51 protein-coding genes, 1 tRNA gene, 1 pseudogene and 2 riboswitches (1 of these 55 running past the window's edge) are annotated in these 56,360 nt (G+C 67.4%); of the genes and pseudogenes, 30 read left to right on the top strand and 23 right to left on the bottom strand.

Features of this window, described 5'->3' with window-relative positions:
* Positions 1–816, top strand: the 3' portion of a protein-coding gene (locus NJD74_RS12685; RefSeq protein WP_319624296.1) for an LLM class oxidoreductase. It extends 234 nt beyond the left edge of the window; 816 of the gene's 1,050 nt are visible here — the last part of the coding sequence; its start codon lies off the left edge, out of view; its stop codon occupies positions 814–816.
* Positions 817–857: 41 nt separating this feature from the next.
* Here the strand turns inward: NJD74_RS12685 and NJD74_RS12680 are convergent, their stop codons facing one another.
* Positions 858–1,142, bottom strand: coding sequence for a hypothetical protein (locus tag NJD74_RS12680; RefSeq protein ID WP_319624295.1), 285 nt, complete (start codon positions 1,140–1,142; stop codon positions 858–860).
* A 130-nt stretch (positions 1,143–1,272) separates the two neighbouring features.
* Here NJD74_RS12680 and NJD74_RS12675 point away from each other — a divergent pair, with 130 nt between their 5' ends.
* The 6 genes from NJD74_RS12675 to NJD74_RS12650 all read left to right on the top strand — a co-directional run bounded on the left by NJD74_RS12675 (position 1,273) and on the right by NJD74_RS12650 (position 5,141).
* Entirely contained in the window at positions 1,273–1,767 is a 495-nt protein-coding gene (locus tag NJD74_RS12675; RefSeq protein ID WP_070472158.1) for a MarR family transcriptional regulator, read from the top strand.
* The gene (locus NJD74_RS12670) at positions 1,764–2,504 is read left to right on the top strand and encodes a DNA alkylation repair protein (protein ID WP_319624294.1); all 741 of its coding nucleotides are present in this window, start codon (positions 1,764–1,766) and stop codon (positions 2,502–2,504) included. The genes NJD74_RS12675 and NJD74_RS12670 overlap by 4 nt, the downstream gene beginning before the upstream one ends.
* Before the next feature lie 14 nt (positions 2,505–2,518).
* A complete protein-coding gene (locus NJD74_RS12665; RefSeq protein WP_319624293.1) occupies positions 2,519–2,866 on the top strand; it encodes a DUF6616 family protein in 348 nt (115 codons plus the stop codon).
* Positions 2,867–3,138: 272 nt separating this feature from the next.
* Positions 3,139–4,212, top strand: coding sequence for a 3-deoxy-7-phosphoheptulonate synthase AroG (gene aroG, locus NJD74_RS12660; RefSeq protein WP_070472152.1), 1,074 nt, complete (start codon positions 3,139–3,141; stop codon positions 4,210–4,212).
* Between the two features lie 179 nt (positions 4,213–4,391).
* A complete protein-coding gene (locus NJD74_RS12655; protein ID WP_070426052.1) occupies positions 4,392–4,661 on the top strand; it encodes a DUF1778 domain-containing protein in 270 nt (89 codons plus the stop codon).
* Positions 4,662–4,664: 3 nt separating this feature from the next.
* Entirely contained in the window at positions 4,665–5,141 is a 477-nt protein-coding gene (locus tag NJD74_RS12650) for a GNAT family N-acetyltransferase (protein WP_070472148.1), read from the top strand.
* Positions 5,142–5,156: 15 nt separating this feature from the next.
* On the opposite strand, the gene NJD74_RS12645 is transcribed toward NJD74_RS12650, so the two are convergent.
* The 4 genes from NJD74_RS12645 to NJD74_RS12630 form a co-directional block, all read right to left on the bottom strand.
* Positions 5,157–8,222, bottom strand: coding sequence for an efflux RND transporter permease subunit (locus NJD74_RS12645; protein WP_319624292.1), 3,066 nt, complete (start codon positions 8,220–8,222; stop codon positions 5,157–5,159).
* On the bottom strand, positions 8,219–11,326 hold the full coding sequence (locus tag NJD74_RS12640) for an MdtB/MuxB family multidrug efflux RND transporter permease subunit (RefSeq protein WP_319624291.1): 3,108 nt from the start codon (positions 11,324–11,326) through the stop codon (positions 8,219–8,221). Before NJD74_RS12640 ends, NJD74_RS12645 begins: the two co-directional genes overlap by 4 nt.
* Positions 11,323–12,489 (bottom strand): MdtA/MuxA family multidrug efflux RND transporter periplasmic adaptor subunit, encoded by a 1,167-nt coding sequence (locus NJD74_RS12635; RefSeq protein ID WP_319624290.1) that lies wholly within the window; start codon positions 12,487–12,489, stop codon positions 11,323–11,325. Before NJD74_RS12635 ends, NJD74_RS12640 begins: the two co-directional genes overlap by 4 nt.
* 203 nt (positions 12,490–12,692) lie before the next feature.
* Positions 12,693–13,310: a trimeric intracellular cation channel family protein gene (locus NJD74_RS12630; protein ID WP_019183564.1), complete on the bottom strand. Its 618-nt coding sequence runs from the start codon at positions 13,308–13,310 to the stop codon at positions 12,693–12,695.
* A gap of 94 nt (positions 13,311–13,404) precedes the next feature.
* Positions 13,405–13,496: riboswitch (glycine riboswitch) on the bottom strand.
* Between the two features lie 20 nt (positions 13,497–13,516).
* Positions 13,517–13,599, bottom strand: a riboswitch (glycine riboswitch).
* 44 nt (positions 13,600–13,643) lie between these two features.
* Here NJD74_RS12630 and NJD74_RS12625 point away from each other — a divergent pair.
* A complete protein-coding gene (locus NJD74_RS12625) occupies positions 13,644–13,913 on the top strand; it encodes a GIY-YIG nuclease family protein (protein ID WP_102788588.1) in 270 nt (89 codons plus the stop codon).
* An 86-nt stretch (positions 13,914–13,999) separates the two neighbouring features.
* On the top strand, positions 14,000–14,344 hold the full coding sequence (locus NJD74_RS12620) for a ribonuclease E inhibitor RraB (RefSeq protein WP_070472132.1): 345 nt from the start codon (positions 14,000–14,002) through the stop codon (positions 14,342–14,344).
* Here NJD74_RS12620 and NJD74_RS12615 read toward each other — a convergent pair whose 3' ends face one another.
* Positions 14,345–15,637: an NAD(P)/FAD-dependent oxidoreductase gene (locus tag NJD74_RS12615; protein WP_102788586.1), complete on the bottom strand. Its 1,293-nt coding sequence runs from the start codon at positions 15,635–15,637 to the stop codon at positions 14,345–14,347.
* 162 nt (positions 15,638–15,799) lie between these two features.
* Here NJD74_RS12615 and NJD74_RS12610 point away from each other — a divergent pair, with 162 nt between their 5' ends.
* Both NJD74_RS12610 and NJD74_RS12605 read left to right on the top strand, forming a co-directional pair.
* Positions 15,800–16,561 carry an NYN domain-containing protein gene (locus NJD74_RS12610; RefSeq protein ID WP_102788585.1) on the top strand — a complete coding sequence of 254 codons (762 nt, stop codon included), beginning with the start codon at positions 15,800–15,802 and terminating at the stop codon, positions 16,559–16,561.
* 74 nt (positions 16,562–16,635) lie between these two features.
* On the top strand, positions 16,636–17,256 hold the full coding sequence (locus tag NJD74_RS12605; RefSeq protein ID WP_070472123.1) for a glutathione S-transferase: 621 nt from the start codon (positions 16,636–16,638) through the stop codon (positions 17,254–17,256).
* 61 nt (positions 17,257–17,317) lie between these two features.
* Here the strand turns inward: NJD74_RS12605 and NJD74_RS12600 are convergent, their stop codons facing one another.
* Positions 17,318–19,498, bottom strand: coding sequence for a primosomal protein N' (locus NJD74_RS12600; RefSeq protein ID WP_319624289.1), 2,181 nt, complete (start codon positions 19,496–19,498; stop codon positions 17,318–17,320).
* Between the two features lie 437 nt (positions 19,499–19,935).
* Here NJD74_RS12600 and NJD74_RS12595 point away from each other — a divergent pair, with 437 nt between their 5' ends.
* From NJD74_RS12595 to sppA, 4 genes are all read left to right on the top strand, one after another.
* Positions 19,936–20,940 carry a hypothetical protein gene (locus NJD74_RS12595; protein WP_102788584.1) on the top strand — a complete coding sequence of 335 codons (1,005 nt, stop codon included), beginning with the start codon at positions 19,936–19,938 and terminating at the stop codon, positions 20,938–20,940.
* Positions 20,933–21,496, top strand: coding sequence for a DUF3106 domain-containing protein (locus NJD74_RS12590; protein ID WP_070472118.1), 564 nt, complete (start codon positions 20,933–20,935; stop codon positions 21,494–21,496). The genes NJD74_RS12595 and NJD74_RS12590 overlap by 8 nt, the downstream gene beginning before the upstream one ends.
* 119 nt (positions 21,497–21,615) lie before the next feature.
* Positions 21,616–22,980 (top strand): MATE family efflux transporter, encoded by a 1,365-nt coding sequence (locus tag NJD74_RS12585; RefSeq protein ID WP_019183573.1) that lies wholly within the window; start codon positions 21,616–21,618, stop codon positions 22,978–22,980.
* A gap of 75 nt (positions 22,981–23,055) precedes the next feature.
* Positions 23,056–24,963, top strand: coding sequence for a signal peptide peptidase SppA (gene sppA / locus NJD74_RS12580; protein WP_070426044.1), 1,908 nt, complete (start codon positions 23,056–23,058; stop codon positions 24,961–24,963).
* A gap of 73 nt (positions 24,964–25,036) precedes the next feature.
* Here the strand turns inward: sppA and NJD74_RS12575 are convergent, their stop codons facing one another.
* Positions 25,037–25,273 (bottom strand): hypothetical protein, encoded by a 237-nt coding sequence (locus NJD74_RS12575; RefSeq protein WP_019183575.1) that lies wholly within the window; start codon positions 25,271–25,273, stop codon positions 25,037–25,039.
* Between the two features lie 154 nt (positions 25,274–25,427).
* Between NJD74_RS12575 and NJD74_RS12570 the strand changes: the two genes are divergently transcribed.
* A complete protein-coding gene (locus NJD74_RS12570; protein WP_319624288.1) occupies positions 25,428–26,204 on the top strand; it encodes an SDR family oxidoreductase in 777 nt (258 codons plus the stop codon).
* A 112-nt stretch (positions 26,205–26,316) separates the two neighbouring features.
* Here NJD74_RS12570 and NJD74_RS12565 read toward each other — a convergent pair whose 3' ends face one another.
* The 9 genes from NJD74_RS12565 to NJD74_RS12525 all read right to left on the bottom strand — a co-directional run bounded on the left by NJD74_RS12565 (position 26,317) and on the right by NJD74_RS12525 (position 35,798).
* Positions 26,317–26,970, bottom strand: coding sequence for a DUF4124 domain-containing protein (locus NJD74_RS12565; RefSeq protein WP_070472113.1), 654 nt, complete (start codon positions 26,968–26,970; stop codon positions 26,317–26,319).
* A gap of 25 nt (positions 26,971–26,995) precedes the next feature.
* Positions 26,996–27,799: a DUF4124 domain-containing protein gene (locus NJD74_RS12560; RefSeq protein WP_319624287.1), complete on the bottom strand. Its 804-nt coding sequence runs from the start codon at positions 27,797–27,799 to the stop codon at positions 26,996–26,998.
* Between the two features lie 43 nt (positions 27,800–27,842).
* Entirely contained in the window at positions 27,843–28,403 is a 561-nt protein-coding gene (locus NJD74_RS12555) for a Sua5/YciO/YrdC/YwlC family protein (protein WP_019183579.1), read from the bottom strand.
* 102 nt (positions 28,404–28,505) lie between these two features.
* Entirely contained in the window at positions 28,506–31,004 is a 2,499-nt protein-coding gene (locus NJD74_RS12550; protein ID WP_046272835.1) for a DNA topoisomerase I, read from the bottom strand.
* A gap of 194 nt (positions 31,005–31,198) precedes the next feature.
* Entirely contained in the window at positions 31,199–32,107 is a 909-nt protein-coding gene (locus NJD74_RS12545; protein WP_319624286.1) for an RDD family protein, read from the bottom strand.
* 45 nt (positions 32,108–32,152) lie between these two features.
* The gene (locus NJD74_RS12540) at positions 32,153–32,899 is read right to left on the bottom strand and encodes a pilin (protein WP_102788578.1); all 747 of its coding nucleotides are present in this window, start codon (positions 32,897–32,899) and stop codon (positions 32,153–32,155) included.
* 38 nt (positions 32,900–32,937) lie between these two features.
* Positions 32,938–33,411, bottom strand: a complete 474-nt coding sequence (locus NJD74_RS12535; protein WP_019183583.1) for a DUF494 family protein — start codon at positions 33,409–33,411, stop codon at positions 32,938–32,940.
* A gap of 42 nt (positions 33,412–33,453) precedes the next feature.
* Complete coding sequence (dprA, locus tag NJD74_RS12530) at positions 33,454–34,593, bottom strand: DNA-processing protein DprA (RefSeq protein ID WP_319624285.1); 1,140 nt, start codon at positions 34,591–34,593, stop codon at positions 33,454–33,456.
* A gap of 74 nt (positions 34,594–34,667) precedes the next feature.
* Positions 34,668–35,798, bottom strand: coding sequence for a LysM peptidoglycan-binding domain-containing protein (locus NJD74_RS12525; RefSeq protein WP_019183585.1), 1,131 nt, complete (start codon positions 35,796–35,798; stop codon positions 34,668–34,670).
* 126 nt (positions 35,799–35,924) lie between these two features.
* Here NJD74_RS12525 and def point away from each other — a divergent pair, with 126 nt between their 5' ends.
* The 5 genes from def to NJD74_RS12500 all read left to right on the top strand — a co-directional run bounded on the left by def (position 35,925) and on the right by NJD74_RS12500 (position 41,972).
* Positions 35,925–36,437, top strand: coding sequence for a peptide deformylase (def, locus tag NJD74_RS12520; protein WP_019183586.1), 513 nt, complete (start codon positions 35,925–35,927; stop codon positions 36,435–36,437).
* A 99-nt stretch (positions 36,438–36,536) separates the two neighbouring features.
* Positions 36,537–37,460 (top strand): methionyl-tRNA formyltransferase, encoded by a 924-nt coding sequence (gene fmt, locus NJD74_RS12515; protein ID WP_319624284.1) that lies wholly within the window; start codon positions 36,537–36,539, stop codon positions 37,458–37,460.
* Position 37,461: 1 nt separating this feature from the next.
* A complete protein-coding gene (rsmB, locus tag NJD74_RS12510; RefSeq protein ID WP_319624283.1) occupies positions 37,462–38,805 on the top strand; it encodes a 16S rRNA (cytosine(967)-C(5))-methyltransferase RsmB in 1,344 nt (447 codons plus the stop codon).
* A 26-nt stretch (positions 38,806–38,831) separates the two neighbouring features.
* Positions 38,832–40,553 (top strand): glycosyltransferase family 39 protein, encoded by a 1,722-nt coding sequence (locus NJD74_RS12505; RefSeq protein ID WP_319624282.1) that lies wholly within the window; start codon positions 38,832–38,834, stop codon positions 40,551–40,553.
* A 111-nt stretch (positions 40,554–40,664) separates the two neighbouring features.
* Complete coding sequence (locus tag NJD74_RS12500) at positions 40,665–41,972, top strand: O-antigen ligase (protein WP_284128731.1); 1,308 nt, start codon at positions 40,665–40,667, stop codon at positions 41,970–41,972.
* Here the strand turns inward: NJD74_RS12500 and NJD74_RS12495 are convergent.
* Positions 41,957–42,775: a glycosyltransferase family 2 protein gene (locus NJD74_RS12495; protein WP_319624281.1), complete on the bottom strand. Its 819-nt coding sequence runs from the start codon at positions 42,773–42,775 to the stop codon at positions 41,957–41,959. The two genes, NJD74_RS12500 and NJD74_RS12495, sit on opposite strands and share 16 nt — an antisense overlap.
* Here NJD74_RS12495 and NJD74_RS12490 point away from each other — a divergent pair.
* Positions 42,774–43,832 (top strand): CDP-glycerol glycerophosphotransferase family protein, encoded by a 1,059-nt coding sequence (locus NJD74_RS12490; RefSeq protein ID WP_070472083.1) that lies wholly within the window; start codon positions 42,774–42,776, stop codon positions 43,830–43,832. The two genes, NJD74_RS12495 and NJD74_RS12490, sit on opposite strands and share 2 nt — an antisense overlap.
* 120 nt (positions 43,833–43,952) lie before the next feature.
* Here NJD74_RS12490 and NJD74_RS12485 read toward each other — a convergent pair whose 3' ends face one another.
* From NJD74_RS12485 to NJD74_RS12470, 4 genes are all read right to left on the bottom strand, one after another.
* Entirely contained in the window at positions 43,953–45,470 is a 1,518-nt protein-coding gene (locus tag NJD74_RS12485; RefSeq protein WP_070472080.1) for a PH domain-containing protein, read from the bottom strand.
* On the bottom strand, positions 45,467–45,991 hold the full coding sequence (locus NJD74_RS12480; RefSeq protein WP_019183594.1) for a PH domain-containing protein: 525 nt from the start codon (positions 45,989–45,991) through the stop codon (positions 45,467–45,469). The genes NJD74_RS12485 and NJD74_RS12480 overlap by 4 nt, the downstream gene beginning before the upstream one ends.
* Positions 45,992–46,076: 85 nt before the next feature.
* Positions 46,077–47,210: a GTP cyclohydrolase II RibA gene (gene ribA, locus NJD74_RS12475; RefSeq protein ID WP_070472075.1), complete on the bottom strand. Its 1,134-nt coding sequence runs from the start codon at positions 47,208–47,210 to the stop codon at positions 46,077–46,079.
* Positions 47,211–47,278: 68 nt separating this feature from the next.
* Positions 47,279–48,196 (bottom strand): lauroyl acyltransferase, encoded by a 918-nt coding sequence (locus NJD74_RS12470; protein WP_102788572.1) that lies wholly within the window; start codon positions 48,194–48,196, stop codon positions 47,279–47,281.
* Positions 48,197–48,281: 85 nt separating this feature from the next.
* Here NJD74_RS12470 and dtd point away from each other — a divergent pair, with 85 nt between their 5' ends.
* From dtd to NJD74_RS12430, 8 genes are all read left to right on the top strand, one after another.
* Positions 48,282–48,722, top strand: coding sequence for a D-aminoacyl-tRNA deacylase (gene dtd, locus NJD74_RS12465; protein ID WP_070426029.1), 441 nt, complete (start codon positions 48,282–48,284; stop codon positions 48,720–48,722).
* 90 nt (positions 48,723–48,812) lie between these two features.
* Complete coding sequence (gene rpoD, locus NJD74_RS12460; protein ID WP_019183598.1) at positions 48,813–50,660, top strand: RNA polymerase sigma factor RpoD; 1,848 nt, start codon at positions 48,813–48,815, stop codon at positions 50,658–50,660.
* A gap of 312 nt (positions 50,661–50,972) precedes the next feature.
* The gene (gene yjjJ / locus NJD74_RS12455; protein WP_319624280.1) at positions 50,973–52,373 is read left to right on the top strand and encodes a type II toxin-antitoxin system HipA family toxin YjjJ; all 1,401 of its coding nucleotides are present in this window, start codon (positions 50,973–50,975) and stop codon (positions 52,371–52,373) included.
* A gap of 56 nt (positions 52,374–52,429) precedes the next feature.
* Positions 52,430–52,505, top strand: a tRNA-Ile gene (locus NJD74_RS12450).
* 176 nt (positions 52,506–52,681) lie between these two features.
* Positions 52,682–53,896, top strand: a complete 1,215-nt coding sequence (locus NJD74_RS12445) for an integrase arm-type DNA-binding domain-containing protein (RefSeq protein WP_319624279.1) — start codon at positions 52,682–52,684, stop codon at positions 53,894–53,896.
* A 119-nt stretch (positions 53,897–54,015) separates the two neighbouring features.
* Positions 54,016–54,261: a hypothetical protein gene (locus NJD74_RS12440; RefSeq protein ID WP_319624278.1), complete on the top strand. Its 246-nt coding sequence runs from the start codon at positions 54,016–54,018 to the stop codon at positions 54,259–54,261.
* A complete protein-coding gene (locus NJD74_RS12435; protein WP_319624277.1) occupies positions 54,248–54,505 on the top strand; it encodes a hypothetical protein in 258 nt (85 codons plus the stop codon). Before NJD74_RS12440 ends, NJD74_RS12435 begins: the two co-directional genes overlap by 14 nt.
* An 800-nt stretch (positions 54,506–55,305) precedes the next feature.
* Positions 55,306–56,223 (top strand): DUF6387 family protein, encoded by a 918-nt coding sequence (locus NJD74_RS12430; protein ID WP_319624276.1) that lies wholly within the window; start codon positions 55,306–55,308, stop codon positions 56,221–56,223.
* Between the two features lie 15 nt (positions 56,224–56,238).
* Here NJD74_RS12430 and NJD74_RS12425 read toward each other — a convergent pair.
* Positions 56,239–56,360 (bottom strand): annotated as a pseudogene (locus NJD74_RS12425) (IS3 family transposase); the annotation flags it as partial.

Below are 56,360 nucleotides of genomic sequence, written 5' to 3'. Positions count from 1 at the left end.
CCGCTGTTCGATCCTCTGTTCGGCGATGCCGGGCAGGTGTTCGATCCGTTTACCTATCTGGCCTTCCTGGCGGCACGCACGAAGCGGCTGGCGCTGGCCACGGGCAGTGCGATCTTCTCGCTGCGCCACCCGATCGATCTGGCCAAGTCGGCCACCACCATCGACCAGCTGTCCGGTGGGCGCCTGGTGCTGGGCATCGCCTCCGGCGATCGTCCGGTCGAGTTCCCCGCGTACGGTCTGGAGCATGCCGACCGCGGCCACCGCTTCGCCGATTCGGTGCTGTACGTCAGGCAGCTGATGCAGCACGGTCCCTTGCATATCGACTCGCCACTGGGCGCGCTGCAGGGCGTAGAGCTGTTGCCCAAGCCGGTGGCCGGGGCGATTCCCCTGCTGGTGACCGGCACCTCGCGCCAGACACTGGACTGGGTCGGGCAGCATGCCGATGGTTGGCTGACCTATCCCGAGGCAACCCATCACGCGGGCGGACCGCGGCGCCTGGCCGACAAGATCCAGGCATGGCGCCGTCTCATCCCCGACGGTGGCTTCCGCCCGCATGTCACCAACGAATGGCTGGATCTGGTCGAGGACCCGAACCATCCCCGCACGCCGCTCAATGGCGGCTACACGCTGAGAACCGGCCGCAACGGATTGATCGATCTGCTGGGCGAGTGGCAGCGTGCCGGCGTGAACCATGCTGCGCTGGGCATCCAGTTCTCGCAGCGCCCGGCGGCCGAGGTGCTGCAGGAACTGGCCGAGTACGTACTGCCGTTGTTTCCTTCGCATGACCGGGCGCTGCCGGCCGGCACGCGCTGGTAGGCATGCCCTCCGCTCCGCCATGCGGGGCGGCGCGGCATGTGTCAGGCCGCAGAACGCACCGCGCGCCGACGCTCGCGCCAAGCGAGGCCGAGATGCGCAAGCAGGAAGGACAGTGCGCCGCCCACCAACATTCCCTGCGCGTACGCCATGGGCAGCCATATCGCTGCCGCCGCGCCGAGCGCCATGCCGACCAGGCTGACGGCGGCGGCAACGCGTTGCCGCGCCAGGTGCTGCGCCTGCGCGCGCTGACGTTGCTGGACGGCCTCGCGCTTGTCGTCCGGCCGCAGGATGGCCTGGGCGATCGCGTCAGCTTGGGAAGGGGTCATCTACGCATCCTTGTGGTTGATCCTGGCCCGGATCTTCGCCTGTCACCGGGGCGAGGTAAAGCGCGGCGGGGTGTCAGACAAGTCGCAGGAGCGGTATAATTAGCCGCCGTACTATTCCGGATCCGCCTGCATGCTGGAAATCAAACACCAGGCTTTCCTGACCGAACTGGCGCGTCGTGGCCAGCCGGATACGGGGGAATTGGCGCTGTGTTTCCAGGTGCTGTCGCTGGCCAGTGCGATCGACCAGGACTGCGCGAGTCGTCTGGCACCGCTGGGCCTGAGCGAAGGGCGTTTCGTGCTCCTGTTCCTGCTGCGCGGTGCGGATACGGCCTTGTCGCCCCACCAATTGGCCGAGCGCGCCGGCGTCACCCGTGCCACCGTTACCGGCCTGCTGGATGGCCTGGAGCGCGAACACCTGGTGAGCCGCCACAGTGATCCGGATGACAAACGCCGCATCCATGTACGGCTGACCCCGGCGGGTCAGGCACTCGCTGCGCAACTGTTCGACCAGCAGACCGACTGGATCGCCTCGCTGTTCGCCGACATCAGCCCCAGGGAACGGCGCACGCTTAGCACGCTGTTGCAACGCGTGTGGTCGCGCACTGACGCAGGACGTGCCGCATGAAACCGCCCGTCACCCGCGAGCGACGCGGACAGCTGGATCGCGGTGAAGCCGAAGCCACGCATCTGACCGAAGTGCTGGCCGTCGATTTCGCCAAGCTGATGGCCAATGTCGCCCCTGATTTGCCCGCGTCGGCGATCACCCCGATGCGCAACGCTGCCAAGCGCGGCATCACCCTGCGCATGCAGGGCGCCGCCACGCTGCTGCGCGTGCACGGACACGGCGATCACGCGCGGTGGTCGCGCCATGCCAGTGACACGGTACGTGGCTGGGCCTGCTATCTGATTGGTAGCGACCCGGGGTTGTCACTGGAGCACAAGCTGGATGCGCTGCGCGCACTGGCCGACGATGCGCACTTCGGCGTCCGCGAGTGGGCATGGCTGGCCGTGCGTCCGCATGTTGTCGCCGAACCCCTGCGTGTACTCGCGCACCTGCACGGCTGGACCACCGACGTCTCACCCAACGTGCGTCGCTTCGCCTGCGAAGCGCTGCGCCCGCGGGGCGTGTGGGCTGCGCACATCACCTTGTTCAAGCAGGAGCCGCAACACGCGCTGCCGCTGCTGCAGGCGCTGTGCTGCGATGCCTCGCGCTATGTGCAGGATTCAGTCGGCAACTGGCTGAACGATGCGGGCAAAAGCCAGCCTGACTGGGTCCGCGCGCTGTGCAGCGAATGGCAGCAGCACCACGCCGATGATCCGGCCAACACCTATATCCGCAAGCGCGCACTGCGCTCGCTCTGACCTCAAGGAATGCCATGTCGCACATGTTGATCGAGCTCTACACCGCCACCCCCGCCTGGACCGCGCTGGACCCGGTGTCGCGCGGGGCGTTCTTCGCCCGCATCGGCGCCGGCATGCAGCACGTGGATCCGGCCCGCATCACGCCGGTGGCGATGGGCCGCATCGAACAGGACGTTCCGCACACCACGGCCGAGCAGTTCTATGCGGTGTGGCAGTGCGCCGAACGGCTCGATGCCGATGACTTGCTGGCCGCGATCGGCGCTACCGGGTGGCACGAGTACTTCACCACGACGCACGCGGTGGGGGCAGCAGGCACGCTGCAGCAGCACCTGGCCGAGCTGGCGGCGTTGCCGCGGGGGTGAGCGCACCGCTCGCGGGGAGGGGCCTGAACCGATGCCGCAGTTGCGAATGAAACAGTTGGCACCTCCAAACCCCTGTGTTATCAATACTCCCCAATGAACGCACGCCCCGCCAATTCCTACTTTTGGTATTACTTTCCGAAGCCACCGGCGGAGGAAGGCATGCGCTCACCCTGAAGAAACCTTCAGACGCATTCCCGAAAGCCGCCAGCGCACCTGGCGGCTTTTTTGTTGCCGCCGCGCTGGGGACCCCCACTTCCAAGGAGTTTTCCCCCATGCCCCCGCACACCGATGACCTGCGCATCCGCAAGATCGAACCGTTGACCCCGCCGGCCCAGCTGCTGGCCATGCTGCCCTGCGACGATGAAGCCTCCGATACGGTCAGCGCCTCGCGCACGGCCCTGCACGAGATCCTGCACGGCCGCGATGACCGCCTGGCGGTAGTGATCGGCCCGTGCTCGATCCATGACCCGGTGGCCGCCATCGAATACGCTCAGCGCCTCAAGCCGCTGCGCGATGCCTACGCCGACGAGCTGGAAATCGTCATGCGCGTGTACTTCGAGAAGCCCCGCACCACGGTGGGCTGGAAGGGCCTGATCAACGATCCGGACCTGGACGGCAGCTTCAACATCAACAAGGGCCTGCGCGTGGCGCGCGGTCTGCTGCGCGACATCAACAAGCTCGGCCTGCCGGCCGGCGTTGAATTCCTCGACGTGATCTCGCCGCAGTACATCGCCGACCTGGTCGCCTGGGGCGCGATCGGCGCGCGGACCACCGAAAGCCAGGTGCATCGCGAACTGGCATCGGGATTGTCGTGCCCGGTCGGGTTCAAGAACGGCACCGACGGCAACATCAAGATCGCTGCCGATGCGATTGGTGCGGCCTCCAACCCGCATCACTTCCTGTCGGTGACCAAGGAAGGCGGCACCGCCATCGTGGCCACCGCCGGCAACCCGGACTGTCACGTGATCCTGCGCGGCGGCAAGACGCCGAACTACGATGCCGACCACGTGGAAGCGACCAGCCAGACGCTGGCCAAGTCGCACCTGGCCGCACGCATCATGATCGATGCCAGCCACGCCAACAGCAGCAAGAATCCGGAGAACCAGCCCAAGGTCATCGCCGACATCAACGCGCAGCTGGCCAATGGCGAAGAGCGCATCGTCGGCGTCATGGTGGAGAGTCATCTGGTGGCCGGCCGGCAGGACCTGGTGGACGGCCAGCCGCTGACCTACGGCCAGAGCATCACCGATGGCTGCATCGGCTGGGACAGCTCGCTGGCGGTGCTGGAGAGCCTTGCCGAGGCAGTGCGGGCACGGCGGGCGGCGCGGATCAGCGAGGCGGCGTAACGGGTGGGGGCGCCCCCATTCGCGGGGCGCTCAGGCCTACGGTTTTCCGGGGAAACTCCCGATTTTCCATGGAGAGCCAACGGATTACCCTTGCCTTACGATCTGAGAAGAGGGGGGAGCCGTTGAGCGATCATCCAGTTGTGTGTACATTGTATGCACAGACCTCCGGAGCGCCTCCCGTGGCCCTCGCCAGCAAAGTCATCAACTTCCGGGCGCCCGCCGACAAGCAGGCGCTGATCGACCGCGCCGTTGAGGTTACCGGGGTGAGCCGAACCGAGTTCATTCTGGATGCTGCCTGTGAGAAGGCGCGGGAGGTACTCGCGGACCAGACACAGTTCTCCCTGGATCCTCAGCAGCTGCGACGCTTTAATGCGTTGCTGGATGCACCGCTGGAAAACAACGCGGCCATCAGGAAACTGTTGAGCACGCCTGCACCCTGGGAGCGCTGAGCGTTGCGGTTGTCTGTGCCGCATGCGCTGGCTCAAGCGCATCGGTTGGAGCAGTTTCGATGCAGCGCGGCGGAGCTGACCTCGTGGTTGATGGAGCGTGCCCACCAGAACCAGGCATCGGGGGCATCGCGGTGTTTTGTTGTATGTGATGCGCAACACAATGTGGTGGGCTATTACGCGCTCGCTGCCGGCGGCGTTTCGCACCAGCTGGTTCCCGGTCGCCTTCGCCGGAACATGCCGCACCCCATTCCGGTCATCGTGCTGTGCAGGTTGGCCGTCCATGCCGACTGGGTCGGCCAGGGTGTCGGCGCGGGACTGCTGAAAGACGCTGTGCAACGCACGATGCAGGTCTGCGGGCACATCGGCGCGCGCGCCTTGTTGTGTCATGCGTTCGACGACACTGCCAAAGCGTTCTATCTCAAGCATGGCTTCATCGCGTCGCCGATGGATGGCAGGACGATGATGTTGCCTGTTGCATAGCGCGCCCGTTGATGATCACGCGGCGCGCCGCAGCTTCGCCAACGCCAGATAGATCGCCGGCGTGGTGTACAGGGTCAGCCACTGGCTGACCAGCAGGCCACCGACAATGGCAATGCCCAACGGCTGGCGCATCTCCCAGCCTTCGCCGGTGGCCAGCATCAGCGGCAACGTGCCCAGCAACGCGGCCACGCTGGTCATCAGGATCGGGCGGAACCGCAGTCGTGCCGCCTCGCAGATCGCCTCGTAGGACGACAGGCCGCGCTCGCGTTCGGCCGACAGCGCGAAGTCGATGATCAGGATGGTGTTCTTCATCACCACGCCCACCAGCAGGAACAGGCCGAGCAGCGAGATCAGGTTCAGCTCGTTGCCGAAGGCCATCAGCGCCAGCAACGCGCCTACGCCGGCCGAGGGCAGGGTGGAGAGGATCGCCAGCGGCTGCACGAAACTTTCGTACAGCACGCCCAGCACCAGATACACCGCCAGCATCGCGCCGAGGATCAGCCACAGCTGGCGCTCGCGCAGTTTCTCGAAGCCACCGGCCTCGCCGCTGAGCCGCGCCTGCACATGGGTGGGCAGCATGATCCTGGCCATGGCCTGGTCCACCGCTTTCACCGCCTGGTCCAGAGTGACGCCGGGCGCCAGCGCGAACTCGATCCAGACCGAGGCGAACTGCTGGCTGTGATAGATCCGGTCCGGCGCCATGCCGTACTTCCACCGCGCGATGGACGACAACGGCAGGCGCTGGCCGTCCTTGCCGATCACATGGATCTGCTCCAGCGTGGAAGGATCCTGGTTGTAGCGCGGGTCCAGCTCCATCACCACGCGGTACTGGTTGAGCGTGTCGTACAGCGTGGCAACCTGGCGTTGGCTGAAGGCATTGTTGAGCACGGAAGCGATCATGCGCATGTCCACGCCCAGGCGGGCGGCGGCATCGCGGTCGATGTCGAGCACCACCTGCCGCATGCCTTCATCGCCCTTGGATTCCACGTCGACCAGCTCGGGCAGGGCGCGCAGCGCATCGGCCACCCTGGGCGTCCACTGCCGCAGCGGTTCCAGCTCGCCGGAGAGCAGCTGGAACTCGTACTGGCCGCTGTCGCCGCTGCCTTCCAGCTTGATGTCCTGGTCCACCCACAGGAACATGCCGCCGCCCGGAATCTTCGGCATGTTGGCGCGCAGGCGGTCGATCACCTGCTGGCTGGAGACCTTGCGCTCGGCCAGCGGCTTCATCTTGATCATGATGAAGGCGTTGTTGACCCCGCTGCGGCCGCCGATGTACCCGATGATGTCGCTGATCGCCGGGTCGGCCAGCAGCAGCTTGCGGTAGGCCTCGATCTTGGGCTGCATCACCTGGAACGAGAGGCCGTCGTCGCCGCGCGCGAAGCCACGTAGCTGCGCGGTGTCCTGCTTGGGCACGATGCCCTTGGGCACCTGTTGGAACAGCCACACGTTCAGTGCGATCACACCGGCGAACAGCAGCAGCGGCAGCGCGAGCCAGCGCAGCATTGTCTGCAGGCTGCCCACATAGGCGCCGCGCAGACGCTCGAACAGCGCGGTGCCGGCGCGCTGCAGGCCATTGCCGGGGCCGGGCCGTGCCTGCCCGAGCAGGCGCGCGCACAGCATCGGGGTCAGGCTCAGCGAAACCAGCAGCGAGACACCCATCGCCGCCACCAGGGTCAGCGAGAACTCGCGGAACAGCTTCTCGACGAAGTCATCCAGGAACAGGATCGAGATGAACACCACGGCCAGCGCGATGTTCATCGACAGCAGCGTGGCACCGACTTCCCCCGCGCCCCGCAGCGCGGCGGTCATCGGTGAGGCGCCTTCTTCGCGATGGCGGGCGATGTTCTCCAGCACCACGATGGCATCGTCCACCACCAGCACCGCGGCCACGATCAGCGCCATCAGCGAGAGCGTGTTGAGCGAGAACCCGAGCAGGGCGATGATCGCCAGCGCGCCCAGCAGCGAGACCGGGATGGCAACGGTCGGCACCAGCGCCGCGCGCCAGTGGCCGAGGAAGGCCAGCACCACCAGCACCACCAGGGCGATCGCCAGCAGCAACGTCAGCTCGGCCTCGCGCAGGGTGGCGCGGATCACCGGCGAACGGTCCATCACCACCTGCATGTCGATGTTGGCCGGCAGCAGCGCCTGCAGCGTGTCCATCTGTGCCTGGATGGCGTCGACGGTCTCGATGATGTTGGCATCCGGCTGGCGGCTGACGATCAGCAGCACCGCCGGGCGCTCGTTGTGGAAGCCGCTGGCGTAGCGGTCTTCAACCCCTTCGCTGATCCCGGCCACGTCCTCCAGGTACACCGGGCGGCCATCGCGCATCGCCACGATCAGGCGGCGGTACTCGGCGGCGGTGCGCAGCTGCAGCGTCGCTTCCAGCTGCCACTGCTGGGCCTGGCTGGCGACGGTGCCCAGTGGCTTGAGTGCGTTGGCATTGCGGATCGCCGCGGCGATGTCGTCCAGCGCGATGCGGTGATGGTTGAGTGCATTGGGATCCAGCGAGACGCGCACCGCGGGCAGTGAGCTGCCGCCCACCTGCACCTCGCCGACGCCGGGAATCTGCGCCAGCTTCTGTGCGATCACGGTGGAGGCCACGTCGTAGATCTGGCCCGGCGCGAGGCTGTCCGAGCTCAGCGCCAGCGCCATGATCGGCGCCTGCGAGGGATTCACCTTGCGGTACTGGGGCATGCCCGGCATGCCGCTGGGCAGCTGCGCGCGCGCGGCATTGATCGCCGCCTGCACGTCGCGCGCGGCATCGTCCACGTTGCGGCCGAGCGCGAACTTGAGCTCGACCTGGGTCGAGCCCTGGGTGCTGGCCGAGTCGATCCCGGTCAATCCCGGGATGGTGCCCAGGGCACGCTCCAGCGGCGTGGCGACGTTGGCCGCCATCGATTCCGGACTCGCGCCCGGCAGGCTGGCACTGACGTTGATGGCCGGGTAGTCGACCTGCGGCAACGGCGCGACCGGCAGCAGGCGCAGCCCGAGCAGGCCGGCCAGCACCACCGCGACCGCGAGCAGCACGGTGGCGACGGGATGCCGGACGAACCAGCCGATCGCCCGCGACAGCGGACTCACGCCAGCGCCTCGTCAGCCCCGTCGGTCACCGGCGCCGGGCGCTGGCGGAAGCGGTCGAAGAACAGGTAGATCACCGGCGTGGTGAACAGGGTCAGCACCTGGCTGACGATCAGCCCACCGACCATCACCAGGCCCAGCGGCTGGCGCAGCTCCGCGCCCGAGCCACTGGCGAACATCAGCGGGATCGCGCCGAACAGCGCGGCCAGCGTGGTCATCAGGATCGGCCGGAAGCGCAGCAGCGCGGCCTGGTGGATCGCCTGGCGCGGCGCCATGCCGTGCTCGCGCTCGGCCTCCAGCGCGAAGTCGATCATCATGATCGCGTTCTTCTTGACCAGCCCGATCAGCAGCACGATGCCGATCACCGCGATCAGGTCCAGGCTGCGCCCGCTGACCAGCAACGCCAGCAACGCACCCACCGTGGCCGAGGGCAGGGTGGAGAGGATGGTGATCGGATGGATGAAGCTCTCATAGAGCACGCCCAGCACCAGGTACATCACCACCACCGCGGCCAGCACCAGCCACAAGGTGCTCGACAGCGACGCGCGGAACGCATCGGCCGCGCCCTGCAGGCGCAGTTCGACGCTGGCCGGCAGCCCGATCGCGGCGCGTGCACCTTCGATCGCCTCCACCGCTTCGCCCAGCGATGCCTCCGGGGTGAGGTTGAAGGAGAACGTCACCGCCGGGAACTGGCCGACATGGTTGATCAGCAGCTGCGCGGGGCGCTGTTCGATCCGTGCGATGCCGCCCAGCGGCACCTGCCGTCCGTCCGGACCGGTGACGTGCAGGCGTGCGATCGCATCCGGGCCGAAGGCCACGTCCGGGCGCGCTTCCAGCACCACGCGGTACTGGTTGGCCTGGGTGAAGATGGTCGAGATCTGGCGCTGCCCGAACGCGTCGTACAGCGCATCGGCGATGGTCTCCACGCTGATCCCCAGGCGCGCGGCGGCGACCCGGTCGATCACCACGTGTGCCTGCAGCCCTTGGTTCTGCAGATCGCTGGCGACGTCGGCCAGTGCCGGTGCCTGCTGCAGATGCTCGAGCAGGCGCGGCGTCCACGTCTCCAGCTGCGCGATATCCGGGCTGGTCAGGGTGAACTGGTACTGGGTCCGGCTGATCCGGTCTTCGATGCCCAGCTCCTGCACCGGCTGCAGGTACAGCCTGATGCCCGGGACATGCGCCACGCGCTGCTGCAGCCGCGCGATGATCGCCTGCGCATCGGCAGCGCGCTGTGCGTGCGGTTTCAATTCGATCAGCAGGCGCCCGCTGTTGAGCGTGGCGTTGTTGCCGTCCACGCCGATGAACGAGGACAGGCTGGCCACGTCCTCATCCTCCAGCAACGCCGCCGACAACGCCTGCTGGCGCTGCGCCATCGCCTGGAAGGAGATCGACTGTGGCGCCTCGCTGATGCCCTGGATCAGCCCGGCATCCTGCACCGGGAAGAAGCCTTTGGGCACCCACACGTACAGCAGTGCCGTCAGTACGAGGGTGGCGACGGTGGCGGCCAGCATCAGCGGCTGGCGCTGCAGCACCCAGTGCAGCTGGCGATCGTAGACCGCCACGACGCGATCGAACGGGTCACCCTGCTGCGCCGATTCCTGCCCATCCGCATCGCGGCGGGTGGCATGACCGGCCTTGAGCAGGCGCGCGCACATCATCGGCGTCAGCGTCAGCGAGACCAGCAGCGAGATGCCGATCGCCACCGCGAGCGTGATCGCAAACTCGTGGAACAGCTTGCCGACCACATCGGCCATGAACAGCAGCGGGATCAACACCGCGATCAACGACAGCGTCAGCGAGATCAGGGTGAAGCCGATCTGCCTGGCGCCCTTCAGTGCTGCCTGCATCGGCGTGGCACCGCGCTCCAGGTGGCGGGCGATGTTCTCCAGCATGACAATCGCATCGTCCACCACGAAGCCGGTGGCGATGGTCAGCGCCATCAGGGTGAGATTGTTGAGCGAGAAGCCGGCCAGCAGCATCACCCCGAAGGTGCCCACCAGCGACAGCGGGACCGCGATGCTGGGAATGATCGTGGCCGGGATGTTGCGCAGGAACACGAAGGTGACCATCACCACCAGCGCGATCGCGATGAGCAGCTCGTGCTGCACGCCGCGGATGGACGCGCGGATCGATTCGGTGCGATCGCTCAGGATGGTCACATCCACCCCGGCCGGCAGCGAGGCCTGCAGCTGCGGCAGCAGCGCACGCACCTGGTCGACCACGGCGATCACGTTCGCGCCGGCCTGACGCTGGATGTTGATCAGCACCGCCGGGGTGGTGCCCGACCACGCGGCCAGCTGGCGGTTCTCGGCGCCATCCTCGATGGTGGCCACGTCGCCCAGGCGCAGCGGTGCGCCGTCCTTCCAGGCCAGGATCAGGGCGCGATACTCGGCCACCGAGCGCATCTGATCGTTGGCATCGAGCATGATCGCGCGGGTCGGCCCGTCGAAGCTGCCCTTGGGCATGTTGACGTTGGCCGTGCCGATCGCGGTGCGGATGCTGGCCATGCTCAGGCCGTTGGCGGCCAGCGCCGAAGGATTGACCTGGATGCGCACCGCCGGGCGCTGCCCACCGGCCAGGCTGACCAGGCCGACGCCGGGCAGCTGCGAGAGGCGCTGGGCCATGCGCGTATCGACCAGATCGTGCACCTGCGGCAGCGACAGCCCCTGCGAGGTCACCGCCAGGGTCAGGATCGGGGTATCGGCCGGGTTGACCTTGCGGTACACCGGCGGCACCGGCAGGTCATCGGGCAGGAAGCTGTCGGCGGCGTTGATCGCGGCCTGCACTTCCTGCTCGGCCACGCCGAGCGCGACCTCCAGCGAGAACTGCAGCGTGATGACCGAAGCGCCGCCCGAACTGGTCGAGGACATCTGCTTCAGGCCGGGGATCTGCCCCAGCTGCCGTTCCAGCGGTGCAGTGACCGCGCTGGTGGTGACATCCGGGCTGGCACCGGGATACAGCGTGGTGATCTGGATGATCGGGTAATCGACCTGCGGCAGTGCCGCGACCGGCAGCAGGCGGTAGGCCATCACGCCGGACAGCAGCAGCGCCACCATCAGCAGCGTGGTCGCGACCGGGCGCTCGATGAAGGGGCGCGAGAGGTTCATGCGCCGGTCCGCGGCGGGTCCTGCTCCACCACCTCGACCTTGGCGCCTTCGCGCAGGCCGTCGATGCCTTCCACCACCACGCGCTCGCCCGCCTTGAGGCCTTCGCGCACCGAGACGCGTTCGCCATCGGCCGGGCCGAGCACCACGGTGCGCAGCGACGAGGTGTCATCGGCCGCGATCACGTAGACGTAGCTGCCCTTGCTGCCGAACTGCACGGCGGCATTGGGAATCACCACCGCATCACTGCTGCTGACCTGCAGGCGCACGTTGACGAACTGGTTGGGGAACAACGATTCATCCGCGTTGGCGAACTGCGCGCGCAGTTTGAGCGTGCCGGTGGCGGTATCGATGCGATTGTCCAGGCTGGAGAGCACGCCGTCGCCCAGCGCGGTGCGCTCCTCGCGGTCCCAGGCTTCCACGGTGAGCTGTGGATTGGCACGGGCGGCGGCGACCACCGCCGGCAGGTCCGGCTCGGGCACGGTGAACAGCACGCTGATCGGCGTGGTCTGGGTGATCGTGGCCAGCGGTTCGGTATCGCCACTGCGCACCAGGTTGCCGACATCCACATTGCGCAGGCCCATGCGTCCGGCCACCGGCGCGGTAATGCGGGTGTACTGCAGCTGCAGGCGTGCTTCATCCACCGCCGCCTGGTCGGTCTGGCGACGGCCCTGCAGCTGGCGCACCTTGCTCTGCTGATCACTGAGGTCCTGCGCGGAGACGAAGTGCTTGCTCTGCAGTTCGGCGAAGCGCTTGAGTTGGCTTTCGGCATTGTCCAGCTCGGCCAGGTTCTGCTGCTGGGTACCCAGCGCACGCGACAGCTGCACCTGGAACGGGCGCGGATCGATCTCGGCCAGCAGCTCGCCGGCGGTGACGTGCTGGCCCTCGGAGAATGCCAACCGCAGCAGTTCGCCATCCACGCGGCTGCGCAGGCTCACCGTATGCAGCGGGGTCACCGTGCCGAGCGCCTTCAGGCGCACCACCAGGTCTTCCTGCGTCGCAGTGGCCACGCGCACCGGGGTCGGCTGCGGGCCACCGGCGGGGCTGGCGGCAGGCGCGGGCGAGAGCAGCTTCCCTGCGGCGATCGCGGCCAGGCCGACGGCGGCAGCGATCAACAGCGGTTTGGCGAAACGACGGCGAGACGAGGCGGGCGTTGAAGCGGACATACGCATCCTGCGCACCCTCCACCGGAGCAGTGCGTCCATGGGGACCGGCCGAGTGCGGCAGGTCAACGGGGGAGAGGGTGTCTGGCGGGGCAGCGGGTGGAACACCGCCGCGTGGCTGGATGCCGTTCGATTGGAACGGGAGCGCCATGATACAGGGCCAGGCCGCTCAAGCTCCCGTGACCTTGGTCATGCCTGCGCGTGCGTCAATGCACCTCGTCGCGGTACACGAACTTCGGCATTTCCCATTTGAAGTGGATCGCCAGCAGGCGGAACAGGAAGCCGCCGCCCAGGCACCACAGCGTGGCCGCGTTGAGCGACACGCCGAGTTCCAGCAGGGTCAGGTAGGCCGCGCCGGTGAGCAGGGTGATCACGGCATACAGTTCTTTCTGGAAGATCAGCGGCACCTCGTTGCACAGCACATCGCGCAGCACGCCACCGAACGCACCGGTCAGCATGCCGGCGATCAGGATGATCGGCACGGTGTGCCCGCCCTCGCGTGCGACCGCGCAGCCGATCAGGGTGAACGCGATCAGGCCCAGGCCATCGAGCACCAGGAAGGTACGCCGGAAGTGGTGCATCCAGCGCGCCACCCAGGTCGCGATCAGCGCCGCGCAGATGGTGAAGCCCAGGTACTCCGGGTGCTTCACCCAGCCCAGCGGGTAATGCCCGAGCACGATGTCGCGCAGTGAGCCGCCGCCGAGCGCGGTGACGCAGGCGATGATGACCACGCCGAACAGGTCCATGCGGCGGCGGCCGGCCGACAGCGCGCCGGTCATGGCTTCGGCCGAGATGGCGATGAGGTAGATCAGGGAGAGCAGCATGGGGGTGGCTCCGGAAAGCACGTCAGGCGGGGACGGAAACGCACACGCATCACGCCAGCGCCGCTGCACTGTCGTGGGGGTGGGATTCCGTTGCCGCTCCCGCTGTCCTTTTGCCTGAGAGTTCGGTGGCCAAGGCCACGTGCCCCTTCGGCGGGTCATTGAAGACCTCTCTCCAGATCGGCGTGTCGGATGCATGGTTGGTGGCGTATCGAGCCACCGGCCTGAGCGATTATGGGAGCCTGCGCCTTCGGCGGGCGCCAGCGCGGCGCCTCTCTCCTGCATCCGGGGCGGATTCTAGCAGCCGCCGGGCCCGTGCCGGGGGATAATCCCGGTATGCCCGCTGAACCCGCCCTCTGGTACCTGTACCTGCTTGAATGCCGCAACGGCAGCTATTACGCCGGTATCAGCAACGACGTGGACGCGCGCTTCCAGGCCCATCTCGCCGGCAAAGGGGCGAAATACACGCGGGCCAACCCACCGGTGAAGGTGCTGGCGATGCGCGCCTACCCGGACCGCGCAGCCGCGTCGAAGGCCGAGTGGCAGCTGAAGCGGCAACCGCGCGAGCGCAAGCTGGCGTGGATGGCGCTGCCCGATCCCTCGTAGCCGCGCGTGCGGGTTGTTCGGGCCTTCGTTGGCGGCATACCATCGACCCTCGTTCGTTGATCCGCTTGCCCAAGCCCTGGAGTGCCATGTCCCGCGATCTGTCGTTGTACCCGGAAGATGAGAATGGCGATGTGCTCTGGAACATGCTGCAGGATGGCGACGATCTGTCGATTCCGCGCGAGGTGGATTTCGCGCTGATCTTTCCGACCCAGGATGTGGCGATCGCCTTCGCCGTGCACCTGCTCAAGAACGACCAGAAGGTGTCCTTCGCCGCCTACGAGGGCAACGACGACTACCCCTGGCAGGTGGTGGTGCATCCGCTGATGCTGCCGACCCACCAGAACATCGCCGGCTTCGAAGGTCTGCTGGCCAGCGAGGCGGTCTCCTACAGCGGCCAGGTGGATGGCTGGGGATGTCTGTCGCAGGGATGATCAGGGCGTGGGCGGTCGTTTCGGCCGGCGATCGTCCTGTGCATCACCGAAGATGATCCGTGCGCTGCGCTGGTAGCTCCAGTACGCCACCGCCCAGTTCAACAGCACCACCACGCGGTTGCGGAAGCCGATCAGGAAGAACACGTGCGCGGCCAGCCAGAACCACCAGGCCAGCACGCCGGAGAGCTGCAGCCGGCCGAGGTGGACGATCGCCGCCATGCGGCCGATGGTCGCCAGGTTGCCGAAGTCCTGGTATTTGAACGCACCCGGCGCGGGCTTGCCGGCCAGGCGTGCCTGGACGGTGGTGGCCACGTGCTTGCCCATCTGCTTGGCCGCCGGCGCGACGCCGGGCACCGGCTTGCCGTCGGCCTGGGTCAGTGCCGCCAGGTCACCGGCAACGAAGATCTCCGGGTGGCCCTCCAGGGTGAGGTCAGGCTGCACCGGCACGCGGCCGGCGCGGTCCAGTGGCACGTCCAACGTACGTGCCAGCGGTGAGGCGGCGACACCGGCGGCCCAGACCACGGTGCGGGCCTCGACGAAGCGCTCGCCGAGCTGGAAGCCTTCGGCAGTGATGTCGCTGACGGGGGTGCCGGTGAGCACTTCCACGCCCAGCTTTTCCAGCTGCCGCCGTGCCTTGAGCGAGAGCACCTCGGGGAAGGTCGACAGCACGCGCGGGCCGGCTTCGACCAGGCGGACCTTGGCCGAGGCGGGATCGATATGGCGGAACTCATTGCGCAGCGTGTGCCGCGCGATCTCGGCCAGGGTGCCGGCCAGTTCCACGCCGGTGGGGCCCCCACCGACCACGGCGAAACTCAGCCACGCCGCTTTGCGCGCGGGATCGGGTTCGGCCTCGGCACGCTCGAAGGCGAGCAGCAGCTTGCGGCGCAGCGCGATGGCATCGTCCAGCGTCTTCAGGCCCGGCGCATCGGCGGCCCATTCGTCGTGGCCGAAATACGCATGGGTGGCGCCGGTGCACAGCATCAGGGTGTCGTACGTAATCTGCGTGCCATCGGCCAGCGTCGCGGTGCGCGCTGCCTTGTCGATGTCGGTCACTTCGCCCAGCCGCACTTCAACGTTGCGCTGGTCGCCGAGGATGTGGCGCAGCGGTGCGGCGATATCCGGCGCGGACAGGCCGGCGGTGGCCACCTGGTAGAGCAGCGGCTGGAACAGATGGTGGTTGCGACGGTCCACCAGGGTGATGCGCACGTGCGCCGAGGCGAGGGCACGGGTGGCCCAGAGGCCGGCAAAACCGCCACCGATGATGAGCAGGTGGGGCGTGGGATCGCGGGTCATGCTTCACTCCTTGGCGGGCGCCGGCGGGGGGCGGCGCAGGTCGTCTCGTGATGCGGCCCATGGTCGCACGTGAAGCGCGATGTTCACGTCGATGGCCGATACTGGGTTCAGGGGCCATCGCACTTGCCCGATGGCCGATCCGATCCCGCCCAGGAGACCGAGATGTCCGAACCGGAAAAGCGCATCGCCCTGTTAATCGATGCCGACAACGCGCCCTCGTCCAAGATCGATGCGGTGCTGGCCGAAGTCGCCCGCTATGGCGTGGCCAATGTCCGCCGCGCCTACGGCAACTGGAAGAGTCCGCGCTTGAAAGGGTGGGAATCGGTGCTGCACGAATACGCGATCCGCCCGATCCAGCAGTTCGCCTACAGCCGCGGCAAGAACGCCTCGGACATGGCCATGGTGATCGACGCGATGGACATGCTGTACGCCCGCAATCTGGACGGTTTTGCGATCGTCTCCAGCGACGCGGATTTCACCCCGCTGGTGATGCGCCTGCTGACCGACGGGGTGAAGGTGTACGGCTTCGGCGAAAAGAAAACGCCCGAGCCGTTCGTCAACGCCTGCTCTAAGTTCACCTACATCGAAGCCCTGGGTCAGCCGCATGCGGCCGATCAGGAAGTGGAGCAGGACAACGAGGAAACCCGCCCGCGCAAGAGCGGCCCGGAGCTGCGCAACGACACTCGCCTGGTGCAGATGCTGCGCCGCGCGGTGACCTCGGCCGAAGCCGAGGATGGCTGGTCACACCTGGGCCCGGTCGGCAGCCAGATCGGCAACCAGGCCTCCTTCGATTCGCGCAATTACGGGTACGGCAAACTCAGCGATCTGCTGGCCGCGACCGGCCTGTTCGAGATGAAGAAGGACGGCAAATCGACGTATGTGCGCGCGCTGCCGAAGAAGAGTGCGGCGAAGGCGACGAAGTAACAGCCCGCCGTTGGGCGTATCGTATCCGCACCGCGCGCCCCGTGCCGCGCATCGCCCGATACGAGAGTCCGATCATGCTGAAAATCTGGGGCCGTCGCAATTCCAGCAACGTGCGCAAAGTGCTGTGGTGTGCCGAGGAGATCGGTGCGCCCTACGAGTCGATCGAAGTCGGCGGTGCATTCGGTGGCACGCAGTCGCCGGCGTACCGCGCGATGAATCCGAACGGGCTGGTGCCGGTGATCGAGGACCAGGGCCTGCCGCTGTGGGAATCCAACACGATCGTGCGCTATCTCTGCGCGCGCTACGCGCTGGGCACGCTGTACCCGGAGGACGTGGTGGCGCGCGCGCAGTCGGAGAAGTGGATGGACTGGACCACCTCGACCTTCGCCGGCGTGTTCCGCGATCTGTTCTGGGGCACGTTGCGGACCGCGCCCGCTGATCGGGATGAGGCGCGCATCGCTGCCGCACTGGTGCGCTCGGGCGAGTTGCTGGCCATGGCCGATGAGGCCTTGTCGCGGCAGCCGTATCTGTCCGGTGAGCAGTTCGCGATGGGCGATATCCCGCTGGGCGCCTTCATCTATGCCTGGTTCGAGATGCCGATCCAGCGGCCGGACCTGCCGCATCTGGCCGCCTGGTACGAACGGCTGAAGCAGCGGCCGGCGTACCAGCGTGGGGTCATGACGGCGTTGACCTGATCGGGGTGCCGGCCAGCGGCCGGCACTACCTCGTGCCGACAAACGGTCAGCACATGCCGGCCTAGTACAGATCCATCGGATCCACATCCAGCGACCAGCGCACCCTGCGAGCCTGCGGCAGCGCGGAGATCTGCGGCGTCACCTGGTCCAGCACGCCATGCAGTGGGCGTCGCGCGGGTGAGGACAGCAGCAGCTGGGTGCGCTGGTAGCCCGCGCGGCGCGGCATCGGCGCGGGCATCGGGCCATAGCGTTCCACCGCCGCATCGTCGGGAATCAATGCGCGCACGGCACTGAGCATCGCGTTGGCATGCTCCACCTGCTGCGCTTCGGCACGCAGCAGTGCCAGATGCGCGAAGGGCGGAAAACCGGCCGCCTCGCGCTGCTGCAGTTCCGCATGGGCAAAGGCGTGATACCCGCCGTTGACCAGTGTCTCCAGCAACGGATGCCCCGGGTGGTGGGTCTGCAGCCAGACCTCCCCCGCATCCACCGCGCGCCCGGCGCGGCCGGCGACCTGGATCAGCTGCTGCGCGAGTTTTTCACTGGCGCGGAAGTCGGCCGAGAACAGGCCTTCATCGATGCCGACCACGACCACCAGGGTCAGCTTCGGCAGGTCGTGCCCCTTGGCCAGGATCTGGGTGCCGACCAGGATGCCCGCGCGATCGCCCAGCGAGGCCAACTGGGTCTCCAGCGCGTCGCGCTTGCCGGTGGTGCCGCGGTCGATGCGGATCACCGGGAACTCCGGGAAGGCTTCGACCAGATGTTCTTCCAGCCGTTCGGTACCGATGCCCTGCGGCTGCAGCGCCAGGCTGCCGCAGTCCGGGCACGCCAGCGGCGCGGACTGGCGTGCGCCACAGTGATGGCACTGCAGGCGGCGGCCGCCGGCGTGCACGGTCATCGGCGCATCGCAGCGCTGGCACGGCGCGGTCCAACCGCAGTCATGGCAGAGCAGTACGGGTGCATAGCCGCGGCGGTTCTTGAACACCAGCACCTGGTGCCCGGCCTGCAGATGCTGGGTGATGCCGGCCAGTACTTCCGGCGAGAGCCCATCGCGCAACGGTCGTTTGCGCACATCGAGCACGCGCACCACCGGCGGGCGCGCGGCGCCGGCGCGCTGCTTCAGGCGCAGGTGGGTGTAACGGCCGGCATGCGCGTTGTGCAGCGATTCCAGCGACGGCGTGGCACTGCCGAGCACCACCGCCACGTCCAGTGCCTTGGCGCGCACCAGCGCGAAATCCCGCGCGTGGTAGCGGATGCCGTCCTGTTGCTTGTAGCTGCCGTCGTGCTCTTCGTCGATCACGATCAGGCCCGCATTCGGCAGCGGGGTGAACACCGCCGAGCGCGTGCCGACGATGACCTGCGCTTCATTCCGCGCGGCAGCCGCCCACACGCGGGCACGCTCGTTGTCGTTCAGGCCCGAGTGCAGCACATGCACCGGTATGCCCAGGCGGTTGCGGAAGCGCGACAGCGTCTGTGGGGTCAGCCCGATCTCCGGCACCAGCACCAGCGCCTGCTTGCCACGCGCAAGGCACGCCACGATCGCCTGCAGGTAGACCTCGGTCTTGCCACTGCCGGTGACGCCATCCAGCAGGTAGGCGGCAAAGCCGTCGGCGGCGGTGATCGCGGCGATCGCGTCGGCCTGTTCGGCGTTGGGCGCGGGGCCGCCCGCGGGCGAGGCCACGGCCGGCGAATGGGCCAGCGCGATCCGTTCAACCAGCCCGCGCTTGGCCAGCGAGCGGGCGGCGCTGCGCCAGTCGTCCATCAACGTATCCAGGCGGTCTTCGTTCACCACACCCTCGGCCAGGCACTCGGCCAATCGCTGCGGGCGCGTGCCGTTGCGCAACTTCGGCTGCGGGTCGTGCCCGGCGTCGGTGAGCTGCCAGCCCCACTGATGGGTGTCCGGCACTGCTTCACCGCGTCGCAGCGGGCCGGGCAGGCCCGTGCTGATCACCTCGCCCAGCGGCGCATGGGTGTAGCGCGCCAGCCACTGCAGCGAGCGCCACAGCTCGCCGGTCAGCAGCGGCGTGGTGTCGATCCACTCGATCGCCGCGCGCAGGCTGCCGGGATCCTCCACCTGGCCGATCCCGGCCACCACCCCCACCAGCTCGCGGGAGCCGAACGGCACCCGTACCCGTTGCCCGGTCATTCCCGGGGCCGGGACCGGCCCGGGCGGCGGGGCGTAGTCGAACAGTTGCGGCAGCGGCACCGGCAGGGCGACGCGCAGGGTCGAAGACGAGGAGGTCATCGGGCCAGTGTAGCGGGGCAGGTGGACCCGGATCACGCCCATTCACCGTCTCAACCAGGTGCGCGCCGAATCATAAATCCCACCTAAATATCCGACTTGATTGGAGATTCAGGCTTATCCACATCTTCTGTGGATAAGTCTGTGTGCCATTGCGTATGTGACCGCCTTGCGTCAGGAACTTCCGATGTTCTCCTTAGGTTGGTCAAAAAATAGCCAAGAAACAATGATCAATAAAAACAACAAGATAGCTGTGAAACAAAGTTGAAACAGACTTGACGTGGGCCTCACCTGCGGTTCTACCCCGGTTTTTCGTGGTGCTGTGCACAACCTTTTCCACCAGAACGCTTTGCAGACCGTGGCCGCTCACAGGAAATGAACATCTGCGCGCCGCAGCAGTGACGCAATCGCTATCATTTCCCCACAATGATGGAGTTGCTATGACGGCTGCGCCCGCCCCTGTTTCCTCTACCGCAGCCGGCGCGCTGTCGGCATTTCTTCGTGGCGTTGAACGCCGGGCCCTGGTCGTGGCCGAGCTGCAGTGCGGCGACCCGACCGTGGCCGAGCAGGCCCTGGTCGCGGTCATGCGCGCCTTTGCCGGGATCGCCAGCGACCTGCCCATGGCCCAGTGGCCAGAGCGGTTCTGGTCGCTGCTGGTGCACCGCGCACCGTTGCGGGACCCGGCCGCAGGCCAGTGGCCGGCGCCGCTGGCGCATCTGGCCGGGCTGGCCCCGCCGGCACGGCTGGCGTTCGTGCTGCGGATCGGCGGTGGGCTGGATGAAGCCGCTGCCGCACAGGTCCTGGATCTGCCGATGGCCGACTACCAGCACGCCCTGGCCGATGCCTGCCCGCGCGATGCCCATGGCAATCCCGATGCCGCTGGCTGGCGCGCCCTGGCCGAGCAGGTCCAGCTGCGCATCCGGGATCTGCCCGCCAGCCGTCTGCAGCGGCTGCAGCAACCCGTGGCCGCCCCGGCCAGCCAGCCATCGGACGCAGCGTCCTGGCGCACCCCGGCCAAGTCCGATGCCCCCGCCCAGCGCCGCCCGGTCAGGCGCCAACGCGGCCGCCGTTTCCCATGGAAGGGCGTGCTGATCGTGGCCGTGACCGTCGGCGTGCTGCTGGGCGGTGCCACCTGGTGGAAACACGCCCGCCAGGCTGGCGACCCCGTGATGGATACCCCCGAAGGCGCGGTTGCCGATGCGGGCCCGGTGAAGGTTGAAGCGCTCCCGGCTGACGATCTGCCGAGCGTGGCCCCGGCTGCCTCGCCGTACGCCGCCAGCGATGCGGCGATGCTGGCCGATCCGGATCTGCCGACCGCCCGCGATGCCGATCTGTACGCCTGGTTCGCCGCCGGCGGCCCGGTCCCGGTCGACGAATCGCAGGCCCAGCCGAGCCGCCCCGAACCCGCCACCGCCGGCCTGGAGACGGCTGCCGCCGATGAGTAAGCCTGCCTTCCTGCTGATCGCCCTTGGGCTGTCCAGTGCGGCCATCGCCGCCCCCAACCGGGTCGAAGTGCCGCTGGCGGTGCCCGCGCCTGCCAGTGCCACCGCCCCGGCGATCCCGGCCACGCCTGCGGCGCTGGATCCGGCCCAGCTGCGCGAGCTGCGCAGCCGCTATGCCGCCTGGCAGGCCATGACCGAAAGCGAGCGTGCCCGTGTCCGCGCCGCGGCGGCGCGCGTGGCGGCCCTGCCGCCGGCCCAGCAGCAGGCGCTTCGCCAGCGCTTCGCCGAACAGGACCAGCGCTTCCGCGACGGCTGGCTGCTTGGCCCACAGCTCGGGCATGAGTTCACCAAGCTGCAGGGCCTGTTCGGGTATCTGCCGGCCGAGCAGCGCCCCACCGCGCTGGCGGTGCTGCGCCAGCTCACGCCCTCCCAGCTCACCCAGCTGACCCTGGTCGCCCAGCGCACTCCACCGCAGGACCGCGACCGCGTGCGCGCCGAATTCCTTGGCGTGGCGCCGGCCGCACGGGACAGCTGGCTGCGCGAGAACGTGGGCCACTGACGGCTTCGGCCCGTTTACCTGAAAGCGCGGCTTTTCCCCGGCCGCGCGCGTAAGATGGCGGGCCGCAACCCGGTGCCTGTGCCCTCCGCGCGCGACCGTAGTTGCCGTCTGTGACTCCCATGTCTACCGCTTCCTCCACGCCGCGCCTCTCCCGGGAAGTGCGCGCCACCGGTCTGCTCGCGCTGCCGCTGGTTCTGGGCCACGTCTCCACCGGCCTGATTTCCTTCGTCGACAACGTGATCGCCGGTCACCACGGCACCCACACGCTCGCCGCCGTCACCATCGGTACGGCGCTACTGTGGCTGCCGATGCTGATCCCGATCGGCACGCTGATTTCGCTGACCGCTTCGGTGTCGCAGCTGCATGGCGCCGGCCGCGAGCGCGAGATCGGCCCGCTGTTCCGCCAGGCCCTGTGGCTGGCGCTCGGCCTGGGCCTGATCATGTTCACCTTCCTCACGGTGGTGCCGCCGCTGCTTCCCGCGTTCGGCATCGCGCCGGACATCGTGCCGGGCGCAACCGCGTTCCTGCACGCGGTGCGCTGGGGCGGGCCGGCGCTGACCCTGTACTTCTGCATGCGCTACCTCAGCGAAGGCATGCACTGGACGCTGCCGACGATGCTGCTCGGCTTTGGCGGCCTGCTGGTGCTCGCGCCGCTGGGCTATGTGCTGTGTTACGGCAAGCTCGGCTTCCCCGAGCTGGGCGCCGAAGGCCTGGGCATGGCCTCGGCGATCATGATGTGGCTGCAGGCGCTGTGCTTTGCCGGTTATCTGTGGAAGACCAAGCGTTTCGCCCACCTGCAGCTGTTTTCGCATCTCGAAGCGCCGCGCTGGTCGGCGATCTGGGACCTGCTGCGGACCGGCCTGCCGATCGGCATCACCGTGCTGATGGAAGGTGGGTTGTTCATCGTCACCGCGCTGCTGATCGGTCGTCTCGGCGCCACCGAAGCCGCCTCGCACCAGATCGCCATCAACGTCGCGCAGCTGTGCTTCATGATCCCGATGGGCGTGGCCGAGGCCACCACGGTACGGGTCGGCCATGCGGTCGGCAGCGGCAACGGGCTGGGCGTGCGCCGCGCGGCGATCGCCGGGCTCGTGATCATCCTCGGCACGCAGACGTTGTCCGCGCTGGTGCTGCTGTTTGGCCATGACGCCATCGTCGGCGTCTACACGGCCGACATGGGCGTGGCCGCACTGGCCTCGACGCTGTTGCTGTACGCGGCGGCGTTCCAGTTCCCGGATGGCATCCAGGTGCTCTCGGCCGGCGCATTGCGCGGGCTGAAGGACACCCGCGTGCCGATGTTCATCGCCATGTTCTCGTACTGGGGCCTGGGCATGCCGCTTGGCGCCGGGCTGGGGCTCGGCCTGGGCATGGGCCCGCAGGGCATGTGGCTGGGCCTCATCCTGGGCCTGACCGCCGCCGCGATCCTGATGGGCTGGCGCCTGCGCGTGAGCAGCGCCCGCGCCGGTCTCCCTTCGACACCCTGACTTGTGTCCGATGCCGGCGCGCCCGGCACCGGCTATTCTGGCACCACGGCAAGAAGCCACTCTGGAGTTACCCCCATGAACCAACCCGCGCGTCGCAATCCCGTCGCCAGCTTCTTCATCGGGCTGTGGGATGTGATGAACTTTACCCGCCGGCTGATCCTCAACCTGGTGTTCTTCGGCCTGCTGTTCCTGATCCTGATCCTGTTCATCGTCGCGATGGGCAAGAGCGCGACCTCCAAGGCCTCGCTGCAGGACCGCACGACCCTGGTGATCGCACCGGAAGGCCGGCTGGTCGAGCAGTTCAGCGCCGATCCGGTCAGCCGCGCGCTGGGCAAGGCAGTGGGTGACAAAGGCGCCGATGAGATCCAGCTGCGCGATCTGATCCGCGCGTTGGAGGCAGCAAAGACCGACAAGAAGATCGAGCGCGTGGTGCTGGAGCTGGACAAGCTGCAGCCGAGCGGCTTCGCTTCCATGCGCGAAGTGACCGTCGCGCTGCAGGAGCTGCGCGCCGCCGGCAAGCAGGTGGTGGCCTTCAGCGAGAACATGAGCCAGTCGCAGTACCTGCTCGCTTCGCAGGCCGATGAGGTCTACCTGGACCCGATGGGCGGCGTGGTGCTCGAGGGCCTGGGCCGCTACCGCCAGTATTTCCGCACCGGCCTGCAGGACAAGCTGGGCGTGGACGTGCACCTGTTCAAGGTGGGCGAGTACAAGTCGGCCGCCGAGCCGTATGTGCTCGATGCCGCCTCGCCGCAGGCCAAGGAAGCCGATCTGTTCTGGATGAACGATGTGTGGCAGCGCTACCTGTCCGACATCGCCAAGGCACGCAAGCTCGATCCGGCACAGCTGGCCGCCGGCATCGACACCATGCCCGAAGGGATCGCCGCCGCCGGTGGCGACCTGGCCAAGTTCGCCCTGCAGCAGAAGCTGGTGGACGGCCTGAAGACGCGCGAGGAAGTGGACACCCTGCTGACCGAGCGCGGCATCGCCGACGATGACGCCGACGGTGGCTACCGGAACGTCAATCTCGACGCCTACCTGAGCGTGCTGGACGGCCGTCGCTCGCCGGTGGATTCGCGTCCGCAGGTGGCGGTGATCGTGGCGTCCGGTGAAATCTCCGGTGGCGATCTGCCGGCCGGCCGCATCGGTGGCGAGTCGACCTCGGCGCTGCTGCGCGAAGCGCGCGACGACAAGGACGTGAAGGCCGTGGTGCTGCGCGTGAGCTCGCCGGGTGGTGAAGTGTTCGCCTCCGAACAGATCCGCCGCGAAGTGGTCGCGCTGAAGGAAGCCGGCAAGCCGGTGGTGGTCTCGATGGGCGACCTGGCTGCCTCGGGCGGTTACTGGATCAGCATGAACGCTGATCGCATCTACGCCGATCCCTCCACGATCACCGGTTCCATCGGCATCTTCGGCATGATCCCGAACGTGGCGCGCTCGCTGGACAAGATCGGCGTGCATACCGACGGCGTGGGCACCACCCGTTTCGCCGGTGCGTTCGACATCACCCGCCCGATGGATCCGGCCGTGGGCCAGGTGATCCAGTCGGTGATCAACAAGGGCTACGCCGATTTCACCGGCAAGGTCGCCGCCGCGCGCAACAAGCCGGTGGAGGCGGTCGATGAAGTCGCCCGCGGCCGGGTGTGGAGCGGTGCGCAGGCCAAGGAACGCGGCCTGGTGGATGACTTCGGTGGCTTGAAGGCCGCGGTGGCCGATGCCGCCAGCCGTGCCAAGCTCGGCGAGGCCGGCAAGTTCCGCGTGCGTTACATCGAGAAGGCGGCCACGCCGTTCGCGCAGTTCCTCAGCGGCTTCGCCAGCAGCCATGCCGGTGCCTGGATGCTGGGCGAATCGGGCATGGCCCGGCTGATGCTGGCCCGTTCGATGCCGGAGCTGGACACCCAGCTGCGCTTTGTCGAAGAGGCCGCGCGTGACCCGCGCAACAACGCCGCGCCGGTCAAGACGCTGGTGTACTGCTTCTGCGGGCTGTAAGCGGCTTCAGCGGTTCTGTGTGACACCCGAACGCCCGGCCTGTGCCGGGCGTTCTGCCATCCGGCCGATGGGGTCAGGGGCTGGGCGGTGGCGCATCGCCGGTAGCGCGGTCCACCTCGGCGGCTTGAGCGTCGGCGGTCTTCTGCAACGTATCGCCCACGCCCTTGGCGCGGTCGATCGGATCGTGGATCGCATCGCGCAGTGCGGTCGCCTGTGGTTCCGGCGGGGTGTCCGGTGCCGGGGGCACCGGCCGGTTGCAGGCGCTCAGCGCGAGCATCGCGAGCAGCGGCAGGGCAGTACGGATCGTCATGGCAACCTCCCTCGGTGAGCCGGTGGCAGAGGACCAGTGTCCCACCGCCTCGCGCCCCGCGCGTGATGGCGCCCGGCGTGCCGGCCATCGCGCGTTATCCTATCCGGGCAGCACGACCGGTGCCGCATTCCATGGATTACCGCAGGAGAGGCACGTGAGCGCGCAACGTTGGCGACTGGATGGACAGACCGCATTGATCACCGGCGCCAGCGCCGGCATCGGCTTGGCGATCGCGCGCGAACTGCTGGGCTTCGGTGCGGACCTGCTGATCGTGGGCCGTGATGCCGATGCGCTGGAGATGGCGCGCGACGAGCTCGCCGATGCCTTCCCGGACCGTGAGATCCACGGCCTGGCCGCCGACGTCTCCGATGACGAAGACCGCCGCGAGATCCTGGACTGGGTAGAAGACCACAGCGATGGGCTGCACATCCTGGTCAACAACGCCGGCGGCAACATCAGCAAGCCGGCCACCGAATACACCGAGGACGAATGGCGCGGGATCTTCGAGACCAACCTGTTCTCGGCCTTCGAGCTGTCGCGCTACGCGCACCCGCTGCTGGCGCGGCATGCGGCTTCGGCCATCGTCAACGTCGGCAGCGTCTCCGGCCTGACCCACGTACGCAGCGGCGCGGTGTACGGTATGACCAAGGCCGCCATGCACCAGATGACCCGCAACCTGGCCGTGGAGTGGGCCGAGGACGGCATCCGCGTCAACGCGGTGGCGCCGTGGTACATCCGCACCCGGCGGACCTCAGGGCCGTTGTCGGATCCGGATTACTACGAGCAGGTGATCGACCGCACCCCGATGCGGCGCATCGGCGAGCCCGAAGAAGTCGCTGCCGCCGTCGGCTTCCTGTGCCTGGCGGCCTCCAGCTACGTCACCGGTGAGTGCATCGCGGTGGATGGCGGGTTCCTGCGCTACGGGTTCTGAGCCGGCCAGCGGCCGGCACTACCGATCACACAGTGCGTGGCAGCTCACAGGGTGCGCGGCAGCACGCGGTCATGGCGCACGGTCAATCCAGTCACGACGCGGGCAAACCGGGTCACGGGACCGGGCAATCGCTGTCGGCCAGCACCGCTTCCAGGCGCGCGCGTTCGGCGGTTGCAGCGGCCTGATTCTCCGGCGCAGCAAAGCGCTCGCGGCCGCGCGCGTCGCGGAAGCGCTGCTGCCAGCTGCTGCAGCGCTGCGCCTCGGCCACCGGCTCGCAGGCATCGCGGACCACTTCGCAGCTGGCCGCATTGCCTGGTGCCTGGCTGCCACCCAGCCCGGTCAGGGCCAGCGATTCGCACCGTGACGGGGCCGGTTCGCGCTCATGCAGGTAACGAACACCTTCTGCGGAGATGCATTGGTAGATGTCCGGCAGCGGCGGCTTGGGCGGCCCTGCAGCGTCGTGCTCGGCCGCCGGCGGTTGCGGGCGCAGGGCTGCACTGTCGAGCAGGCCACTGTCCTCATCGCCCGCCTGCGGCAGCGGTGGCATGGTGTGCGCGGTGGTGGGCACGGACGGCGCTGCCTCGGCCACGGCGGCGCCACGCACCGGCGCGCTGATCCGCTGGATGCGCTGTTCGCTGCCGGCGGGACAGGCCACGCTCTGGATGGTGAGGTTGCCGCCTGCATCGGTGCAGCGGAAGAACACCGCCTCGTCTGCCGCAGCGGGCAAGGACACGAACAGCAGGGGCAGCAGGAACCGTCGTTTCATCGCATCAGTGTAGAGCGCAGCGCGCTCAGTGGCCGCCGCAGTCCTGGTCCAGGCGCGCATCGATCCCGCGCTGCTCGCGGGTCAGCGCGTCACGCTCGCTCTGCAGCGCACTGTTGTAGCGGCGGATCAGGTCCCAGCGCCGGTCTTTCAACCGCGAGCAGACCTCCTGCGCGGGCAGGGCATGACATTCATCGCGCATCAGCACGTTGCCGGCCGGTACCACCACGCTGTTCCCCACGCCCGGGTACGGATAGCCACCGCCTTCCCACTGCGAGCTGCCACCACCGATGTTGATGCTGCCGCCGACCCGTGAGCCGCCGCCACTGACGGAGAGCGAGCCTGCACTGCTGCGCACCGAGCCGCTGCCCATCGGCATGATCGGTGGCAACGGCCGTGAGGGTGGATGGCTGCCCGAGGGCGGCCTCGGGCCAGGCGGATACGGCAGATAGGCCTCGGTCCAGATCGGCACCCAGCGCGGATTGCCTTCATTGCTGTCGCTGACGTAGCTGTCGCCCTCGCTGGTGGTGCATTCGTACATCGGCTGCGGCGGCTGCACGTGCACATACCGCACCTCGCGCTCGGGCGCGCGCGGCGCAGGCGTCGGCTCGGGCGCGCGGTCGCTGCGAACGACCTGCGGGGCCGGGTCGCGTGGGCGCTGCAGGTCGCGGACCTGCTGTCGGCCCTCGCGGCACGGGGCATCCTGCAGCGAGACGGCGCCGTTGCTGCCGACGCAGCGATAGATGCGTACGTTGTCGTTCTGCGCCGCAGCGGGCAGCACAGGGCCCACCAGTGCGAGCAGGGCCAACCACAGGGCAGGGCGCAGGGTCATGCAGCCAGTGTGCGGGTTTGCCTGCCTGCGCGCAAAAGGCGGTTCAGCTGCGCAACACCTGGCCGCTGAGCGCATCGCGGATCGGCGTGGGCTGTGCCAGGCCACCGGTCTGGCCATCGATCAGGCCATCGAGCAGGGCCAGCAGGCGCGGGTCCAGCTCGGCACGCGTGCGTGCCGGCGGCTCGCCGGCGAGGTTGGCACTGGTGGAGACCAGTGGCCCGCCCCAGGCACGGCACAGCGCGGCGACCAGCGGGTGGGCGCTGATCCGTACGGCGATGCCGCTGTGTTCGCCGGTGATCCAGCGCGGCGCGCGAACGCCGGCGGGCAGGATCCAGGTATTGGCACCGGGCCAACTGGCCAGCACCGCGCTTTGGCGCTCCAGGGGCAGGACCTCCATCCGCACCCACCCTTCCAGCTGGGCCGGATCGGCGGCGACGAGGATCATGCCTTTTTCGACCGGCCGCTGCTTGAGCTGCAGCAGCTTCATCACGGCTGCCTCGTGCGCGGGGTCGCAGCCCAGGCCCCAGACCGCTTCGGTGGGATAGGCGATCACCCCGCCAGCGCGCAGCACGGGCAGGGCAGTGTCCACAGTGAGTTCGTTCATGGCAGGTGGGCCGGATGCATGGCCCGCATTATCCTCCCGCCGTGGCGGGAGGGGTCAACCCGGCCGCAGGCAGGTTCACGTGACCTGACCTGCACCAGGGGGTCAGGAGGCCTTTTTGACCGCCTTCTTCACCGCTTTCTTGGCCACCTTTTTGGTCGCCTTCTTCGCCGTGGCTTTCTTGGCGACCTTCTTCACCGCCTTCTTGGTGGCGGTCTTCTTGGTCGCTTCACCGGCAGCGGCTTTCTTGGCCGGTGCCTTCTTGGCCACGACCTTCTTGGCGGCCTTCTTGCCGAAGCCCTTGCGCACCGGCTTGCCGGTTTCTTCCATCAGCTTCTGCACCTCGGCCAGGGTCAGCGAGGCCGGCTCGCGATCCTTCGGGATCTTGCCGTTCATCTTGCCATCGCTGATGTACGGGCCGAAGCGACCGTTCAGCACCTGGATCTCGCTGCCCTCGAATTCCTTGATGATCCGGTTGCGCGCGATCTCTTCCTTCTCTTCGATCAGGAACACGGCGCGGGCCAGGTCGATCGTGTACGGGTCGTCTTCCTTCTTCAGCGAGGCATAGGTGCTGCCGCGCTTGGCAAACGGACCGAAGCGACCGATGCCGACGCTGACGTCCTCATCCTTGTCCTGGCCGAGCGCACGCGGCATCAGGAACAGCTCCAGCGCGTCTTCCAGGGAGATGGTGTGCATCGACTGGCCGGGGCGCAGCGAGGCGAACTTGGGCTTGTCCTCGGCATCTTCGGCGGTACTGCCGATCGCCGCGTAGGGCCCGAAGCGGCCCAGGCGCACGCTGACCGGCTTGCCGGTCTTGGGGTCGGTGCCGAGCTCGCGCGCGCCACTGGCCTCGGCGCGGTCGACCGATTCGTTCTTCTCGCCGACCAGCTTGTGGAACGGTTCCCAGAAGCGCGCCATCAGCGGGATCCAGTCTTCCTCGCCACGCGACACCGCATCGAGCTCATCTTCGAGCTTGGCGGTGAAGTCGTAATCCACGTACTGGGTGAAATGGCTGGAGAGGAACTTGGAGACCGCGCGGCCCACGTCGGACGGGCGGAAGCTGCGGCCTTCCATCTCCACGTATTTGCGGAACAGCAGGGTCTGGATGATCGAGGCGTAGGTCGACGGGCGGCCGATGCCATATTCTTCGAGCGCCTTGACCAGCGCCGCTTCGGTGAAGCGCGGCGGCGGCTGGGTGAAGTGCTGTTCGGCCAGGATGCGCTCGAGTGGCACGCGGTCGCCGGGCTTCATCGCGGGCAGCTTGCGGCCTTCATCGTCGTCCTCGGCACTCTTGTTGTCCTTGCCTTCCTCGTACACGGCCAGGAAGCCGGGCACGACCACGGTGGTGCCGCTGGCGCGGAACACGTGCTCGCTGCCGGCCGACAGGTCCACGCTCACGGTGTTGAGCGTGGCCGGGATCATCTGGCAGGCCACGGCCCGCTTCCAGATCAGCTCGTACAGCTTGCGCTCGTCGTCGGTGAGGAAGCGTGCCACCTGGGCAGGGGTGCGCAGCGCCGAGGTCGGACGCACGGCTTCGTGCGCTTCCTGGGCGTTCTTGGATTTGGTCTGGTAGGTGTTGGGCTGGTCCGGCAGCGAGGCGATGCCGAAGTCGCGCGCGATCACGTCGCGGATCTCGGCCAGCGCGTCCTGGGAGAGGTTCACCGAGTCGGTACGCATGTACGAGATCAGGCCGACCGTGCCTTCTTCCTCACCGATCGCCACGCCTTCATACAGCTTCTGCGCGACCTGCATGGTCTTGCGCGTGGTGAAGCCGAGCTTGCGCGAGGCCTCCTGCTGCAGCGTGGAGGTGGTGAACGGCGGGGCCGGGCGGCGCTTGCGCTCCTTGCTGACCACGTCGGTGACGTGCAGGGCGCCCTGGGCGGCCTGCTGGATGCGCATGCGCGCGGCCTCGGCGGTGTCGCCGTCGGTCACGGTGAACTGTTCGAACTTCTGGCCGTCCAGCTTGATCAGGCGCGCATTGAAGTGCTGCGAAGGATGCGCGCACAGCGCGTCGATGCTCCAGTACTCGCGGGCGATGAAGGCTTCGATCTCTTCTTCGCGCTCGACGATCATGCGCAGCGCCGGGCTCTGCACGCGGCCGGCGGACAGGCCGCGCTGCACCTTGCGCCACAGCACCGGGGAGAGGTTGAAGCCGACCAGATAGTCCAGCGCGCGGCGTGCCTGCTGCGCATCGACCAGGTCGCCGGCGATCTCGCGCGGGTGGCCCATCGCTTCCTTGATGGCGCGCGGGGTGATCTCGGTGAAGACCACGCGCTGCATCGGCTTGTCCTTGACCAAGCCGCGCTCGCGCAGGATTTCAGCGATGTGCCAGCTGATCGCTTCCCCCTCGCGATCCGGATCGGTCGCCAGGAAGATGTCGTCGGCGCCCTTGGCGGCCTTGACGATGGCATCGACGTGCTTTTCGTTCTTCTCGATGAGGTCGTAGCGCATCGCGAAGTTGTTGTCGGGGTCGACCGCACCTTCCTTGGGCACCAGGTCGCGCACATGCCCATACGAGGCCAGGACGGTGAAGTCCTTGCCGAGGTATTTGTTGATCGTCTTGGCCTTGGCGGGCGATTCGACGATGAGCAGGTGCTTGGGCATGGCGTCAGGATTCTATGGGCAGGGCCCCGGGGAGGGCCGCTAGGGTGGAGCAAATGGCCGCATTAGTGAAGCGGCGCGGGCGATATACATAAACCGAACGCCCGGGGGTGGGCCGGGCGTTCAGCTTTCTGCCTATTAGTGGAATCACGCCGGGCCGGCTCATGTCAAGCGGCCTGGTGTGAGGATTGCCCGGATCAGGACATCGATGCGATCACGCCGATCATGGCGATCATCACGCCGAACAGGGCCACCATGGCCAGCGCGGCGAGCACCAGGATCACGATGGTGACCGTGCCCAGGCCGCGCTGCTGCAGCTCGGGATGCTCGGTGAAGGCCCACTTGTCGACCACCAGGGTGTCGCACATCATGTCGTGCAGGGCCTGCTTGCGCTCGGTGAAGGCCGCCATGATGAAACCGATCATCAGGATCAGGCTGCTGACGATGGTCGCCAGGTAGCGGCAGAACGCGCGCAGGAAGCTGATCCGCTCGCCGTTGCCGCGCACGACCTTGATGCCGACGGCCATCTTGCCCAGCGTGGCGCCGCCGCGCGAGGCGTGGAAGCCGGCGTAGTAGCCGATGCTGATGACCATGCTGAGCAGCATCACCACCAGGGTCAGCGCGACCTGCACGCTTTCGTTGCCCGAGCCGGCACCCGTCAGGTTGATGATCATGCTCAGCGGCAGGGTGACCACGGTGAGCAGGATGTAATCGATGAAGTAGGCGGCGTAGCGTTTCCAGAACCCGGCATAGACCACGTCCTGGCCGTTGACCACCGCGGCGTTGGCGTAGCCGGTGGCCGCGGCCGGCGCGGTGTACGGCGAGTACGTGCCGCCGCCGGTGCCGGGCAGCGGGGCGGTGCCGTTGTCGATGGCGGTGTAATCCCCGCGCAGGTCGATGCCGCTGCCGAGGTCGCTGGCCGCAGAGGCCAGGTTCTGCAGCTGCAGCTCATCGACGGCCTCGGACAGGGGCGCCCACTGCGCGAACCCTTCCCGCCACACCAGCGTGGCCAGGGTGATGTCACCGCGCTGGAAGCGCTGGCGCATGTCGTCTGCGCTCAACGGACCCTGTCGGTCCTGGCCATCGGCGAAATACCACTCAGTCATTGCTTCAATCCCCTGTTGGGTGCATCCATGGACGTGTGTCCGTTATCAGCCGCGGCATTCCTGCGGCAGGTACTTGTCATCGGGCTCGCCGCTGCATTCCCAATGATCGGCGCCGTTGTAGTCCAACCACAGCAGCTTCCCATCCAGCGCGGCGTTGCCGGGCACGGTGAGCTGGGCTTCCACGCCGCAGTGGCCGTTGTTGAAACGGCCGATCCGCACGGTGCTGATGGCACCGTCGGCATAGCCTTCGGCCGGCTGGAAGCCCTCGTCATCGTTGACCGGGCAGCGGCCATGTGCGCTGTGGAACCCGGCCACCGCGAGCTTGACCGGGGCCAGCGTCACCAGTGCTTCACTGGTTTTGGCCCGCGCCACATAGTCCCGATAGGCGGGCAGCGCAAACGAGGCGAGGACCGCGCCGACGATCAGCACCAGCACCACGATCACGGCCGCAACGATGCCCACGATCGCGCACCCGCTCAATCCCTTGCGGGGTGGGGGAACGGCGGCGGGGTTGGCGGGGGACACGGGGGTGACGGGAACGCCGGGCGCGGCGGGCAGCGCCGGTGGCACGGCGGGGCCGGGAACCGGCTCTGCCACCACCTCGACGGCGGGGGCGATGTCCAGGCCGATCTCGGCCGCCACGGTTTCCAGCGGCTGCCACTGGACCATGCCGTCGCGCCAGACCAGCGTATCGCGCCCGATGCGGCTGGAACGGTAAAGCGCGATCAGCTCGTCAGCAGGCAGCGGACCGCGCTGCTGACTGTTTCCTTCTGCAAAGAACCACTGGTCCACCGGCCCGCTCCTGAATGCGCAAGGCGCTCAGTGTAAGGTCAGTGAAGCGGTTCCGGCTCGTCCACGAACATCTGGGTTTCCATCCAGGCGTAGGCAGCCTCTGCCCCGGGCTGGTTGAACAGCACCATCAGCACGACCCACTTGAGGTCGTCCAGGTCCAGCTCGTCCTGGTCCAGCGCCATCGCACGGTCCAGTACCAGCTCGCGCTGGCTGGCGTCGAGAATCCCGTGCTGCTCCAGGAACATCAGGAAACCGCGGCTTTCCACGTCCAGCTTGTCCAGCTCGGGGCCATGGAAGATCCGCACCGGGCCGTTGACACGGCCCAGCACGACGGCCGGGCGCTGCTCGGCGAGCGCGTCCAGCCAATCGAAGGCTTTGTTGATCTCGGTGGGGCTGAAGCCGGCCTGGATCAGGCCGTTCTGGAGGGAGTCGCGGTCGCGGATGAGGTCCGCGTCTTCGCTGAAATAGTGTTCGAACAGGTACAGCAGGACATCCAGAATGCTCTCTTTCATTGCCCCTCGGCCTGCGTCAACGACGCTGTGGAGGTGAAGAAACTAGGGTTTTCGACAGTAGCGACCATGGGCGGCCATTACCTTTCCATCCAGTTCCATGACCAGCAGCATGGCCGACAGCTGGGCCGCCGTCAATCCGCTGCGCTGGATCAGTGAATCCATACCCGTTGGGTCGTGATCCAGGGCTTTCCACAAGCACTGGTAGTCCGGGTCGGTGTAGGAAGGGGCGCGCTCGGGCGCCGGTCGTGCCTGTTCAGTGGGGGCGTCCAATCGGGTTCGCAAGGCCCCGGCCAGGGTCTGGGCCAGGGCGGTCAGGCCGGCGGTCACCTCCGCCGGCTCCTCGACCAGCGCCGCACCCTGCCGGATCAGCCGGTGGCAGCCGCGGGCCCGTGGGTTGCGGATCGAGCCGGGCAGGGCGAACACCTCGCGGCCCGCCTCGGCGGCGCAGCGGGCCGTGATCAGGGCCCCCGAGCGCTGGGCGGCCTCGATGACCAGGGTGCCCAGGCTGAGGCCGGCGATGATGCGGTTGCGTGCGGGGAAGTGCGCCTGGCTCGCCGGCATCCCGGGCGCGTATTCGCTGACCACCGCGCCGGTGGCGGCAATCCGTTCATGCAGGGCGGCATGCCGGGGCGGGTAGGTCTGGTCCAGACCGGTGGCCACCACGGCCACGGTCATGCCCCCGGCGACCTGCAGGGCGCCCTCATGGGCCTGGGCATCGACCCCGGTCGCCAGGCCGCTGATGATCGACCAGCCATCGCTGGCCAGCGCGGTGGCGAAGGCGTGCGCGTGCTCGCGGCCGCCGGGGGAAGGCGAGCGGCTGCCGACCACCGCCACCGCCGGATGCCACAGGCGCGTCGGGTCTCCGTCCACGAACAACGCCACGGGCGGTTCCTCGATCTGGGCCAGCAGCGCCGGGTAATCGGGATCGGTGAGGGCCAGCAGGTGGTGGTGTTCGTCTGCCAGCCAGGCCAGGCCGTGGGTCAGGTAGCCTTCGTCCGGCAAGGCCAAGCGGGTGCGTTGCGCGGGGCTGCATCCGGCGGCGCGCCAGGCGCCCGGACCGGCGCGCAGTGCCGCGGCCGCGTCCGGGAACTGGCGCAGCAGGCGCAGGCGGGGCGGCAGGGCGCCTCCGGCGAGGACGACGGTGAGCAGGGCGGTGGAGGAGGCAGGGCAGCAGATGGGCATCCGCTTACCCTGAGGCGCAGACGACGACGGCGCCCTAGGGCGCCGTCGGAGGGCAGGGTAGGATTCCGCCGCGCTTACTGCTTATCGGGATGCAGTGCCGAATAGCCGACGTGGACCGGCTTCACGCCTTCCATCACCAGCGCGTAGCTGACGTTCTCGAAGGTGCGGAACACCATCGCGTGGGCGGCATACTCGTCCGGCAGGGTGACCCGGCCGGCACCGCTGGTCAGCGAATCGTCCATCCGCGACGAGTTCGGGTAGTCCATCCGGTGGGCGACGTGACGGCCCTGGCGCCACAGCGAGAACACGGTGCCGTTGTCGACCCCGTTGGCGCTGCCGGCGGAGATCGCGATCACATCGCGCGGACCGCCCGAGGTGAAGGTGTCGGCCACCGCCAGGACGCGCACATCCAGATCGGCGGTCTGCGGGGCGGGCACGTGCGGCACGAACTGCAGATCGTACGGGCGGGCTTCGACCGGCACCAGGCGATCACCGGCGCGCACTTCGCGGCCGTCGACCTGGCCCTGCAGCACCAGCGAGGTCACCTCGACATCGCCGCTCTGCACGCGGCTCACCGTGCCGACGTTGATCTGGGCCAGTTCGTAGCCCAGCGTCTGGTGGCGCTTGCTGGGCACGATGAAGGCTTTCCAGACATTGCCGCTGCCGGGCGTGGTGTCGCCGCGGGCGTTCAGGTCTTCGGTCGGCTTGGGCAGGGCGTACTGCACGGTCGGGCGGACCACCGCGTAGCGCTGGCCGACCTGGGCGTTCTCCAGGCCCCGCACATAGGCGGTCTGCCCGGTGGTGGCACGCAGGCGGTTGTCTTCCAGGTTGACCACATACGGCAGCGACTTGACCTCGTCGACCACGCTCAGCTGCTTCAGGAAGGGCTCGACCTGCTCCAGCGGAACGCCGTTGATCGGGGCCTCCTGGCGCGGGCCGGGCTGGGCCACGACGCGGTCCAGATAGGCCAGGCTGAGCACGTCACCCGGGTAGATCAGGTGTGGATTCTTGACCTGCGGGTTGGCCTGCCAGATCTCCGGCCACAGCCAGGGCTTCTGCAGGAAGCGCGCCGAGATATCCCACAGCGTGTCCCCTTTGCGTACGACATAGGTATCCGGGTGCCCGCCATTCATTTCCACGGCGGTAGCATAGGTAGCAACGGTCAGCATCGCCACGGCGACGACCGTACGAGTTCGTTCAAACATAGATGTGGTGCCTGATTCCCCAACAGGTTCGCGCACTATAGTCCAGAAACCGGGGCGCGGGGCAAGCGTTGGCGATAGAATCGCCCTGTACGCCGCTTCGACCGGCGCCCCCTACCGGTATTTGCCATGGCCCTCCTGCCCATTCTCGAATTTCCCGATCCGCGCCTGCGTACCAAGGCTGCGTTGATCGATGCCGCCGACGTGACCACGCCGGCGTTCCAGACCCTGATCGACGACATGTTCCAGACCATGTACGACGCCCCGGGCATCGGCCTGGCCGCCAGCCAGGTGGACGTGCACAAGCGCTTCATGGTGATCGATGTCAGTGAGGAGAAGGACACCCCGATGGTGTTCATCAATCCTGAAATCGTCGCCAACGAAGGCGGGCAGGTCTACCAGGAAGGCTGCCTGTCGGTGCCGGGCATCTTTGCCGACGTCACCCGCGCCAACCAGATCACCGTGCGTTACCTGGACCGCCATGGCGTGGCCCAGGAACTGACCACCGACGGCGTGCTTGCCGTGTGCGTGCAGCACGAGATGGACCACCTGGACGGCAAGCTGTTCATTGATTACCTCTCCCCGCTCAAGCGCGAGATGGTGCGCAAGAAGCTGGCCAAGCAGCGCAAGCACGTTGCCTGAGGTGAGGGCAGAGACCGCCGCGCGGGCTGACCGCGCGACGGGTCCTGTTGCGCGGCGCCGGACACCGGCGCCGTTTTACTTTCTGTTAGTGGGGTCGCCATGAAGATTGTCTTTGCCGGTACGCCGGCGTTCGCCGTGTCCTCGCTGCGTGCCGCCGCCCGCCACCATGAAGTGGTCGCGGTGTACACGCAGCCCGATCGCCCGGCCGGCCGTGGCCGTGGCCTGGCACCGTCGCCGGTCAAGCTCGAAGCGATCGCGCGCGGCATCCCGGTGTTTCAGCCCGAAAGCCTGAAGACCCCCGAAGCGCAGCAGCAGCTGCGCGATCTGGCGCCGGACCTGATGGTCGTGGTGGCCTACGGGCTGATCCTGCCCAAGGCGGTGCTGACCATCCCGACCCACGGGTGCTGGAACGTGCACGCCTCGCTGCTGCCGCGCTGGCGCGGTGCCGCGCCGATCCAGCGTGCGATCCAGGCGGGCGACGCCGAGACCGGCGTGTGCCTGATGCAGATGGAGGCGGGACTGGATACCGGCCCGGTGCTGCTCAAGCAGCACATCGCGATAGGTGCCAACGATACCGGCGGCCAGTTGCACGACCGCCTGGCCGAGCTGGGCGCGCAGGTGCTCTCCGACGGCCTGGGCCTGCTGCGCGCGGGCATCAAGCCGATCGCCCAGCCGCAGCCCGAGGCGGGCGTGACCTACGCGCACAAGCTGGACAAGGCCGAGGCCCGTCTGGACTGGGCGCAGGATGCCCACGCGCTGGCCCGTACGGTACGTGCGTTCAACCCGTGGCCGATCGCCGAGGCGATGCTGGCCGGCGAGCGTGTGCGCATCCATGGTGCGATCGCGCTGGATGACAACCAGGGCAAGGCCCCGGGTACGTTGCTGGCGGCCTCGCGCGAGGGCATCGACATCGCCTGCGGCCAGGGTGCGCTGCGCCTGCGCGTGCTGCAGCGTGAGGGCGGCAAGGCGATCACCGCCGCCGATTACCTCAACGCCCGCCGCGACCTCGGCGTGGGTGCCTGAGATGACCAACGCGCGTTCCGGCAAGCCTGCAGGCCCCTACACCGCCCACACCGCCCCCGGCGTCCCCACGCGCGTGCTGGCCGCGCGCGTCCTGGCCCAGGTGATCGGCCGTGGCCGCTCGCTGAAGGCCGAACTGGCCACCGCCCTGCCAACCCTGGACGACAGCCGCGACCGCGCGCTGCTCGAGGCGCTGTGCTTTGCCGTGCTGCGCCGCCGTGCCGCCTACGATGCCGCGCTGGCGCAGTGGATGCCGCGCCCGCTGAGCGTGCGCGAGGACGAGCTGCGTGCGCTGCTGCTGGTCGGCTTCGCCCAGCTCGACGCGCTGGAGCTGCCCGCCCACGCCGCGCTCTCGGCCACGGTGGACGCCGCCCGCGCGATGGGCCGTGACCGTCAGGCCGGCATGGTCAATGCGCTGCTGCGCCGTGCCCAGCGCGAAGGCATTCCGCCGCTGCCGCCGCGCGATGCCTTCCCGCTGTGGATGGCCGAAAAGATCGAACAGGATTGGCCGGACGAGGCCGAGGCGGTGTTCAGCGCCAGCCTGCAGGCCGCGCCGCTGTGGCTGCGGGTCAACCGCCAGCACGGCAGCCGCGAGGCGATGCTGCAGCAGATGGAAGCCGCCGGCATCGCTGCCGAAGCCTCCAGCATCGTTGCCGATGCGATCCGCCTGCCGGTGCCGGTCGCGGTCACTGCGCTGCCCGGCTTCGCAGAGGGCGCGCTGTCGGTGCAGGATCTGTCTGCCCAGCAGGTGGCCGATGCGCTGGCGCCGCGCCCGGGCGCGCGCGTACTCGATGCCTGCGCCGCACCGGGCGGCAAGTCCGCGCACCTGCTCGAGCGCGATCCGACCCTGCACCTGCTGGCGTTGGACATCGATGCGCGCCGGCTCAAGCGCATCAGCGAAACGTTCGCACGCACCGGCGTGGGCCAGAACGCGAAGGTGCTGGCCGGTGACGCGACCGATCCGGCCAGCTGGTGGGATGGGCAGTTGTTCGACACCATCCTGCTCGACGCCCCGTGTTCGGCCACCGGCATCATCCGCCGGCAGCCGGACGTGCTGGTGCACCGCCGGCCGACCGACATCGACGCCCTGATCGCGCTGCAGGCACGCCTGCTGGATGCGTGCTGGACGATGCTCGCTCCCGGCGGAACCCTGCTGTATGCGACATGCTCGATCCTGCGCGATGAAAATCAGTTCCAGGTCGAAGCGTTCCTGCAGCGCACGCGTGGCGCGGGCTTCCTGCCGCTGGGTGAGGCGTATGGGCACGATTCCTGGGCCGGTCGCCAGCGCCTGCCGGGTGAGGACGGTGCTGACGGCTTCTTCTATGCGCGTCTGCTAAAGAAGGGTTGAACCGAACCCGGCTAGAATCCCGCCCCATGCTTAACCAACGCGCATCCCGAGAGTTCTGGCTGCTTGCCCTGATGGCCCTGCTCGTTCTGGGGGCCGGCCTGGGCATGCGCGATCCCTGGCCGTCCGACGAACCCCGCTTCGCGCTGGTCGCCAAGCAGATGGTGGACAGCGGCGACTGGCTGTTCCCGCACCGGGGCACCGAGCTGTATTCGGACAAGCCACCGATGCTGATGTGGTCGCAGGCTGCGCTGTATTCGCTGATCGGTGATTGGCGCGTGGCGTTCCTGCTGCCCTCGCTGCTGGCCGCGCTGGGTACTCTGGCCTGTGTCTACGACCTTGGCCGCCGGCTGTGGACGCGGCGGGTCGGGCTGTATGCCGCCTGGGCGCTGCTGTTCGCGCTGCACTTCACCTTCCAGTCCAAGAAGGCCCAGATCGACCCGCTGGTGGTGTTCTTCATCACCTTGGCCAACTACGGCCTGCTGCGCCATCTGCTCAGTGGCCCTGCGTGGCGCTGGTGGTGGCTGGGCTGGTTCGCCGCCGGGCTCGGGGTGATCACCAAGGGCGTGGGCGTGATTGCACTGCTGATGATCCTTCCGGCGGCGGTGGCCTCCGTACTCGGCTGGCCGCGGGTCAAGCTGCACTGCCGCGACTGGCGTTTCTGGCTAGGCCCGCTGGCGTTCGTGCTGGCGATCGCGCTGTGGCTGGTGCCGATGGTGGTGACCGCGCTGGGCAGTGGCTCGGCCGAGTACCGGGCCTACCTGGACGACATCCTGTTCCGGCAGACCGCCAAGCGCTATGCCCAGTCCTGGGATCACCACCAGCCGTGGTGGTACTTCCTGGGCACGATGCCCTCGATGTGGATCCCCGGCTTCCTGGCGATTCCGTGGGCGATCCCGGCCTGGCGCCGGCGCCTGCAGCGGCGCGATGCGCGCTACCTGCTGCCGCTGGTGTGGTGGCTGTTGATCGTGCTGTTCTTCTCGATCCCCAACGGCAAGCGCGACGTCTACATCCTGCCGGCGCTGCCGATGTTCTGCCTGGCGCTGGCACCGCTGCTGCCGGGGCTGCTGCGCAAGCGTGCGTTCCAGTGGCTGCTGGGCGGCTTCGTGGCCCTGCTGGCGGCCGGCCTGCTCGGCATCGGCATGTCCATGCTGGTCGGGCAGCCGGGCTTCGAACGCAAACTGATCCTCGACCGTGGCATCGATACCGCGGTGACCTCCGGCCTGGGCTGGGTCGCGGTCGCACTCGGCTGCTGGGCCGTGCTCACCCTGTGCATCGCCGGCGTGCGCCGCTTCCACCTGGCCGTGGTGGCGACGCTGACCATGGCCTGGGTCGCATTCGGGCTGATCGGCTACCCGCTGTTCAACGACTCCAGTTCCGCCCGCGGCCTGATGCAGCAGGTCGGCCAGCGCATCGGTCCAGACGCCGAACTGGGCCTGGTCGCCTGGAAAGAGCAGAATCTGCTGATGGCCGACCGGGACGCCGCTACCTTCGGTTTCAACCGACGCTGGGACCGGCAGCTGGGCGATGGCGTCGCCTGGCAGGCGGCACGTCCGCAGCAGCGTTGGTTGCTGGTGCAGGAGGACGCACTGCTGGCCTGTGTGGACCGCACCAGCGCCGAGCTGGCCGGGGTCGCCAACCGCCGGCGTTGGTGGTTGGTAAGGCCCGGTGACATCCATGGCCCCTGCGTGGCCAGCGCCGAAGAGCAGGAGCGCGAACGCGCGCTGCACCGGATCGATGGCGATGAGTGAGGTCTGCACTGCTGGCGGCCTGCCCGGGCCGGAACCGCAGGACCGTGGGCGCCGGTCGCGTCCAGTGCAGTCACGGGCCTGCGTGCCTGCGTGTGGCGATCGAGGTTGGCAATGACGTTTTCCCGTGGATCCGAGCCGGCCACGCCTGTTTCCCTGCCGCCGCTGCAGGGGCGTGCCGGCGTGGCGCACTGGATCGCCACCGTGGGCCTGTTCTGCATGCCCGCCCTGGTGCTGACCCTGCCGCAGAATCTGCTGCCCTACGGCATCCTTCTGCTGCTGAGCACGCTGCTGGCGCCGGACTATCTGTGGCGCGCACGTGGCCTGGCCGGGCGGCCGGTGAAAGTGCTGGCCTGGCTGGTGGTGGCCGCAATCGCCTTCGCGCTGCTCTCGATCCATCTGTTCGAGCAGGGGCTGCGCGATATCGACAACCGGTCGCGGTTCGTCGTGATCCCGTGGATCGCCTTGTGGGTGTGTGCCTTGCGGCCGGATATCCGCTGGCTGTGGGCAGGCGCCCTGGCCGGCCTGCTCGGCACGATGGTGCTGTCGATCCTGCAGGTGGCCGGGGGCGCGCCGCGTGCCGACCTGAGCACCAATGCGATCGTGCTGGCCGACATCGTGCTGGTGCTGATGGTGTTGCTGGTCTTCTGCCGGCCACACCAGCGCTGGACCTGGGTGATCGTGGGCATGGTCGCCGGCTGCGTGACCATCGTGCTCAGCGGCAGCCGCGGGGTCTGGCTGGCGCTGCTGGCGCTGCTGGTGGTGATGGCGATGAGCCTGCGCTGGCGCACCGGGCGTGCGCGCCTGGGCGTGCTGCTGGCACTGGTGGCGATCGCCGGCACCTTGACCCTGACCATCCCGAGCCTGCGCGAGCAGGTCCGCCTGACCGAGCTCAAGCACGACGTGGTGCGGATGGAGCGCGGCGACAGCGACTCGTCCGCCGGAGCGCGCGTGGAGCGGCTGCAGGTGGCCTATGAAACCTTCCTCGACCATCCCCTGACGGGGGTGGGCATCGGCCATTTCGACAGCGCCATGCAGCGCCTGCCGGTGTGCCGGGATGATCCGAGTGAGCAGCGCTGCCACCTGGGCCATGCGCACAACGATCTGGCCGAATGGGCCGCGACCCAGGGCGCCCCGGGCCTGCTGTTGCTGCTGGCGATCTATGGCGTGCCGCTGTGGGTGTTCACCGGTCTGCACCGGCGCAGCGGCGAGCAGACCTTCCGTGGCCCGGCCGCCGCCGGGATCATGGTGGTGGTGACCTATGTGCTGTGCGGGATCACCCAGTCGATGTTCGCGCACCAGATCACGGCCAGCTTCTACGTCACCATCGTCGGCCTGCTGGCCGGGTTGTCGATCGTCCAGGGCAATACCCGGCGCCTGGCGTTGGCGCGGGCCCAGGCCCAGGCTCAGGCGTCGGGCTGATTCCGCGGCGGGTCGGTGACCGGCTGCCCGTTCTGCAGCATCCACAGCATGATGGTCTTCTGGCGCACGTAGTTGGCGCGCACATAGGCGTAGACCAGCCCGTGCCAGCCATCGCGGAAGCCGCCGCGCAGCAGCAGCCCGCGCCAGAACCGCCACGCCGGCGCCAGGATCAGCTTGGGCAGGGTGGCGCGCTTGCCCCGCGCGAACTCGTGCTCGGCCATCATCCGCGCGTAGCGCTGGGTCTTGAGCAGCTGCTGTTCCAGCGAGCGGTAGGGGTAATGGATCAGATCACCACGCAGGGTGCCCACCGCGCCATCCACGCTGGCCGCCTCATGGATCTCGCGCTTGCCGCGCCAGCCGCCATGGCGGCGGTCGAACAGGCGCAGGACCCGGTCCGGGTAGGCATTGCCATGCTTCAGGAACTTGCCGAAATACGCGGACAACCGCGCGAAACGGTAGCCGTGGTGGCCGGCGAAGGCGGCAGCCTGCGCGGTCAGGATCGCCTCGCGCAGGGCGTCGCTGATGCGCTCGTCGGCATCCAGGCACAGCACCCAGTCGTGGGTGGCCTGCTCGACGCAGAACGCCTTCTGGCTGCGGAACCCATCGAACCGGCGCTGCAGCGCCCGCGCCCCGGCCGCCGTCGCGATCGCCACCGTGGCGTCGGTCGATTGCGAGTCCACCACGACGATCTCGTCGCAGAAGGCCAATGAGGCCAGACAGTCGCCGATGCGGTCGGCTTCATTGAACGCGATAATGCAGGCCGAAATGCGAGGCCGTTCAGTGGGAGCGGTCGAGGAGGACATGATGGCCGAGTACCTGCTGTTTGCGACGGAGCGTTATGCGCTGCCCATTCTCGCCCCTCTGGCGCAGGCGTTGCACGCATCCGGTCAATCGGTGTCGGCCTGGTTCGCCGATGGCGCCGCCGGCGCATCGCTGCCCGGCGTGCCCAACGTCGGCCTGAAAGAGGCGCTGGCGCTGCGCCCACGTGCGGTGTTCAGTGCCGCCAACTGGGTGCCGCCGTTCATCGCCGGGGCCAAGGTGCAGGTGTTCCACGGTTTCAACGTGCAGAAGCGCGACAGCGCCCGTGGCCACTTCCGGGTGCGGGGACTGTTCGATCTGTACTGCACCCAGGGCCCGGCCACGACCGCCCCGTTCCGCGAGCTGGCCGCGCGCGAGGGCCACTTCGCCGTGGCCGAGACCGGCTGGCCCAAGCTGGACCCGCTGTTCCGCGATGACGGCGGCCTGAGCGCGGGATTGCGCGTGCCGGCCCAGGGCCGCCCGGTGATCCTGTTCGGTTCGACCTTCACCGAGCGCTTGAGCGCGGCGCCACACCTGTACGACCAGATCGCGGCCGACATCGCCCGCGGCGATCACTACTGGCTGCTGACCCTGCACCCCAAGTGCGCGCCGGAGCTGTTCGATCGCTACCGCGCGCTGGCTGGCCCGCATGCGCGCTTCATCGAGCCCGAACAGGTGATGGCCGCGCAGCGCGCCGCCGATGTGCTGGTCTCGGACACCTCCTCGATCGTGTCCGAGTTCATCGTGCAGCACAAACCCGTGGTCACCTTCCGCAACCGGGTGCCGCAGCCACACATGATCGATTTCGACGACGCCACGCAGCTGCCCGCGATGCTGGCCCAGGCGTTGGATCCGGCGCCGGCGTTGATGGCCGAGATCCGGCGCTACGCCGATACCATCCACCCGTTCCGCGATGGCTATTCCTCCGAGCGGGTGATCGCCGCGACCGAGGATTTCCTGTCCGGCGAACTCGGCACGCTCAAGCGCAAACCGTTCGGTGCGTGGACGCGCGGCCTGCAGATCCGCAGGGATCTCGGGTATTGGGGACCGGCCAAGCGCTGAAGCATCCTTGGCGATGCCGGTCGGGTTAGGGCGAGCCGGCGAGCAGCCGACAGCACCGGGATGCACCCCCTGCGTGGACGGTGTTCATCCGGTCGGTCCACGCCGTGCGTGGAGGCTCGTCTACCAGCGCAGGCGGCGCTTGGCCAACGCCCGGCCCAGCTGCTCGTACACCGCGCGTGCTTCGGCCTCCGGCAGGTACTGCAGCACCAGCGGCGTGCCCATGCCCGCGCCGGCGGTATCCAGCCACACGCTGGCCGTGCCCAGCCGGCGGTCCAGCGGCGAGCGGGTCAGACGCAGCGCCTGCAGCTTGTCCAGCTCTGCAAAGCGCCACCAGCGCTGCCACCAGCCGCCACGCACGGCCACGTAGTCGTCATCCAGGTGATAGCCGATGCGGTCCATCTGCCGGTGCGCGCGGAATGCCGACCACGGCAACCACAGCAGCAACAGCGCGCCCCACGGACCGCCGTACCAGATCGCGCCCGCGCTCAGCAGCGGAACCACGCACAGCGCGCCCAGGCACAGCCGCCACCAGCCGCGCCTCTGAACCGGCTGCCAGCGCGCCGGCGGCCACTGCAGGTGTGGCAGCAGATGCTGGACCAGCCCATCGCACACGGCCGGCGTCGCCAGCGGCGCGAGTTCGCGCAGGTCACGCCGCTCGCCTTCGCCGGGGTTGCCGGCCGCGATATCGATGCGCAGTTGCCGGCGCTGGAACCAGCGCTGCAGGGCCGTCTCGCGCAGCGTCCAGGCCTGGATCCGGCGCCGCGCCACGCTGGTGCGCATGCGCGTCAACAGTCCGCTGGCCACGGTCAGCCGACGCTCGTGCTCACTGAGCCGGAAACCGTAATAGCGCAGCAGCGCGAGCACCACCGAGAGCACCCGCAGCAGCACCCAGAAACCGGCCACGGCCAGCACTGCGGCAATCGCCCAGAGCCACATGCCAGGGTGCAGGTGGCTGGCATAGCCGAAGGCCTGGCGCCCGCCTGCTTCGATCACATCGGACACGCTGCCACGCGGGAACAATTGCAGCATCGCACCCAGCACCGCCACCACCACGACCCAGCCGCGGTTGGACAACAGCCCGATGCTGATGACCTCGCCGGGGCCCAGCGCCAGCAGCACGTCCTCGGCAGGCTCGGCAAGCGCCGCCTCGCCCCCGGCCGCGGCCGGCGCTGCCTGGCCACGCTGGCGGACCAGCCGCTCCAGTGCGAGCGCCTGGTCCAGCTTGAGCACCCGCATTTCTGCCTCGGGTCGGTTGCCGCCGGCCGATTCCAGCTTCAGCTCGGCCACCCCGAACAGGCGGTGCAACGGGTTCTGGTGCACCACCACGTTGTGGATGCGGGCGAAGGGAATCTCGCGGCGATTGCGCGCGAACACGCCGCTGCGCACCGTGATTGCCGTCGCCCCGATCCGGTAGCGGTAAGTGAGGTACTGCAGCACCGAGTACGCCACCAGCACCACCACGGCGATCACCGGGCCGATCGACAACCAGAACTCATCGCGGTCGCCGCGCTGGCCGAACACCACCAGCGCGATCAACGGCACCAGGCCCTGGCGCAGCTGCATCAGCAGTACGAACAGCCACGACCAGGGATGCAGCCGCTGCTCCGGCGCGGCATCAAGCGGCGGCGGAATACTCACAGGGCGTCGTCGTCCTGGTCCAGCTGGTGCGCCAGGGTATCGCGCAGGCGCTCGGCATCGGCGCTGTCCAGGCCACTGAGTGTGACCGCGCTGAAGCGGCTGCCGGCGGTATGCACGACCAGCGTGCTCAACCCGGCGCTGCGTTCGATCGGGCCACGCCGCAGATCCAGGTGCTGCACGCGCGAAGTCGGTACGCGGGTTTCGTTCTGCCAGAGCAGGTCACGGCGCAGCCCGAGCCCTTGGGCATCAAGCCGCCAATAGGTGCGGCGCTGGCGGCGGAAGGCGAGCGCGGCACCGATCAGTGCGCCCAGCAGCACCACGCCGGCCGCGCCCCACCAGCGCCCCGGCAGATCGAACACCACCCACAGCGCACCGAACGCACCGCCGATCAGCAGCGCGCCGGCGATCGCGCCACCGAAGGCGGCCAGCGAGGCCGAACGCAGCGGCAGCGGTTGCCAGTCCGGCGCGGCGGGCGACGGCGGCAGGGGCGGCGGCACGGGAGTGTCGAGGAGATCGGACAAGGCAGGGCGCTCGGCTGGAAACGGGCCGGGCGCATGCGTGCAGGTGCAACCGCCCGTGGCGCAGACGGTAGCAGGTTGCCGTGGGCTATTGCGCGGCCTGGATCAGCGCATCCACATCGAGCAGGTGGCCGGCGCGTTCGGCCTTGGTGCGCAGGTACTGTTCGTTCTCGGCGGTGATGTCGCCGGTGACCGGCACGCAATCGACCACGTCGATGCCGGCATTGCGCAGGCGCTGGGCCTTGGTGGGGTTGTTGCTGAGCAATTGCACGCGGGTCACGCCCAGGCCCTGCAGCATCGCCACGGCACTGCCGTACCGGCGCTCGTCGGCACCAAAACCAAGCTGCGCATCGGCGTCGATCGTATCCAGCCCATCGTGCTGGTAACCGTAGGCGCGCATCTTCGCGGCGATGCCGGTGCCACGGCCTTCCTGGTCCAGGTACAGCAGTACGCCGCCACCAAGCTCCTTGAGCTTGCGCAGGCCACGCCGCAGCTGGTCGCCACAGTCGCACTTGAGCGAGCCGAACAGATCGCCGGTCAGGCAGGAGGAGTGCACGCGCACCGGCACCACGGCGGACAGGTCCGGCGTGCCGACGATGATCGCGACCTGGTCGCGCTGGGCCACGCCACCGCGGAACACCGCGAATTCGGTCATGCCGACCTCGCGCAGCGGGACCGGCGAGCGGGCCACCAGCTCATAGGCGTGCGCGGCCTGCTCGGCGCCTTGGCTCAGGTCGCACAGCGAGACCTGGGCGCAGCCGTCGAAGCGGCGGTCATCGGAGTTCAACAGCACCCCGACCATCGCCGGCAGCAGCAGGCCTAGGCGGGCAATCTCCACCGCGCCATCGTCCAGCGCTTCACCGCCGGTCCAGCCGGGCGGCATTGCGCCGGGATCGCGCAGGTAGCTGAGCGAGGGCAGTGCATCGAAGTCGATGCCGGCCAGCGGCACGCGCGCGCCACGTTCGGCACTGACGCCGAGCACGCGTGCGCGGGTGGAGGTGAGGAACAGGTAGTGGCGATCTTCCGCGGCGGCGGCGAAGGCGGTGAAGCTGGTGCGGGTGCTGCTGTCCAGCGCGATGAAGGCCAGGCGCAGGCCGTGGCCATCGTCGATCACCACCGGGCGACCGGCGCGCAGTTCGGCCACCGCGCGCTCGCAGCGGATCGCGGCCGGGTCGCCGAACAGGGAAGAAGCAGAAGACATGGCAGGGGCCGTGGGGGACATCGTGGTTTCCACAGTGGGGACGGAAAGCGCCGATTCAATCGCGCCAAGGGCGCGACGCTGCGTCGCAGTCAGTGCGGATGGTCCTCGGTGGCGTAGGGATCGTCCTCGCCGCTCTGCGGTGGACGCAGCGTATAGCGCTTGTAGGTCCACTGATACTGCGCCGGATCGCGCCGGGCGATGCGTTCGATCCCGGCATTGAGGGCGCTGGCGGCGGTACGCGGGTCGGGATCGGCCACGGCCGGCGGAGCGGCCTCGATGTGCAGCGCGAAGTCCATGTCCGGGCCGATCCGCTCGCACCAGCCGTACAGCACGGTCGCGCCGGTGCGCTCGGCCAGCCGGTTGACCAGGGTCATCGTCAGCGCCTCCACCCCGAAGAACGGCGCGAACACCCCGTCGCCGGCCTTGGGCTGCTGGTCGGGCAGGATGCCGGTGGCGCCGCCGTCCTTGAGCACCTTGAACAGCTGGCGCACGGCCGGGCCCTCGGCCCGGACCTGCTGGACGTTGTCGCCGCCACGGACCAGCTGCAGGAAGGCATCGCCCACCGCTTCATCCGGGGCCTTGTAGACGATCGCGATCGGGCCGCGCGAGGCCAGCCACTGGTTGAGCAGCTCCCAGTTGCCGTAGTGCGGGGCGGCCACGATCACGCCGTTGCCGGCAGCCAGGGCGGCGTCGTACAGCGCCTCACCGTGGCGCTCGGTGAGCCGGGCCAGGTTGCGCTCGCGCGGCTGGGTCCACAGGCGAAGGGTTTCGATCGCCTGCAGCGCGGTGGAGCGCAGCACGTTCCTGTGCAGCGCCGCGCGTTCGGTATCGCTGAGTTCGGGGTAGGCCAGCTCAAGGTTGCGGCGGGTGACGCGGCTCTCACGGGCGTTGAGACGGATCCACAGCCAGGCCAGCAGCGTCGCGACGGCACGCAGCCAGGACCAGGGCAGGCGGGTGAACAGGGCAGCGGCGCGGTACGCCAGGCGGGCAGTGGTGTGCGGTTTCATCGCTGCGAAGTCTAGCCGCTGGCGGCCAGCCTGTCGGCGCGCGGGCGCGTTAAGGTAGGCCGCCTTCAGTTGCGGAGCCCTGCCGATGCTTGTCCTGATCCAGCGCGTGAGCCAAGCCAGCGTCCATGTCGAGCAGGCCGTCGTGGGCCAGATCGGGCCCGGCCTGCTGGCCCTGGTGGGCATGGAGCCGGGCGACACCGAGGCCCAGATCACCCGGATGGCCGATCGCCTGCTTGGTTACCGTGTCTTTGGCGATGAGACCGGAAAAATGAACCGGTCGCTGCGCGACACCGGCGGCGGATTGCTGCTGGTCAGCCAATTCACCCTGGCGGCCGATACATCCAGCGGGATGCGGCCGGGCTTCAGTACCGCCGCGCCGCCGGCGGAGGCTGAACGCGGATTCAATCGACTGGTCGATATCTGCAGACAAAAACATGCCCCGGGGGTGGAAACCGGCCAGTTTGGTGCCCATATGGTTGTCAGCCTGGTCAACGATGGTCCCGTGACCTTCCTGCTCAGACCCTAGCCCCCGGGACCACCGCCCGGGAACGCGGGGCGCCGGGCTGGTATAATGCTAGGTTCTATTCCCTCTCCCAGCCGGTGGCGCGAGCACTACATGGCCAACGAACGTCCTGCCCAGCAAAACGACATCAAGCTTCTGATCAGCAAGGGCCTGGAACAGGGCTACCTGACCTACGCCGAAGTCAATGACCATCTGCCCGACGACATCGTCGACCCGGAGCAGATCGAAGATATCATCGGCATGATCAACGGCATGGGCATTGATGTCCATGAAGTTGCTCCCGATGCAGAAACCCTGTTGCTCAACGATGGCAACACCGGCAACCGCGAAGTCGATGACACCGCGGCCGAAGAAGCCGCCGCCGCGCTGAGCGCGCTCGACACCGAAGGTGGCCGCACCACCGACCCGGTGCGCATGTACATGCGCGAAATGGGTACCGTCGAGCTGCTGACCCGCGAAGGCGAAATCGCCATCGCCAAGCGCATCGAAGAAGGCCTGGGCCAGGTCCAGGCCGCACTCGGTACCTTCCCGGTATCGGTGGAATCGCTGCTGGCCGACTACGACGCGCACAAGGAAGGCAAGAAGCGCCTGGCCGAAGTGATCGTCGGCTTCAACGACCTGGTCGAAGAAGTCCCGGCCCCGGCCGTGGCCGAAGACACCAGCGATGAGGCTGACGAAGACGCCGATGAAGACGACGACGGCGACGACGTCGAGGAAGAGGCCGGCCCGACCGGTCCGGATCCGGAAGAAGTCGCACGCCGCATGCAGGCCCTGAGCGATGCGTACACCGCGTTCAAGAAGGCCGCGGCCAAGGGTGACCGCAAGCCGCTGGCCAAGCTGCGCGACGACATGGCCGCCGTGTTCGTGACCCTGAAGCTGCCGTTGCCGCTGACCGATGTGCTGGTCAAGCAGCTGCGCGACGTCATGGCCTCGATCAAGTCCCACGAACGCCGCGTGCTGAACCTGGCGACCGTGACCGCGCGCATGCCGCGCAAGGACTTCATCCGCTCGTGGGAAGGCAACCAGACCAACCTGGAGTGGGTGGAAGACGCACTGAAGCGCAAGCAGAAGTGGTCCTCGGCCCTGCGTGACGTGAAGGACCAGATCATTGCCGAGCAGCAGGCGACGATCGACATCGAGAAGACCACCTGGCTGGAACTGGACGAGCTGAAGGAAATCAGCCGCGCCATGGCCTACGGTGAAGCGCGTGCACGCAAGGCCAAGAAGGAAATGGTCGAAGCGAACCTGCGCCTGGTCATCTCGATCGCCAAGAAGTACACCAACCGCGGCCTGCAGTTCCTCGACCTCATCCAGGAAGGCAACATCGGCCTGATGAAGGCCGTGGACAAGTTCGAATACCGCCGTGGTTACAAGTTCTCCACGTATGCGACCTGGTGGATCCGCCAGGCCATCACCCGTTCGATCGCCGATCAGGCGCGCACCATCCGTATCCCGGTGCACATGATCGAAACGATCAACAAGTTGAACCGCATTTCCCGTCAGATGCTCCAGCAGTATGGCCGCGAGGCTACGCCGGAGGAGCTGGCCAAGGAAATGGACATGCCGGAAGACAAGATCCGCAAGGTGATGAAGATCGCCAAGGAGCCGATCTCGATGGAAACCCCGATCGGCGACGACGAGGATTCCCATCTGGGCGACTTCATCGAGGACACCAACGTGGAGTCCCCGATCGAGAACACCACCAACATCAACTTGTCTGAAACCGTGCGTGACGTGCTGGCCGGCCTCACCCCGAGGGAAGCCAAGGTGCTGCGCATGCGCTTCGGCATCGACATGAACACCGACCACACCCTCGAGGAAGTGGGCAAGCAGTTCGACGTCACCCGCGAGCGTATCCGCCAGATCGAAGCGAAGGCGCTGCGCAAGCTGCGTCATCCGAGCCGGTCCGAGCAGCTGCGCAGTTTCCTGGATATCGATTGATCGATACCGGCGCATCGCGTTGAAACCCGACAGACCCCGCGCAAGCGGGGTTTGTTTTTTGGGGCGGGTGGCGGCGCGTGGTGTACTCGAGCCTAGCGGCGGCGCAGCGGATGGAGGGGTGTTCGAAGGGGTCGGGATCGCCAGGCTGATTTGGTGATTTCGTTGCGTGTTTCGTAACTTAATTACGGATTTTTTTATCGGTGTCTCCGGGGTGATGTTATTTCAATCAATGGCTTATATGTTTAATTGGGTTGCGGTTCGCCGAGGATTGGCGTATAGATTCGTAACTTAACTCGTCCCGAAACTCAGGCCATGGCCCGTCCCCGTACCGTCCAGCTCCAGACGCTGTTCGACAACCTGCCTGCTGGCGAGGTCGTCTCAGCTGCCGATCTCGTCGATCGCCTGGGGGTTACCCGGACAACCTTGAGTCGTCTTGTCGCCGAGGCCGGGGACCGCGTGGTGCGACTTGGCCGCACCCGCGCCACGGCCTATGCCGTCCGCCAGCAGACCGCCGCGGGCAGCGAGTGGCCGCTGTTCCGGCTGGGGCCGGACGCCACCCTTGAAGAACTGGGCACGGTCGTGGCACTCACGGGCGAGTCCTTCCACGTGTCGACCACCGCCGCACGCCCCAATCTGACCCGTTCGCCAGACGAGACCGTCGACGGCCACTTCCCGGGGCTGCCGTGGTATCTGGATGACCTGCGCCCACAGGGCTTCCTCGGGCGCATGTTCGCGCATCGTCGCGGGCGTGACCTGGGCATCCCCGACGACCTCAATCGCTGGCAATTGGGTGACACCCTGCAGGCGCTGGTACGTGCAGGCGGCACCGGGATCGGTGACCTCCTGCTCGGCGGCGATGCCGTGCAGATGGCGTTGCGCGCGCTCGATGCGCCTGGCGATCACGTCCTGGCCGGGCAGCGCGCACGTCGTTATCCCGAGCGCGCCGCAGCGGCCCTGGAAGGCGAAGACGTCGGATCGTCGCCCGGTGGCGAGCAACCGAAGTTCACCGCCACGGTGGAGCATGAGGGAGGGCGCTATGCGGCGCTGGTGAAGTTCGCGCAGCCCACCGCAGGCGAGGCCGCCGAACGCTGGGCGGACCTGCTGGTCTGCGAGCACCTGGCCCTGCAGTGCCTGCGCGACGCGGGCGTGCCCGCAGCGGCGTCCGAGATCCTCCAGACCGACACGCATACGTTCCTGGAGGTGCAGCGCTTCGACCGCACCGTCGACGTGCTCGGCCGGCGTGGCTTCGTCTCGCTGCTGGCGCTGTCCTCGGCCTTCGTCGGTGACGTGACCGTGGACTGGGGAACGGCTGCCGACGCGCTGCTGACGCAGCGCTGGGTCGATCGCGACGCGCAGGCCGCGATGGGAAGGTTGCACGCGTTCGGCCGGCTGATCGGCAACAGCGACATGCATCAGGGCAATCTGGGTTTCCACCTGGTCGATCGCGGCCCGCTGCCGTTGGCGCCCGCGTATGACATGTTGCCGATGTCACTGGCACCCTCGCGCACAGGCGTGCTGCGTGCGGCTACGCCGCTCGCCTCCATCGCGCCGGAGCGCAGCGGCCAGCTCGCGCACCTGCACTGGGCAGCGCCGCTGGCGGTGGACTACTGGCAGCGCGTGGCGGGTTCGGCGCTGCTGCGCTCGGGCGGGCTGCGTGAGCTGGCGGCGGAGAATGCGCGTCGGGTGCAGGCGATGGGGCAGCGTTTTGGCTGATGTGAGGGTTGCAGTGGAAAGCGCCTACAGGCCTCCACTACACTGTGCGGCCGCAAGGGCCTATAGCTCAACGGTTAGAGCAGAGGACTCATAATCCTTTGGTTCCAGGTTCGAATCCTGGTGGGCCCACCACATTGACGTCTACTGGCGTCCTGAGAAGTCCGACAGCCTTTGGAAGTGGCTAGGACAGCAGGGGTTGACCGTCCATCGGCGTCCTAGGGTGTCCCCTTGCATCCAAGAAAAAAGTGAGTCAGGCTGTGAGTCGTGGACGGGAAGCTGTCCGTCAGACTCACAAACGGGTGACTCACATGCTGACCGACACCAAGTTGCGCTCGCTAAAGCCCAAGTCCGCGGTGTACCGCGTGGCCGACGCTAACGGCTTGTGCATTGAGGTGCGTCCGACCGGCACCAAGGTGTGGCGATATCGCTATCGCTACCTTGGTAAGGCCAGCATCATTACCATCGACGAATATCCTGCTACGTCACTCCAGGCGGCACGCGTGGAGCGGGATAGGCTGCGGGCTCTGCTCCGTGGCGGGGCCAACCCCTCACAAGTTGCCAGGGCCGAGCGCGCCGCGCATGGTGAGCGGGCTGCCACCACCTTTTCCGGAGTAGCACTGGAGCTGCTGGCGAAACGTGCAAAGGAAGGTCTTACGCCCGGCTCAGTGGTTCGCGAGCGTCGCTTGATCCAAAAGGATCTGGCGCCTCTGGCTGACATGCCTCTGACCGAGATCACCGCCCCCATACTGCTTGCCGCACTTCGCAAGCTAGAGCAGCGCGGAGTGATCGAAACTGCACATCGCGCTCGATCTCATGCTGGCCGAGTTTTCCGATACGCCGTGGCCACGGGCAGGGCAGAGCGCAACCCGGCTCAGGACTTGGCTGGTGCCCTCGAGCAACCAAAGACGAAGCACTTTGCGAGCATGACTGAGCCCTCGGAGATCGGCGCACTTCTGCGCGCGCTGTGGGGCTACCAAGGCTCGCTTGTTACGCAGGCAGCGCTCAAGCTCGCACCAATGCTGTTCGTGCGTCCCGGCGAGCTGCGCCATGCCAAATGGGCCGATATTGACCTCGATGCTGGCGAATGGCGGTATGTGACCAGCAAGACGAACACGCCTCACATCGTCCCGCTATCCGCGCAGGCCATCGAAGTGTTGCAGGACCTGTACCCGTACACCAAACGAAGCGAGTTCGTATTCCCGGGCGTGCGAAGTGTCCTCAAGCCGATGAGCGAGAACACGCTCAATGCTGCACTTAGGAACTTGGGCTTCGACGGTTCGATGATGGTTGGTCACGGCTTCCGGGCGATGGCCCGAACCGTGCTGGACGAAGTGCTGGGCTTCCGGCCGGACTACATCGAGCACCAACTTGCCCACGCGGTTAAGGATCCACTTGGGCGCGCCTACAACCGCGCTACGCATCTGCCAGAACGCAGGAAGATGATGCAGGCCTGGTCGGACTATCTGGACCGTCTGCGCGAAGAGCAGCCCAAAGTTGTCGAGTTCCGCGCTAAGCGCGCATAACCCTTTCACTGCTGACAGGAGGATTCGAAGAGGTCTACCGGCTTCATAAACAAAGCGGCCGAGATAGGGGTTGGCGCCCCTAGCCCGGCCTACCACAACCGACTATTGGAGAGTCGATCATGGATTGCAGCATTATAGATGTTGCGCCTGAACGGGCGCGTTCGGCCGCGAAGCGGCACATTTCATCAGCCCGAGGGGCGCACCGTACTACCCGCGGCTTCGCCGTCCGCCGCTGGCTCACCGCCCGCGACGATCTCAATACCTACCGCCTCTGTGGCGTGTTTTTCCTGATCGGCACGATTTTGGGTGTCTCCGATATGACCGTCATTGAACTTGTCATGGAGGTGACTTGTGCCCGTATCTGACCTTACCGAAGAAACCCCGTACGGCGCGATCCCGGTCCAGGATGACGCTCCGACCTACAAGATCTGTGCAGGCATCGACACGATGCACGCGCTGGGTGACGCAAGCCTCTACGTGAGCTTTGTCCGATCGTTCTTCCGAACCTGTATGGACAATTGCACCTCCCCGACATTTGATGAAATTGCCGTACTGGATCATCTTCTGGAAGAGGCTCAAGCACTGCGGCGCGCATCGAGGGTGGACTGATGGCCGCGCTCGCTAGCCAAGAGAGAATCACCGAGCTGAGGCAAGTCCTAAACGAAGCAGCGCAAGCCATCTGGGATATCCAGGGCATCACTCAGCTACTACTCAGCTCAGGGGAAATGGATGCGTCCAGCTTTTCCCCTGAGGTCCGAGCCGTCGTCAGCATGGTCCACGAGAGGGCTGCCCATATGGGTAAGGGCATTGAGGAGGTCCTATGAGCCGGGCCAAGCCTCCAAGGCATAAGCGCCCGGTGCGCTTCAATAGGACAAGGGCTAACCCCATCCAGCGTGTGCCCTTCTACAGGCAAAGTCATGCCCGGCACGGGGACTATTGGCGGATGCCCTCGGCACAGGGCTACCTGATGGGGCGGGAGATCGGCAGAGTGAGCGCGGTTGCGTTCCTTCAAGCACTTGATGAGGCTGCCCAAGATGCTCGCTACGTTGGCAGTGCTCACCTTGCTGACGTTGTTTCTTCGGTAGTGGAGGCGAATGGCGGACAACTGGCGGATAGCCAGAGGGGCTTGATTGACGGCTTCTTCGGCCGTAGCTCCGTCCTGTGTAGATTCCTTATCCGAGGCCTGCAGACATCGCGGGCCGAAGATCAAAGGTACACAATCCTTCAACTAGAGGAGGCCCTGACCGATCTGGCATCCTTAGGCGCAGAGGAATACGCATTGAGACGAACTGACTCCGTCCAAGCGGTCATTCCAGATCGCAGGGACCACCCGGAATTTGAGCTGAGGTGATGGTGACTTGGTACAGGCTGCTCGGGTCGACGATCGAACGAATAGGGAGATAGAAGAGATGGTTCGCCATACCGCATCCAGCCGTATTCCTGGCTGGTTCAACCTGGAGGCCTATAGCCAGCTTCCTGTTCTTGATGCCTCAGGCTGGTTGAAGGTCCTCGTCGATTTGCACATGATTCTGGAGTGCGACGCGGCCGACTTCGTCGACGAAACCGCTGATGGCGCCCTCGCAATGGACGTCATCGAAGATATGTTCACCCAGTTCCAACTTGGATCCTCAAGGGACGTGTATGACTGGCTAAAGGAAAAGTACGCCGTCGACCCGGCTGTGTATGACTTCGGTACAACCCAGTCACTGAACAACTGGACTGTCGCTAGGATGGGGGCGACGCTTGAACGCCTGGACAGGGGCAAGGAGTTCATGCGCGGCATGCGTCGACTCGTCGACCAAGACCTTAGGCGAGACTACAGGGGGTTGAATCGTGCTCATCGACGACTGGACGCATTCCGGGACTTCTCGGAACAACCGTTCTTTGTCGCCCTTAGAGACTCAACTCTTCGAAGCGACTCAGGTAAGGCTCTGACTACCAATCGAGCAATTTCGGTGGATATGAGCGCACCCGATGACATCATTCTCGCGGACTTCAAGAGCTGGTTAGGTGAGATGAGGAAGCTTGAGCATCACCGTGCTGCACGGAGGAGCTTCACAGAAGTCGACTACCAGAAATGGGCCAGGAACGGCTACGTACCCCTGCTCTTGCTGGACAAGTGGAGGGTGCTGACGGGGGTGAAGATCACGCTTGGCGATCTATGTGATGCCGCGTTCCCCGATGGAAGGCGAGTCGAGGTAGACGACCTTAGGAAGACGCTGCTGCCGAACGCCTATTCCTGGGCTACCAAGGAGACCATCGAGGCCCTGGCGGCCCAAGCATCGAGGCAGGGCGCTAATCCAATTGCGGAAGATCGAGAGGGATGATTTCTTCCGGGGGTTCTACCCCGAAATCACGGACGGTTGTAAAAGGGCTGAGAACTTCTGGTCTTGCCTGGCGACCCTTCGTCGCATCCTCGGGTTGTGGAACCGCTCGATGTATTCGAACACATCCGCCCTCGCGG

The sequence above is a fragment of the Stenotrophomonas sp. RG-453 genome (assembly GCF_033843685.1).
Taxonomy (GTDB): domain Bacteria; phylum Pseudomonadota; class Gammaproteobacteria; order Xanthomonadales; family Xanthomonadaceae; genus Stenotrophomonas; species Stenotrophomonas bentonitica_A.
This window is presented reverse-complemented; position numbering and strand designations above follow the sequence as displayed.

What these genes read in the sequence shown, in the direction of transcription:
- ribA (WP_070472075.1), bottom strand. Translation starts at nt 47,210, where the DNA reads ATGTCCCCCACGGCCCCTGCCATGTCTTCTGCTTCTTCCCTGTTCGGC.
- NJD74_RS12605 (WP_070472123.1), top strand. Translation starts at nt 16,636, where the DNA reads ATGCTGAAAATCTGGGGCCGTCGCAATTCCAGCAACGTGCGCAAAGTG.
- NJD74_RS12675 (WP_070472158.1), top strand. Translation starts at nt 1,273, where the DNA reads ATGCTGGAAATCAAACACCAGGCTTTCCTGACCGAACTGGCGCGTCGT.
- NJD74_RS12440 (WP_319624278.1), top strand. Translation starts at nt 54,016, where the DNA reads ATGGATTGCAGCATTATAGATGTTGCGCCTGAACGGGCGCGTTCGGCC.
- NJD74_RS12500 (WP_284128731.1), top strand. Translation starts at nt 40,665, where the DNA reads ATGACGTTTTCCCGTGGATCCGAGCCGGCCACGCCTGTTTCCCTGCCG.
- NJD74_RS12535 (WP_019183583.1), bottom strand. Translation starts at nt 33,411, where the DNA reads ATGAAAGAGAGCATTCTGGATGTCCTGCTGTACCTGTTCGAACACTAT.
- NJD74_RS12600 (WP_319624289.1), bottom strand. Translation starts at nt 19,498, where the DNA reads ATGACCTCCTCGTCTTCGACCCTGCGCGTCGCCCTGCCGGTGCCGCTG.
- NJD74_RS12670 (WP_319624294.1), top strand. Translation starts at nt 1,764, where the DNA reads ATGAAACCGCCCGTCACCCGCGAGCGACGCGGACAGCTGGATCGCGGT.
- NJD74_RS12575 (WP_019183575.1), bottom strand. Translation starts at nt 25,273, where the DNA reads ATGACGATCCGTACTGCCCTGCCGCTGCTCGCGATGCTCGCGCTGAGC.
- NJD74_RS12490 (WP_070472083.1), top strand. Translation starts at nt 42,774, where the DNA reads ATGATGGCCGAGTACCTGCTGTTTGCGACGGAGCGTTATGCGCTGCCC.
- sppA (WP_070426044.1), top strand. Translation starts at nt 23,056, where the DNA reads ATGAACCAACCCGCGCGTCGCAATCCCGTCGCCAGCTTCTTCATCGGG.
- NJD74_RS12445 (WP_319624279.1), top strand. Translation starts at nt 52,682, where the DNA reads ATGCTGACCGACACCAAGTTGCGCTCGCTAAAGCCCAAGTCCGCGGTG.
- NJD74_RS12525 (WP_019183585.1), bottom strand. Translation starts at nt 35,798, where the DNA reads ATGTTTGAACGAACTCGTACGGTCGTCGCCGTGGCGATGCTGACCGTT.
- NJD74_RS12555 (WP_019183579.1), bottom strand. Translation starts at nt 28,403, where the DNA reads ATGAACGAACTCACTGTGGACACTGCCCTGCCCGTGCTGCGCGCTGGC.
- rsmB (WP_319624283.1), top strand. Translation starts at nt 37,462, where the DNA reads ATGACCAACGCGCGTTCCGGCAAGCCTGCAGGCCCCTACACCGCCCAC.
- NJD74_RS12565 (WP_070472113.1), bottom strand. Translation starts at nt 26,970, where the DNA reads ATGAAACGACGGTTCCTGCTGCCCCTGCTGTTCGTGTCCTTGCCCGCT.
- NJD74_RS12590 (WP_070472118.1), top strand. Translation starts at nt 20,933, where the DNA reads ATGAGTAAGCCTGCCTTCCTGCTGATCGCCCTTGGGCTGTCCAGTGCG.
- rpoD (WP_019183598.1), top strand. Translation starts at nt 48,813, where the DNA reads ATGGCCAACGAACGTCCTGCCCAGCAAAACGACATCAAGCTTCTGATC.
- NJD74_RS12505 (WP_319624282.1), top strand. Translation starts at nt 38,832, where the DNA reads ATGCTTAACCAACGCGCATCCCGAGAGTTCTGGCTGCTTGCCCTGATG.
- NJD74_RS12560 (WP_319624287.1), bottom strand. Translation starts at nt 27,799, where the DNA reads ATGACCCTGCGCCCTGCCCTGTGGTTGGCCCTGCTCGCACTGGTGGGC.
- NJD74_RS12610 (WP_102788585.1), top strand. Translation starts at nt 15,800, where the DNA reads ATGTCCGAACCGGAAAAGCGCATCGCCCTGTTAATCGATGCCGACAAC.
- dprA (WP_319624285.1), bottom strand. Translation starts at nt 34,593, where the DNA reads ATGCCCATCTGCTGCCCTGCCTCCTCCACCGCCCTGCTCACCGTCGTC.
- NJD74_RS12680 (WP_319624295.1), bottom strand. Translation starts at nt 1,142, where the DNA reads ATGACCCCTTCCCAAGCTGACGCGATCGCCCAGGCCATCCTGCGGCCG.
- NJD74_RS12665 (WP_319624293.1), top strand. Translation starts at nt 2,519, where the DNA reads ATGTCGCACATGTTGATCGAGCTCTACACCGCCACCCCCGCCTGGACC.
- NJD74_RS12625 (WP_102788588.1), top strand. Translation starts at nt 13,644, where the DNA reads ATGCCCGCTGAACCCGCCCTCTGGTACCTGTACCTGCTTGAATGCCGC.
- NJD74_RS12635 (WP_319624290.1), bottom strand. Translation starts at nt 12,489, where the DNA reads ATGTCCGCTTCAACGCCCGCCTCGTCTCGCCGTCGTTTCGCCAAACCG.
- NJD74_RS12585 (WP_019183573.1), top strand. Translation starts at nt 21,616, where the DNA reads ATGTCTACCGCTTCCTCCACGCCGCGCCTCTCCCGGGAAGTGCGCGCC.
- NJD74_RS12545 (WP_319624286.1), bottom strand. Translation starts at nt 32,107, where the DNA reads ATGACTGAGTGGTATTTCGCCGATGGCCAGGACCGACAGGGTCCGTTG.
- NJD74_RS12495 (WP_319624281.1), bottom strand. Translation starts at nt 42,775, where the DNA reads ATGTCCTCCTCGACCGCTCCCACTGAACGGCCTCGCATTTCGGCCTGC.
- fmt (WP_319624284.1), top strand. Translation starts at nt 36,537, where the DNA reads ATGAAGATTGTCTTTGCCGGTACGCCGGCGTTCGCCGTGTCCTCGCTG.
- NJD74_RS12430 (WP_319624276.1), top strand. Translation starts at nt 55,306, where the DNA reads ATGGTTCGCCATACCGCATCCAGCCGTATTCCTGGCTGGTTCAACCTG.
- NJD74_RS12615 (WP_102788586.1), bottom strand. Translation starts at nt 15,637, where the DNA reads ATGACCCGCGATCCCACGCCCCACCTGCTCATCATCGGTGGCGGTTTT.
- yjjJ (WP_319624280.1), top strand. Translation starts at nt 50,973, where the DNA reads ATGGCCCGTCCCCGTACCGTCCAGCTCCAGACGCTGTTCGACAACCTG.
- NJD74_RS12595 (WP_102788584.1), top strand. Translation starts at nt 19,936, where the DNA reads ATGACGGCTGCGCCCGCCCCTGTTTCCTCTACCGCAGCCGGCGCGCTG.
- NJD74_RS12470 (WP_102788572.1), bottom strand. Translation starts at nt 48,196, where the DNA reads ATGAAACCGCACACCACTGCCCGCCTGGCGTACCGCGCCGCTGCCCTG.
- NJD74_RS12640 (WP_319624291.1), bottom strand. Translation starts at nt 11,326, where the DNA reads ATGAACCTCTCGCGCCCCTTCATCGAGCGCCCGGTCGCGACCACGCTG.
- NJD74_RS12620 (WP_070472132.1), top strand. Translation starts at nt 14,000, where the DNA reads ATGTCCCGCGATCTGTCGTTGTACCCGGAAGATGAGAATGGCGATGTG.
- NJD74_RS12630 (WP_019183564.1), bottom strand. Translation starts at nt 13,310, where the DNA reads ATGCTGCTCTCCCTGATCTACCTCATCGCCATCTCGGCCGAAGCCATG.
- NJD74_RS12550 (WP_046272835.1), bottom strand. Translation starts at nt 31,004, where the DNA reads ATGCCCAAGCACCTGCTCATCGTCGAATCGCCCGCCAAGGCCAAGACG.
- def (WP_019183586.1), top strand. Translation starts at nt 35,925, where the DNA reads ATGGCCCTCCTGCCCATTCTCGAATTTCCCGATCCGCGCCTGCGTACC.
- aroG (WP_070472152.1), top strand. Translation starts at nt 3,139, where the DNA reads ATGCCCCCGCACACCGATGACCTGCGCATCCGCAAGATCGAACCGTTG.
- dtd (WP_070426029.1), top strand. Translation starts at nt 48,282, where the DNA reads ATGCTTGTCCTGATCCAGCGCGTGAGCCAAGCCAGCGTCCATGTCGAG.